Here is a 57,262-nt window from a genome sequence, read left to right as displayed (position 1 = left end):
AGGGCGGTTTCGCGTGCGGACGTCCCGCGCGCATCCCCTTCCAAGGGGGCCTCTCCGGTCAAGGCCACGGCTGCTGGTCCTCCCGCTGGGTTCACGGCCGACTGGGCTCGTCGGCTCACCGAAGGGCGGACCGAGTCGGCGGGTGCAGCACCGGAGGACCGGCCCGGCGGCACGCCAGGACGGTTCGAGGGCTGAGTGCCGACTGCGAATCCCCCGTATCCCCTAACGACGAGGAGGCGGCCGGAACACGGCCCGTCCGAAGACTGGCAAGGAGACCTGCACCACAATTCGCCCCCACCGGGCCATTTCCACCCCGTTCACCCTGACCCGGCCGCCCCTACAACACGGCACGCAAGACACCCTGCGTAGTACCAGCAAGATCCCTCCGTGACGGAACCGTTGCTGTTCCGTCGGTCGTCGCCGATGGCACCGGCATAGTGTGGGGTGCCGTTCGGGGAGGGGCGAGACGGCCCGTCCACCGCGCAAGTTCGGCAGTGCAATGATTTCGAAGCCCAGGGGGATTCTCACCATGCGACCCATACGCCCGCTGTTCGCCGATCGCCGCGCCAGTAGCGTGCGCGGCAGAACGTCCCCCGTGGCGGCGGCCGTTGCGCTCGGCGCGGTGCTCGCCCTCACCGCGACCGCGTGCGGTCCGAGCGAGGACGACGCGAGCGACAAGGCGTCGTCCTCCGCGAGCGCGGGTGACGGCTCGTTCCATATCCCGGACAACATCAAGGAGAAGCTCAAGGAACACGGGATCGACCCGGACAAGTGGAAGAACGGCGAGTGGAAGAACTGGGACCGGGACAAGTGGCTGCGTGAGGCGCGGGACTTCGTCAACCCGATCATCGAGGGCCTGTGGGACTCGGACCGCATGCGTGACGCGGACAAGAACCCCGGTGGCGAGGTGGACGAGAACGACATCTCCGGTGACCAGGGCGTCACGGACCCGACGCCGCGGCCGGTGAAGGCGGTGGCCGCCGCGACGCCGTACCACGACAGTGCGCCGTACGCGGGCAAGTTGTTCTTCGACGGTCCCGAGGGATCGATGGTCTGCTCGGCCACCGTGGTCTCCGACCCCGCCCACCCGGGCAAGTCCGACATGATCTGGACGGCCGGTCACTGCGTGCACGCGGGTGCGAAGGGCGGCTGGTACCGCAACATCGCGTTCGTGCCGTCGTACAACGACGCGGGCAAGTCGGCCGCCGAGTTGCAGGGTGCGCCGAGGAGCGAGGTCGCTCCGTACGGTGTGTGGTGGGGTGACTGGGCGCAGACGTCGGACCAGTGGATCGAGCAGGGCGGGCCGACCGGTGGTGCGGGCGCGCCGTACGACTTCGCCGTCATCCATGTGACGCCGGAGAAGGGCAGTTCGGGCAAGTCGCTGGAGGAGACGGTCGGTGCGTCGCTCCCGGTGAACTTCAACGCTCCTGCGGTGCCGAAGGTCTCCCAGTTGACGGCCAAGGGGTACCCGGCGGCGCCGCCCTACGACGGCCAGCAGTTGTTCCAGTGCGCGGACAGGCCGGGGCGGTTGTCGCTGACCACGGCGAGCCCGACGATGTACCGGATCGGCTGCACGATGACCGGTGGTTCGTCCGGCGGTGGCTGGATCGGCCAGGGTGCCGACGGCAAGCCGGCGCTGGTCTCCAACACCTCGATCGGTCCGGTGACGGCGGGCTGGCTCGCCGGTCCGCGCCTGGGCAAGGAAGCCAGGACGATCTATGACGCCGTGAGCAAGAAGTACGCCGGCCAGTAAGCGGCGGGGGGCGAAGTGGCGGCGGGAGGGCGCGGAAACCTTCACCGCCCCGCCGCCGTTCGTCCTCACATCCCCAGGCATAGTGGAGTGCCGCGCACGCCCAGGCCCTCAGGCCGCCCTGCGGAGCGCTGCACCCAGCCGGACCCTGCGCCCGACAGGACACACCTTGTCCTCCGACGCAGCCCGACTCCAGACCCACCCTGACTCCAGACCCACCCTGGCCTCAGGCTCACCCTGACCTCAGGCCCGCCCTGATTTCAGACCTGCCCTAATCTCAGACCCGCCTTACTTGATCTTGCTTTCTCACGGGGGTACTCGCACCATGCGTTTCACACGACCATCCGTCGCCCGCGGCCACAGCGCCCGCAGCGACCGCAGCGACCGCAGCGACCGCAGCGACCGCAGCCGCAGACGGCGTACCGTCGTCGCCACCACCGCGGTCGCCGCCGCTCTGGCGCTCACCGCCACCGCCTGCAACGACGGTTCGGACGGCAAGGAGGGCGCGGCGCGGACCACGGCCGACGCCTCGGCCCAGAATCCCGGCGGCCCCGGGCTCTCCGCCAACCTCGCCGATCAGCTCAAGAAGCACGGCATCGACCCCGACAAGTGGAAGAACGGGGCCTGGAAGAACTGGGACAAGGACGACTGGCTGCGCGAGGCCGGCGACTTCGTCAACCCGGTCATCGAGGGGCTGTGGAAGCCCGAGCGGATGAAGTCCGCCGATGAGCCGAAGAAGACGATCGCGGCGAAGGACTACGCGAGCGACCAGGGCGTCACCGACCCGGAGCCCGCCCCGGTCCCGGCGCGGGCCGAGAAGACGCCGTACCACGAGAACGCGGCACCGGTCGGCAAGGTCTTCTTCGACGCCCCCGCGGGCCCGATGGTCTGCTCCGGCACCGTCGTGAAGGACCCGCGCCATCCGGGCAGGTCGAACCTCGTGTGGACCGCGGGCCACTGTGTGCACGCGGGTTCGGCGGGCGGCTGGTACCGCAACATCGCGTTCGTGCCCTCGTACAACGACCAGGGCAAGTCGGCGAGCGCCCTGCGCAATGCGACGCAGACGGAGATCGCCCCGTACGGCACCTACTGGGCGGACTGGGCCTCCACCTCCAAGGAGTGGATCGACCAGGGCGCCGAGTCGGGCGGCGCGGGCGCGCCGTACGACTTCGCCGTGCTGCACGTGAAGCCGGAGCGGGGCACGAAGTCGCTGGAGGAGACGGTCGGGAACGCGCTCCCGGTGGACTTCTCCGCGCCGTCGGCCCCGTCGGTGGGTTCGATGGGCGCGTGGGGCTACCCGGCCGCTCCCCCGTTCGACGGCCTGCTGATGAACAAGTGCGTCGACCGGCCCGGGCGGCTCTCGCTCAGCCCCGAGCAGCCGACGATGTACCGGATCGGGTGCACGATGACGGGCGGTTCGTCGGGCGGGGGCTGGTTCCGCGTGCGGGACGGCAAGACCGTCCTGGTGTCGAACACGTCGATCGGCCCGGCAGGCAACACCTGGCTCGCCGGACCGCAGTTGGGCCGCGACGCAGAGCAGGTCTTCGACACGATGAGTGAGCAGCACGGCGGCCAGTGACGCCATGACACCGTGACACCGTGAGGCCGTGACGCCGTGACGCCGTGACGCCGTGACGCCGTAGCGAAGAGCCCCGTCCGGGCGGACCCGGACGGGGCTCTTTCACGAACGACGGGTGGCGGTCAGCGCGTGCCCGCCGCCGTCGGGACGTACGGCGCGAGGTCCGCCGCCAGTTCCTCGTGGACGCGCGCCTTGAGCAGCGTGCCCTCCGGGGTGTGCTCTTCGGAGATCACTTCGCCCTCGGTGTGTGCCCGCGCGACGAGCTTGCCGTGCGTGTACGGCACGAGCGCCTCGATCTCGACCTCGGGCCGCGGCAGCTCGACGTCGATGAGCGCGAGCAGCTCGTCGATCCCCGCGCCCGTACGGGCGGAGACGGCGATCGAGCGCTTCTCCTGGCGCATCAGCCGCTGGAGGACCAGCGGGTCGGCCGCGTCCGCCTTGTTGATCACCACGATCTCGGGGACCTTGGTGGCCCCGACGTCGCGGACGACCTCGCGCACGGAGGCGAGCTGCTCCTCGGGCGCGGGGTGCGAACCGTCGACCACGTGCAGGATCAGGTCGGCGTCGCCGACCTCCTCCATCGTGGAGCGGAACGCCTCGACGAGGTGGTGCGGCAGGTGCCGGACGAAGCCGACGGTGTCGGCCAGCGTGTAGAGCCGGCCGCTCGGGGTCTCGGCCCGGCGGACGGTCGGGTCGAGGGTGGCGAACAGGGCGTTCTCCACCAGGACACCGGCGCCCGTGAGGCGGTTGAGCAGGGACGACTTGCCCGCGTTGGTGTAACCGGCGATGGCGACCGACGGCACCTTGTTGCGACGGCGCTCCTGGCGCTTGATCTCGCGGCCGGTCTTCATCTCCGCGATCTCACGGCGCATCTTCGCCATCTTCTCGCGGATCCGGCGCCGATCCGTCTCGATCTTGGTCTCACCGGGACCGCGCGTGGCCATGCCGCCGCCGGAGCCGGAGGAGCCACCGCCACCCATCTGCCGGGAGAGCGACTGACCCCAGCCGCGCAGGCGCGGCAGCATGTACTGCATCTGCGCCAGCGAGACCTGCGCCTTGCCCTCGCGGGACTTGGCGTGCTGGGCGAAGATGTCGAGGATCAGGGCGGTGCGGTCGACCACCTTGACCTTGACGACGTCCTCCAGGTGGATGAGCTGGCCGGGGCTCAGCTCACCGTCGCACACGACGGTGTCGGCGCCGGTCTCCAGGACGATGTCCCGCAGCTCCTGCGCCTTGCCGGAGCCGATGTACGTGGCGGCGTCGGGCTTGTCGCGGCGCTGGATGACGCCGTCGAGGACCATCGCGCCCGCGGTCTCGGCGAGCGCGGCGAGCTCCGCGAGGGAGTTCTCCGCGTCATGCACCGTGCCGGAGGTCCAGACGCCGACGAGGACCACGCGCTCCAGGCGGAGCTGGCGGTACTCGACCTCGGTGACGTCCTCGAGCTCGGTGGAGAGGCCCGCCACGCGGCGCAGGGCCGCGCGCTCGGTGCGGTCGAACTGCTCACCGTCCCGCTCGGTGTCGATCTCGTGGCTCCAGGCGACGTCCTCTTCCATCAGGGCATCGGCCCGAAGACCTTCGGTGGTGTTCGGCGCAAGGCTCCGCGCGAAGCTCTGCGCGTCCTGGGAAGGGGAAGAAGAGGAGGTCATTGGATCCTTACGTCGCTGAGATGAGTCTTCTGAGGTCGGGTCCCGGATGCCCGGGTGTCCCGGCAGTAGGCACAACGCTCGGCCCGCCCCGGTGATTCCCGACCAGAGAGATGGTCGCACGGGACGGGCCGTCTCGTCACCCGGGTTTTTCCCCGTGGGGGCGGGGCCGAAGCCCCGCCCCGCGGATCATTTCTTCGCCGCCTTGCGCACCGGGTCGGACTTCCAGTCCGGGTGCCCCGGCATCGGCGGTGTCTTCTTCCCGTACAGCCAGCCGTGGAAGAAGCCGGTCAGGTCGCGTCCGGCGACCCGGGAGGCGAGCGTGACGAAGTCGGCCGTGGTGGCGCTCTGGTCCTCGTGGGCGGTCACCCAGGCCCGCTCCAGGCGTTCGAACGCCTCCTTGCCGATCTCCTGGCGCAGCGCGTAGAGGACCAGGGCGCTGCCGTCGTAGACGACGGGGCGGAAGATGCTGATCTTCTCGCCGGGCTTGGGTCCCTTGGGCGCGGCGGGCGGGCCGCCACTGGCGCGCCAGGTGTCGGAGGAGGCGTAGGCGTTGCGCATCCGCTTCTCCAGCGCGTAGTGGAACTTCTCCTCGGTGTGCAGGGCCTCGTACCAGGTGGCGTGGCCCTCGTTGAGCCAGAGGTCGGACCAGGTGCGGGGGCTGACGCTGTCGCCGAACCACTGGTGCGCCAGTTCATGGACCATGATCGACTCGACGTACCACTTCGGGTACTCGGGGCGGATGAAGACGTCGCGCTCGAAGAGGGAGAGGGTCTGCGTCTCGAGTTCGAAGCCGGTGTTGGCCTCGGCGATGAGCAGGCCGTAGTTCTCGAACGGGTAGCGGCCGACCTTGCTCTCCATCCAGGCGATCTGGTCGGGCGTCTTGGCGAGCCAGGGGCGCAGGGCCTTGACGTCCTTGGCGGGTACGACGTCGCGCATCGGCAGGCCGTGCGGGCCCTTGCCGGGCAGGACGGCGGAGCGGCCGATGGAGACCTGGGCGAGTTCGGTGGCCATAGGGTGGTCGGTGCGGTAGACCCAGCTCGTGGCGGATCCGGCCGCCCGGTTCCGCTTTTCGAGGAGGCGGCCGTTGGCGACCGCCGGGAGGTTCTCGGGGGCGGTGACGCGGAAGGTGAAGTACGCCTTGTCGGAGGGGTGGTCGTTGCCGGGGAACACGCGGTGCGCGGCGTCCGCCTGGTTCGCCATGGCGAGCCCGTCCTTGGTGCGGATCCAGCCGACGTCCGTCTTCTTGGCGGGCATGGGGTTGCTGGTGTGGCGGACGGTGATGCGCAGTGGCTGGCCCTGGGCCATTGGCGTGGCGGGCGTGACGATCAGGTCCTCGTCGCTGGTCGTGAAGCGGGCGGGGACCCCGTTGACCGCCACGGAGCGCACCGTGCCGTGGGAGAAGTCGAGGTTGATCCGGTCGAGCGGGGCCGTCGCCCGCGCGTTGATCTTGGTAACGGCGGGGAGCGGCTTGCTGTTGTCGCCGCCGTAGGTGAAGGAGATGTCGTACGACTCGACGTCGTACCCAGGGTTCCCCAGGTGCGGGAAGAGGCGGTCACCGAGACCGAGCGGGGTGGCCGCCTGGGGCGCGGACGCCGCGAGCAGGGCGACGCAGATGCCGGCGGTGACGAGCGCGGCGGTGCGGGGCTTTCGGGAGCTGAGCAGCATGGACTACGGCTATCAGCGCGCGGGCGCGCGCACGGGCGGCACACGCCACTGCCACCCGAACGAGATCCCCGGCGGCGACGGGCGCGGTCAGACGGCCCCCGCCGCCGCGTGCTGGGCGCGCCCCACGTCGTACACCCCCGGCACATTGCGCATCGCGCGCATCAGGCCCGGCAGATGGGCGGCGTCGGGGAGTTGAAGGGTGTACGTGTGCCGGACGCCGCCCTGGGTGGGCGGTTCCACGTTCGCCGAGATGATGGCGACGCCCTCGAGAGCTATGGCTTCGGTGAGGTCGGCGAGGAGGTGTGGGCGGCTGAACGACTCCGCGACGAGCGTGACCCGGTACTCGGCGCTCTCGGCGTCGGCCCAGCGCACGCCGACCTCCGCGCGCCCGGCGTCCTTCATCCGGGTCACGCCGGGACACTCGACGCGGTGCACGGTGACGACGCCGCCGCGCACGGCGAAGGCGGTGATCTCGTCGGGCGGTACGGGCGTGCAGCAGCCGGCGAGGCGGACGGTGGCGCCGGGCTGGTCGACCACCGCGTTGGCCGTGGCGGGGCGCGCCGAGGGGCCGCTGTAGGGGGCGCGCGGCTCCGCCTCGGGGGCGCTCGGGCCCTCGGGGTGCGCGGCCAGCCAGCGCCGGATGGCGATGCGGGCGGCGGGCGTACGGGCGTGGTCGAGCCAGTCGCGGGACGGTTCGGAGGCGGCGGCGCCGTCCGTCCGGGCCATGAGGAGCTGCACGGTGTCGCCGTCGACGAGGACCGTGCCGAGCGCGGCCAGGCGGCCGTTCACCCGGGCGCCGATGCAGGCGTGGGCGTCCTCGCCGTACTGCGCGTAGGCGGCGTCGATGCAGCTCGCGCCCGCGGGCAGGCCGATGGTGCCGCCGTCGGGGCGGAAGACGGTGATCTCGCGGTCCTGGGCGAGGTCCTCGCGCAGGGTCGACCAGAACATGTCGGTGTCGGGCGCCGACCGCTGCCATTCGAGGAGGCGGGAGAGCCAGCCGGGGCGGGTGGGGTCGGAGCGCTCGGCGCCCTCGTCCGCGGGGTCCGCCTGCTCCTCGCCGGACGGCGTGTACGGGTTGCCGAGGGCGACGACGCCCGCCTCCGCCACCTTGTGCATCTGGTGCGTGCGGATGAGGACCTCGGCGACCTCGCCGTCGCCGCGGGCCACGGCGGTGTGCAGCGACTGGTACAGGTTGAACTTGGGGACGGCGATGAAGTCCTTGAACTCCGACACCACCGGGGTGAAGCAGGTGTGCAGTTCACCGAGGACGCCGTAGCAGTCCGCGTCCTCGGCGACGAGGACGAGGAGGCGGCCGAAGTCGGAGCCGCGCAGCTCGCCGCGTTTGCGGCTGACGCGGTGCACGGAGACGAAGTGGCGCGGCCGGATGTGGACTTCGGCGTTCAGCCCCGCCTCGCGCAGCACGCCGCGCACCTCTTCGGCGATCTCGGCGAGGGGGTCGTCCGCGCGTGCCGCGTTCTGCGCCATGAGGGTGCGGGTGTGCGCGTACTCCTCGGGGTGGAGGATCGCGAAGACAAGGTCTTCCAGCTCGGTCTTGAGCGCCTGGACGCCGAGGCGCTCGGCGAGCGGGATGAGGACGTCGCGGGTGACCTTGGCGATCCGTTCCTGCTTCTCCTTGCGCATGACGCCGAGGGTGCGCATGTTGTGCAGGCGGTCGGCGAGCTTGATCGACATGACGCGTACGTCGTTGCCGGTGGCGACGAGCATCTTGCGGAAGGTCTCGGGCTCGGCGGCGGCGCCGTAGTCGACCTTCTCCAGCTTGGTGACGCCGTCGACGAGGTAGGCGACCTCCTCGCCGAACTCCGCGCGCACCTGGTCGAGGGTGACGTCCGTGTCCTCGACGGTGTCGTGCAGCAGGGAGGCGGTCAACGTCGTGTTCTCGGCGCCGAGTTCGGCCAGGATCAGCGTCACCGCGAGCGGGTGCGTGATGTAGGGCTCGCCGCTCTTGCGCATCTGGCCGCGGTGCGAGGACTCGGCCAGGACGTAGGCGCGGTGCAGGGCGTCGAGGTCGGCGTCCGGATAGTGCGCGCGGTGCGCCTCGACGACGTGCCCGATGGCGTCGGGGAGCCGGTCGCGGCCGGTGGAGCCGAGGAGCGCGGCGCGGCCGAGGCGGCGCAGGTCGATCCGGGGGCGGCCACGCCTCTTGTGTGCTCCGGGCGTGATCGCCCCTGGCATGGCGGGGTTGGTCGCCTCCGCACTCATGAGCACCTCCGGCTTTCTCGACCCGGCGGCGGGCTGGCGGGGGCACCCGTCCGGACCGGTGCTTGATGCTACCGAGCCCATCACGTGCCACAGTCCAGCTCTCGCCCAGCGTGAAACGGATCACCCATTCGAGCGACAGTTCACAGGTTTACGGTTTCGCCAGGTTGGTCTGCTTGTTCGGTCGCGGGCGCGGAGAGCGACGCGAACCACTCCGCGTCGAGCACGCCCTCGGCCACGATCTCCGCGGGCCCGGTCATCTCGATCTCGCCGTCGGGCCGCTCGGTGATCGTGAGCCGGCCGCCGGGCAGATCGATCTCGTACGTCACCGGGGCCCCGGTGACGGCGGGGTCGAGGCCGTCTCTTCGGGCCGCGGCGACGGCCACCGCGCAGGCGCCGGTGCCGCAGGAGCGGGTCTCGCCGGAGCCGCGCTCGTGCACGCGCATGGCGACGTGCCGGGGGCCGCGGTCGACGACGAACTCGACGTTGACGCCCTGCGGGTAGGCGCTCGCCGGGGCGAACGGGGGCGCGTCGTACAGCGTGCCCGCGTGGGCCAGGTCCTCGACGAAGGCGACGGCGTGCGGGTTGCCCATGTTCACGTTCGTCGCGGGCCAGGTGCGCTCGCCGACGGAGACGGTGACGTCCCCCGAAGGCAGCTCAGCCTTGCCCATGCCGACCGTGATCAGGCCTTCCTTGTCGATGTGGACGTGCTTGACGCCGCCGCGCGTGGCGACCGCGACATCGCCCTCGCCCACGTGCCCGGCGCGCTGGAGGTAGCGGGCGAAGACCCGCACCCCGTTGCCGCACATCTCGGCGATCGAGCCGTCCCCGTTGCGGTAGTCCATGAACCACTCCGCCTCGGCCGCCATGGCGCGCGCCTCGGGGTGAGCGGCGGAGCGCACGACGTGCAGCACGCCGTCGGCGCCGATGCCGGCGCGGCGGTCGCACAGGGTGGCCACCGCGGCGGCGGACAGCTCGATGCCGTTCTCCGCGTCCGGGATGATCACGAAGTCGTTCTGCGTCCCGTGGCCCTTGAGGAAGGTGGTCATCTCTCGATCGTACGAGATCGGTCCGACAGTCCCGGCGGCGCGGTCAGCGCAGCCGGGCCACGCGCCAGACGGCCAGGACGGCGACCGCCGCGACCACGACGACGTACGCACCGACCACGCGCCAGTCCGGCCATCTGCCCGAGCCGCGGGGCGGGAGACCCGGCAGGGTGTAGCCCACCCGGCGGGCGGCCATCATGCCCCAGCCGGCCGCGCACGAGCTGATCAGCAGGCCCAGCATGGCGACGACCGCGCCGCCGTCCCCGAACTCGAAGAAGAGCGGGAAGGCGAACATCAGTGAGCCGATGGTGGCGAGCATCACGATGGGGGCGAGCTGCCAGATGCGCAGTCTGCGCTGCGGGCGCAGCTCGATCTCGACCTCGGCCGCCTCGTCCTGGGCGGTCAGCTCCTCGGCGGTGGGCCCGTCGGCGATCACGCCGTCCGGGGTCGCCTCTGGACCGTCGGGGCTCAACTGCTCCCCGCCCGGTGCGGTGTCACGAGGGCCGGCCTCCATCGCCACGCGCCCTCCCACTTCGGACTCCACTGGTCGATCGTTGGTCGATGATGGCACGCCCGGGGAGGCCCGGATGACGGCCGGAGCGTCCCGATGCCATCACGTGATCAGGCTGTGACCGCTCGTTCGACCAACGCCAGGGCGGTGCCCGGAAGTTCCCCGCGCCCGGCCTCGCCCCCGTTCAGCCAGTGCACGCGCGGGTCGCGACGGAACCATGAGTCCTGGCGGCGCGCGAAGCGCTTGGTGGCGCGGATGGTCTCTGCGCGCGCCTCGTCCTCGGTGCACTCACCGGCGAGCGCGGCGAGTACCTGCTGGTAGCCGAGGGCGCGTGAGGCGGTGCGTCCTTCGCGCAGACCGCGCTCGGCGAGGGCGCGCACCTCGGCGACGAGTCCGGCCTCCCACATGCGGTCCACGCGCGTGGCGATGCGCGCGTCGAGCTCGGGGCGCGCGACGTCGACGCCGATCTGGACGGTGTCGTAGACCGAGTCGTGTCCGGGCAGGTTGGCGGTGAACGGCTTTCCGGTGATCTCGATGACTTCGAGGGCGCGCACGATGCGCCGTCCGTTGCTCGGCAGGATCGCGGCGCCGGCCTCGGGGTCGGCTGCGGCGAGCCGGGCGTGCAGGGCGCCGGGTCCGCGCAGCGCCAGCTCGTCCTCCAGGCGGGCGCGGATCGCGGGGTCGGTGCCGGGGAACTCCATCTTGTCGACGGCGCCGCGGACGTAGAGTCCGGAGCCGCCGACGAGGATCGGCCAGCGGCCCTCGGCGAGGAGCCGGTCGATCTCGGCGCGGGCGAGCCGCTGGTACTCGGCGACGCTCGCGGCCTCCGTGACCTCCCAGATGTCCAGGAGGTGGTGCGGGACCCCGGCGCGCTCCTCGGGCGTCAGCTTGGCGGTGCCGATGTCCATCCCACGGTAGAGCTGCATGGAGTCGGCGTTGACGACCTCGCCGCCGAGCTCCTCGGCCAGGAAGACGCCGAGATCTGACTTTCCGGCCGCGGTCGGACCGACGACGGCGATGACCCGCGGGGCGGGAGCTGCGCTGTTCACCGCCCCAGTCTCGCAAATCGGGGCCCCGCTTCTCGAACGAGCTACGTGACGCCACGGGTCCGGGGTCGTTGCCTGTTGCGAGGTCCCACCCGCCGGTTTCGAGGACCGGTGACCCGGGCGACGCAATGGGACGCACCGGACTGGGCGGGATTTCGCCCGCACGAGTAACGTATGGAGTTGAAATGGGCGTTTTTTCCATGTTTCGCCGGAAAGCCAAGGACAGTGACGCGGCGCAGGCCGCCGAGGCGCAGACCGCCGCGGTGACCGACGAACCGGAGACGGACGGCGACGGGGACGAGGAGGGCGCGGAGGGCGCCGCGTCCCTGTCCGAGGCCGCCGAGGGCGAGCAGAAGGCCGTGGAGGCCCCGGACGAGGGTGCGGGCGACACGGCCGCGCCGGAGAACGTGGACATCCCGCAGCAGCAGTCCGCGGAGCAGGCCGCCGACAGCGAGGCGGCAGGCGAGAGCGCCCGCAAGTAGCCTCCGCGAGGAAAGGTGCATCCATGAGCTTCCTGAACACCCTGCGAGACAAGCTCGCCCCCGCCAAGGACAAGGTCTCCGCGCTCGCGCAGCAGCACGGGGACAAGATCGACCAGGGCCTGGACAAGGCCGCCAAGGCGGTCGACGACAGGACCAAGGGCAAGTACAGCGACAAGATCCAGCAGGGGACGAGCAAGGCGAAGGACGCTCTGGACCGGCTTTCCGCGCCGGACGGCAAGGACGGCGGCACCCCGCCCTCTCCCCCGACGGCGTCCTGACGCCGCCTCCTTCTGTCACCCGCACGGCGACGGCCGCGAAGCCCCGGGGAGCTTCGCGGCCGTCGCCGTGCGCATTGCGCGTTACGTCCAGGAGGCCACGAAGTAGCCCACGCCGTAGGGCGCGTCCTCGTACAGGAGGCGGCTCGTGCCCTTGTCGTCGTCGTGGGAGGCCGCCCAGGCGGCGGAGAGCATCTGCCAGGGCGCGCGCCCGGAGATCTTCAGCTCGGCGGCGAGACCGGCGTCGAGCCGCGCCAGATAGCCGTCCCGGTCGCAGGTGCGCAGGGCCTCGGCGATCAGGGCGTCCACGCCCTCGGCCCGCTCATCGAGGTAGCCCGGGGCCTTCACCGTGCGGCAGGCGGTGCCGTCGCCCATGACGAGGAAGCCGACGCGCTCCCTGCCGGTGCGGCCCTCTCCGAGCCGCCAGGCGCCGTCCGCGCCGGCGAACGCCGCTTGCCCGGCGGCCACTTCACAGCCACGGACCTCGCCGTCCCACCCCGCGCGCGTGAGGAGCCACGCGCCGACGGAGAGGGAGGGCGGGAGCGCGGCACCGGCGGACGCATCGGGCGCTCCGAGGCTCACGTCGACGTCAACGCCGAAGGGGCGGAAGGAGCCCCGGGCGCCCGGCCGGTGGACGCCGGGGCGCGGCCCCTCGCCGATCACCCACACCAGGTCGGGATCGGCCGCGAGCACGGCGCCGATCGCCTCGTCGCACGCCGCGCGCGCCGCGTCCAACTCGGGGGCGGCGCCCGCAGCGACCTCCGGCACGAGCAAGGGCGGGCAGGGGCACACGGCTGCGGCGACAAGCATGATCAGCAGCTTACTGGCCGGGCGGCCGCGTGCGCCGCGCCCCGCGCTCAGTCGATCGCGCAGCCCCCGGTGACCGCGGGGAGCGGCTCGGGGACGCCGATCTTGGGCAGGCCGAGCAGGACGCCCTGCTTCTTGTCCTGCTGCTCCTTGGTGCGGCGCTCCCAGGCGTCGCCCGCGCGCGTGGGACGCACGTTCAGGACGGGGCCCTCGGCGAGCAGGTGGTGCGGGGCGGCGTAGGTGATCTCCACGGTGACCACGTCACCGGGGCGGACCTCGGCGTCGGGCTTGGTGAAGTGGACCAGGCGGTTGTCGGGGGCACGCCCTGAGAGGCGGTGCGTGGTGCCGTCCTTGCGGCCCTCGCCCTCGGCGACCATCAGCTCCAGGACGCGGCCGACCTGCTTCTTGTTCTCCTCCCAGGAGATCTCCTCCTGGAGGGCGACCAGACGCTCGTAGCGCGACTGCACGACCTCCTTGGGGATCTGCCCCTCCATGGTCGCGGCCGGGGTTCCGGGGCGCTTGGAGTACTGGAAGGTGAAGGCGTTGGCGAAGCGGGCCTCGCGCACGACGTGCATGGTCTGCTCGAAGTCCTCCTCGGTCTCGCCGGGGAAGCCCACGATGATGTCGGTCGAGATCGCCGCGTGCGGCATGGCGGCGCGGACCTTCTCGATGATGCCGAGGAAGCGCTCCTGGCGGTACGAGCGGCGCATCGCCTTCAGGACCGTGTCCGAGCCGGACTGGAGCGGCATGTGGAGCTGCGGCATCACGTTCGGCGTCTCGGCCATGGCGGCGATCACGTCGTCGGTGAAGTCGCGCGGGTGCGGGGAGGTGAAGCGCACGCGCTCCAGGCCCTCGATCGTGCCGCAGGCGCGCAGCAGCTTGCTGAACGCCTCGCGGTCGCCGATGTCGCTGCCGTACGCGTTGACGTTCTGGCCGAGCAGGGTGATCTCGCTGACGCCCTCGGCGACCAGGGCCTCGATCTCGGCGAGGATGTCGCCGGTCCTGCGGTCCTTCTCCTTGCCGCGCAGGGCGGGGACGATGCAGAAGGTGCAGGTGTTGTTGCAGCCGACGGAGATCGACACCCAGGCCGCGTACGCGCTCTCGCGGCGGGTCGGCAGCGTGGAGGGGAACGCCTCCAGGGACTCGGCAATCTCGACCTGCGCCTCCTCCTGGACGCGGGCGCGCTCCAGGAGGACGGGGAGCTTGCCGATGTTGTGCGTGCCGAAGACGACGTCCACCCAGGGCGCCTTCTTCACGATGGTGTCGCGGTCCTTCTGCGCGAGGCAGCCGCCGACCGCGATCTGCATCCCCGGGCGCTGGGTCTTCCTGGGGGCGAGGCGGCCGAGGTTGCCGTAGAGCTTGTTGTCGGCGTTCTCGCGGACCGCGCACGTGTTGAAGACCACCACGTCGGCGTCGCCGTCGGAGCCCTCGGGGGCGCGGACGTAGCCCGCGTCCTCGAGGAGGCCGGACAAGCGCTCGGAGTCGTGGACGTTCATCTGGCACCCGTAGGTGCGTACCTCGTATGTCTTGGGGGCTTCGGTGGGACGGCCGTCCACGGCCGGACGCGGGTCGCTGCTGCTCATGGCAACAAGGGTATGGGGTGCGCGGAGCCGTTCCCGCCCGAGCCCTCGGCCGCCGCCCGCCGGGCCTGGTCAGCCCCGGGCCGACCTGGCAGGATCGCGCCATGCCGCCCTCGCTGACCCGCGTCACGCGCCGCCACGCCCTCCTGGGCGCCGCGGCGGGGATCGTGGTGTCCGCGCTGCTCCTGTGGTGGCTGCTGCCGCTCCGCGAACCGGGGCAGAGCGGACACGTCACCATCAGCACCGGGGCCCGTACCGGCGTCTACGAGCGGTACGGCAACCTGCTCAAGACGGCGCTCCACCGCGACCTGCCCCGGCTGGACGTGAGCCTGACCGGCAGCGAGGGCTCCTGGGACAACGTGGAGCGGGTGGCCACCGGCAAGGCCGACTTCACCATCGCCGCCGCCGACGCGGTCGCCAAGTACCAGTTCGAGGACCGGCCGGGCGCGCTGCGGCTGCGCGGCTGCGCGCGCCTCTACGACGACTACATGCAGCTCGTCGTGGCGCGCTCGTCGCCCGTGAAGCACGTCGCCGACCTGCGCGGGCTGCGGGTCGCCGTGGGCGGGGACCGGTCCGGGGTGCGTTTGATCGCCGACAAGGTGCTGCGGGCGGCGGGGCTGGACATCAACCGGGACATCACCCCCGTCGGCATCGGCATAGACGCCATGCCCAAAGCGCTCAAGTCGGGGCAGATCGATGCGTTCTTCTGGTCCGGCGGCCTGCCCACCAACCACGTCAACGTCCTGTCGCACGAGTTCCCGGTCCGCCTCGTCGAGATGGGCAGCCTCGTCAAGGCGCTGCACAGACAGGGCGAGTCGTCGCGCTACTACCGGGCCGCCGTGATGCCCGCCGACGCCTACCCGGCCGCGCAGCGCGGCGAGGCCGTCACCACGCTGGCCGTCGCGAACCTGCTGGTGACCACCGACCGGACCAGCCCCGAGCTGACGGAGGCGGTGACGCGCACGGTCATCGACAGCCGCGACCACATCGGCACCGAGGTGCACGCGGCGCAGCTCGTCGACCTCAGGACGGCCGTCTACACGGACCCGCTCTCGCTGCACGAGGGCGCGCGCCGCTACTACCGCTCGGTCAAGCCCTGACGCCCAGGCGCCTCAGCGCGGTGGCGCCGTCCGCGGCACCCGCACCGTCACCTTCAGCCCGTGCGGCTCGCGGGGCGCGAACGCGATCGAGCCGCCGCCCGCCGTGAGCAGCGCCCGGGAGATGGACAGGCCGAGCCCGGACCCCTTGACGTTCTGGTGCCGTCCGCTGCGCCAGAACCGGTCGCCGATCCGCGCCAGTTCCTCCTCGCGCAGGCCGGGGCCGCCGTCGGCGACCTCGACGGCGGTCGTCTCGCCGTTCGCCGCGACCGTGACGGTGACCGTCTCGCCCGCGGGTGTGAACTTCAGGGCGTTGTCGACCACCGCGTCCAGGGCACTGGACAGCGCGATCGGGTCGGCCCAGCCGGTCACCGCGGGGCACTCGGCGACCAGGCGCACCCCCTTCTCGTCGGCGGCCGGGCGCCAGGCGTCGACGCGCTCGGCGGCCAGTTCGCCGATGTCGGTCACCCGCAGGTCGGCGGCGGCGTGCTCGGCCAGGGCCAGGTCGAGCAGGTCGTCGAGGACCCGGGCCAGGCGCTTGCCCTCGGCCCGTACGGACGCGATCTCCTCGTTTCCCTCCGGCAGTTCGTAGGACAGGACGTCGATGCGCAGCAGCAGGGCGGCCAGCGGGTTGCGCAGTTGGTGCGAGGCGTCGGCGACGAAGGCGCGCTGCTGTTCGAGCACATCCTCGACGTTGTCCGCCATCTCGTTGAACGAACGGGCCAGGCGGCGGAGTTCCGGCGGGCCGCCGGTCGCCGCGACCCGTGACTTCAGCCGGCCCGTGGCGATGTCATGGGTGGTGGCGTCCAGGATCCGTACGGGGCGCAGGACCCACCCGGTCAGGCGCAGGGCCGCGCCCACCGCGAGGAGCATGGCGGCGAACTCGCCCGCCGCGATGATCAGCCAGCCGCGCAGCGTCGCGGAGCGCATGGCGCCGGTCGGCGAGTCGGTGACCACGACCGCGACCACGTCACCGTCGCGGATGACGGGCGAGGCGACGACGACGCGCCCCCGCTGCCAGGGCCACACCTGCGGCGGGTCGTGGCTGCCGCGCGAGTACAGCGCCTCGTCGAACGCGGCGCGCACCTGGCCCGACCGGGGCACGCGGAAGTCGAGGGGCGCCCGGCCCATCGGCTTGCGGTCGCGGTAGAAGACGCCGGCCCTTATCCCGTAGACGTCGTGGTAGCGGGCTATCTCCTTCTGGAGCGTCTGCCGGCGCTCGTCCGCCCCGAACCCCTCACCCGTCCCGTCCGCCCGGTCCTCGTCGGGGCGGGTGGTGACGAACTGCGCGAGCGAGGCGAAGCGGGCCGTGTCGTCGATGCGGTCGACGACGACCTTCTGCTGCTGCGCGGAGGCCACGCTCACCGCGAGCGGGAAGCCGAGCGCGAGCAGGACGCCCGCCATGAGGACGATGAGCAGCGGAAGCAGACGGGCGCGCACCCGGGAACTCTACGGCTGCCGCTACGCGGCCGGCGCGACGAGCCGGTACCCGACGCCGCGCACGGTCTCGATGAGGGCGGGCATGCGCAGTTTGGAGCGGAGCGAGGCGACATGCACCTCCAGGGTGCGCCCCGTCCCCTCCCAACTCGTGCGCCACACCTCGCTGATGATCTGCTCCCGCCGGAAGACCACGCCCGGCCGCTGCGCGAGCAGGGCGAGCAGGTCGAACTCCTTGCGGGTGAGCTGGACGACCGTCCCCTCCACCGTCACCTGCCGGGTGGGCAGCTCGATGTGGACACCGCCGAGGCGCAGCCCGGTCCCGGCGGCGGGCGCGCTCTCCCCGGCCGCGCTGCGCCGGCTCACCGCGTGGATACGGGCGAGGAGTTCACCGGTGTCGTAGGGCTTCACCACGTAGTCGTCGGCGCCCAGATTGAGCCCGTGGATGCGCGAGCGCACGTCCGCGCGCGCGGTCACCATGATGACGGGGGTGGTGGTGCGCTTGCGGATCTTGCCGCAGACCTCGTAGCCGTCCTGGTCGGGCAGGCCGAGATCGAGCAGGACCACCCCGAAGGCGTCGGGTTCGGGGACGAGGGCCTGCAGCGCCTCCTCGCCGTTGCGGGCGTGGCGGACCGCGAAGCCGTGCCGGGACAGGACGGCGGACAGGGCCGCGGCCACATGGTCGTCGTCCTCGACGAGCAGCAGTTTCATTCCGGCCCCCTCCCGTGCCCCGGTCGCTTCCCGGCCTTCCCGGGTTCACCAGGGCATCCACGCCGATCCACGCGGACGCCGTCAAGGGGTTGCCGGTCCCGGACGGACTCCGTTATCCAGCCGGTACGCGGGCCCGCGTCCCCTTCACCCATAGTGTCCGCTTGCGGCCGGATCGTTATGCTCAATTTCCCCTCAGATGTAATGACGCTGGTCGCATGGCGTTTTACTGTCCTCCCAACCGAGGAGGATGGAGCAAGACCCCGATGACCGAAGTTTCGGTGACCAAGGACGCCACTCCCCCTGCGGGCGACGCGCTGGTCGCGCTGCGCGAAGTGAACAAGCACTTCGGAGCGTTGCACGTGCTCCAGGACATCGACCTGACCGTCGCGCGAGGTGAGGTCGTCGTCGTCATCGGCCCGTCGGGTTCCGGCAAGTCGACGCTGTGCCGCACGATCAACCGCCTGGAGACCGTGGACTCCGGCGCCATCACGATCGACGGCAAGCCGCTGCCCCAGGAGGGCAAGGAACTGGCCAGGCTCCGCGCGGACGTGGGCATGGTGTTCCAGTCCTTCAACCTCTTCGCGCACAAGACGGTGCTCGAGAACGTGACGCTCGGCCAGATCAAGGTCCGCAAGACGGACAAGAAGACGGCCGAGGAGAAGGCCCGGGCCCTTCTGGACCGGGTCGGTGTCGGCGCGCAGGCGGACAAGTACCCCGCGCAGCTCTCCGGCGGTCAGCAGCAGCGCGTCGCCATCGCGCGGGCGCTCGCGATGGACCCGAAGGTGATGCTCTTCGACGAGCCGACCTCGGCGCTCGACCCGGAGATGATCAACGAGGTCCTCGAGGTGATGCAGCAGCTCGCCCGGGACGGCATGACGATGGTGGTGGTCACGCACGAGATGGGCTTCGCCCGCTCGGCCGCCAACCGCGTCGTCTTCATGGCGGACGGCCGGATCGTCGAGGAGTCGGCCCCCGACCAGTTCTTCAGCAACCCGCGCAGCGATCGGGCCAAGGACTTCCTGTCGAAGATCCTGCACCACTAGCTCTCCTGGATCCCTGCCGAATCTGCCGACATTAAGGATGTTCACCATGAAGCTCCGCAAATCCGCCGCGGTGGCGACCTTGGCCGTGCTCGCCCTGACCGCGACCGCCTGTGGCGGCGAGTCCGGCAACGCCGGCGACAAGCCCGCCGGCACCACCGGCGGCAAGAACCAGCCGAAGCTGCCCACCTACCAGGTCGCCTCGGACGTCAAGGTCGACTCGGACGCCCTGAAGAAGGCGCAGAAGGCCGGCAAGATCGTCATCGGCGCCAAGAACGACCAGCCCTACCTCGGCTTCGAGGACACGGACGGCAAGCGGTCCGGCTTCGACATCGAGATCGCCAAGATGGTCGCGGCCGACCTCGGCTTCAAGCCGTCCCAGATCGAGTTCAAGACGGTCGACTCCAACGTCCGCGAGACCACGATCTCCAAGGGCGAGGTCGACCTCTACGTCGGCACGTACACGATCAACGACGAGCGCAAGAAGCAGGTCGGCTTCGCGGGCCCGTACTTCCTGGCCGGCGCGGACCTGCTCGTGCGCAAGGACGAGAAGGGCATCACCGGCCCCGACTCGCTCAAGGGCAAGACGGTCTGCTCCATCAAGGGCTCGACCCCGCTCCAGGAGATCAAGAAGCCCAAGTACGGCGCGAAGACGATCGAGCTGTCCAAGTACTCCGAGTGCGTGCAGCAGCTGCTGAACAACGAGGTCGACGCCGTCACCACCGACGACGCCATCCTCAAGGGCTACGCGGCCCAGCGCCCGGAGAAGCTGAAGGTCGTCGGCAAGCCCTTCACCAAGGAGCCGTACGGCATCGGCATGAACAAGAACGACAAGGCGCTGCGCGACGCCGTCAACAACGCGATCGAGGCGCACGAGAAGAACGGCGACTACAAGAAGGCGTACGACGCGACGCTCGGCCTGTCCGGCTCCTCGTACACCGAGCCGCCGGCGCTGGAGCGCTACTGATCCAGCGGGCCTGAGGGGCCCGTTCCCGCGGCGGGCGCATCCATCGGGTGCGCCCGCGGCGCGGCCCCCTGTCGTCCGCCGCTCCGCCGCGAGCCGCCCCGACGCCCGTTCGCTGTCGCCCGTCCGCCGCCGCCCACGAGGACTTCCCCGTGAACGTATTGCTCGACTATCTCCCGGAGTTCCGCGAGGGGTTCATAGGCACCGTCCTGCTGACCCTGGCCAGCGGACTCCTGGCGATGGTCCTCGGCGTGATCATCGCCGGTTTCCGTGTCTCCCCCGTCCCGCCCCTGCGCCTGTTCGGCACCGCCTGGGTCACGCTCTTCCGCAACACGCCCCTGACGCTGCTCTTCCTGGTCGTCTGGTTCGTCATCCCGGTCATCTTCCTGCCGGGCCTGAACCCGTGGACCAAGGCGCTGCTCGCCCTCGGCTGCTACACCTCGGCGTTCGTCTGCGAAGCCGTCCGCTCCGGCATCAACACGGTGCCGCTCGGCCAGGCCGAGGCCGCGCGCTCGATCGGCATGACCTTCTCGCAGACCCTGCGCATGATCATCCTGCCGCAGGCCACGCGGACCGTCCTGCCGCCGCTCAGCTCGATCTTCATCGCGCTGACCAAGAACTCGGCCATCGCGGGCGCCTTCAGCGTCGCCGAACTCTTCGGCGTACAGAAGCTGTTGAGCGACAAGGGCTACGCGATCGGCTGGATCTTCCTGTGGGTGGCCCTCGGCTACCTGATCATCACCTTCGCCATCAGCGGTCTCTTCCGGCTGCTCGAGCGCCGCATGGGGGTCGCACGATGAGTGGTTCGAGCGTCCTGTACGACGCACCCGGCCCCAAGGCCAGGGTGCGCAACCGGATCTACACGATCATCGGCTCCCTCGCGGTGCTCGGCCTGATCGCGTTCACCCTGTACCGGATGAACGTCACGGGCCAGCTCGAGCCCGAGGTCTGGAACATCTTCAACAACGCGGGTGTCCGCACCAACATCCGCGACGGTGTCATCACCACCCTGAAGGTCTTCGCCGTCGCCGGCGTGCTCTCCCTGGTGCTCGGCCTGCTCCTCGCGGTGGCCCGGCTCTCCGACCACAAGGCGATCAGCTGGTTCGCCACCGGCTTCATCGAGCTGTTCCGCGCGATCCCGCTGCTGATCACCATCTACGCCCTGTGGGTGCTCTTCCTCACCTACAAGGAGAACCTCGGGGTCGTCGGCGACAACTCCGCCTTCTGGGCCCTCGTCATCGGCCTGACCGTCTACAACGGCTGCGTCCAGGCGGAGGTCATCCGGGCGGGCGTCAACGCCGTGCCGCGCGGCCAGGTCGAGGCGGCGTACGCACTGGGTCTGCGCAAGTCCCAGGTGATGACGATGCTGCAGTTGCCGCAGGCCGTCCGCGCGATGCTGCCGACGATGATCAGCCAGCTCGTGGTGACCCTGAAGGACACCTCGCTCGGTTACATCATCACGTACGACGAGCTGCTCTTCGCGGCCCGCACGATGGCCAACAACATCATCGTCAACGGCGAGAACCCGATCACGGCCGTCGTCATCGTCGTCGGCGCGATCTACATCGCCATGTGCCTGGCCCTTTCGGGGCTCGCCACGTGGATCGAGCGGCGGGGGCGGCGCTCCACCAAGAAGGGCGTGGCCGTGGCCCCGGCCGGCGAACCGGTCGTGGAGATGGCCGAGATCGAGCAGGTGCTCGGCAAGGGCGGTGCGGGCGGCACGTGACCGAGGTGACGGTCGTTCATGGACCGTTCCGGTGTCTGGGAGGCAGTGGCATGATCGCCACTGCCTCCGTCACTTGACGCAAGCACCGGCAATGGGTTGCATACGCTCTGTGAACGTGCACCCCGCTCCAACTGCCCCTTCTTGTACGTCCAGTACGCCGCCCGCCCCGCGCGGGACGCTCTCCGGCGGACTTCCCGGGGCGGGAGGGGCCGCGCCGTGGATCCGGTGATCGTCGTCGGCGCGGGCCCCGTCGGGCTCACGCTGTCGCTCGCCCTCGCCCGCCACGGCGTCCCGTCCGTGGTGCTCGACGAGGGCCCCGGCAAGGACGAACCGCGCCCCGCCCGTACGGTCGTGCTCCGCGAGGACACCGCCGCGCTGGCCGGGCGGCTCGCGGGCACGCCGTTCGACAAGGCCGGCTCCCGGTGGACGGGCTGGCGCTCCATGCGCCGCAAGCAGGAGATGCGGACGATCACCTTCGGTGAGGAGCCCGACGAGGCGCCCGGACAGGGGCTCGCGGCCCCGCTCCACATCGCCCAGCACGAACTGACCGGGGCGCTGCGCGCCGCCGTCGCCCGCGAACGGCTCGTCAAGGTCGCCGTCGACAGCCGCCTCGACGCGATCGAGCAGGAGCGCGCCGGAATCACCGCGCACACCCGCGGCCCCAACGGCACATGGTGGCGCGGCAGTTACCTCGTCGGCTGCGACGGACCCCGCTCCACGGTCCGCAAGCTCCTCGACATCCGCTTCCCCGGCCGCACCGCCGTCGAACGGTACGCGGTCGCCGCCCTGCGCACGGAACTTCCATGGCCCGGTGAGGCGTTGCTCCATCGGAGCCCTCCGTGGCGGACCTCGGGTCCGGCGGGCCCGGAGATCGTCGGCCGCCCCCTCGCCGACGGCGTCTGGCGCCTGGACTGGCTGCTGCCGCCCCGCAGCGACCTCGTCACCCCGGACGTCCTCGTGGCGCGCATCCGCGAGACCCTCGCGGGCTGGTGCGGGGGCTCCACCCCGCCCTACGAACTGCTCGACACCGGCGTCCACACCGTCCACCACCGCCTCGCCCGCCGCTGGCGCGTGGGCCGCGCCTTCGTCGCCGGGGATGCCGCGCACCTCCTCGGCGCGCTCGGCACCCAGGGCCTGGACGAGGGGCTGCGCGACGCCGACAACCTCGCCTGGAAACTGGCCCTGACCTGGCACGACGGACCGCACCCCATCTCCCCCGCGCTCCTCGACAGCTACCAGGCCGAGCGCCGCGGCGTCGTCGCAGCCCGGCTGCGCGCCGCCGACCAGGCCCTGCCGATACTCCGCGGCGGCAAGGGCCCCAAGAGCCTGCGCTCCTACGTGCCCGTGGGCGCCCGGGGCCACGACGCCCTGCTCACCGACGGTCACCTGGGCCTCGGCCCCCTCGGCGCGCCCGGCGCGTACACCGACTCGCCGCTCGCCCCACCGGCCTCCGCCTCCCGGACCCCGGTCGGCACGGAGCCCGGCGCGCCGGTCGCCGACGTCCGGGTGACCGCGCCGGACGGCACCTTCGTCCAGCTCCGGGACCGCCTCGGCCTCGGGCACCTGCTCGTCGTCCTCGTCGCCCCCGGCACCGGTGTGTGGGAGCGCAAGCACTGGATGTCGGCGGGCCTCATGCCCCGCCTCTCCGCGGCCATCGCCGCGCTGCCGCACGAGGCGGAGCTGCTTGTCGCGGAGAGCTACCCGGACGCGCCCGCCCACACGGTGCTCCTCGTCCGGCCCGACGGTCATCTCGTCACCGCGCTGTCGGGGGTGCGCCCGGCGGAGCTGTACGAGGCGGCGCAGACCGCGCTCGGGGGGCCGGTGGAGGAGACCGAGGGAGAGCCGGTGGAGACGGGGGCCCGTTCTTCGTAAGTACGGGGTGCACGGCCGGGGCGTTTCTTGAGCGCCCCTGAGACCGTTGTGGCGTCCTTCTTGAGCGGCTCTGCAGCCTTGCTGACGGCTTTCTGGAGCCGCTCCCGACCTCGGTTGACCCGGCCCCGCCACCATGGTGTACTCCGGAGCGTGACGATCGACACCGATGTACGCCTGTGGCGGCGAGTCCATATGGACCTCGTCCGCTACGCGGGCTGCGTGTGTCGCCCGTCCTGCTGATTCGCCGATCACTGCTTCTTTCCGCGTGCCGGTGGCACGCGTCCTTCGCGAACCTCAGGACGGTACTCATGTCGTTTCCCACCACGCCCACGTCTTCTTCCGCGCCTTCGTCGGTGCCTTCCGCGCCTTCGTCGGCGTCTTCCGGCGCCGCGCCCGAAGTGGCCGCGCCCAACCAGGCCGACCTCCTCGCCTTCGTCCGCCGGGTCGCCGCCGACCGCGACCTCATCGCCTCCCTGCCGCTCGACCCGGAGGGCCGTACCTGGGTGCGGCTCGAAGGACCCGGCGGCAGCGAGGCCTGGCTCATCGGCTGGCCGCCCGGCACCGGCACGGGCTGGCACGACCACGCCGAGTCCGTCGGCGCCTTCCTCACCGCGTCGGGCGAGCTGAAGGAGAACTCCCTGGCCGTGCGGCTGCCCGCCGACGGCTGGAAGACCCTGGAGCTCGACGAAGGGTACGACAGGGAACGCCGGCTGACGGCCGGTCAGGGCCGCGCCTTCGGCCGCCACCATGTGCACGAGGTGCTGAACGAGTCCCGCACCGAGCACGCCGTCTCGGTCCACGCCTACTATCCGCCGCTCCCGCAGATCCGCCGCTTCAGCCGCACCGGCCCGGTGCTGCGCCTGGAGTCGGTCGAGCGCCCGCAGGACTGGCAGTGAGCGCGGCGGGCCGGCGCCCGGTCGGCATCGACGACCTCGTCGAACAGGTCCGGTCCCGGCTCGACCGGGTCGAGGCGCGGGACGCCTTCGAGGCGGCCTCCCGCGACGAGGCGCTCCTCGTCGACATCCGGTACGAGGCGCTGCGCCGGCGCGACGGGCTCATCCCCGGCGCGCTGGTCATCGAGCGCAACGAGCTGGAGTGGCGCCTCGACCCGCACGGCAGCCACCGGGCACCCGAGGCCACCGACCACGACCTGCGCGTGATCGTCATCTGCAACGAGGGCTACGCCTCCACCCTCGCGGCCGCCTCCCTCCACCAACTGGGCCTCCACCGGGCAACGGACCTGATCGGCGGCTTCCAGGCGTGGCACACAGCGGGCCTACCAGTTCTGCCACCGGGTGGCTCGGGGTGAGGGGGGCCCAGCACTGTTGAGCGGCCGGGGTCGCAACTGACTGAGGCGGCCGGGTCGCTGCTCAGGCGGCGGCTTGAAGGGGGAGCGCGCTGAAGGGGGCGGCCCGGCTGCGCAGTGCGGGGCGCTGAAGAGTGCTGCGGGCTGATTGGCGCGGCAGGACTGCGGGGCGCCGAGTGGAGCCGCAGGGCTGAAGAGCCCCAGGGGCCGAATGGCGCCGGGCGCTGGGAGATCGGGGGCTGAGTGGCGCGGCGAAGCCGAAGGGTGTGGGGGCGCTGCAGAGCGCCGGGGCCGAGAGGGGCGGCGAAGCTGAAGGGCGCGGGGCGCTGCGGAGCGCCGGGGTCGAGTGGCGCGCGGCGCTGGAGAGTGCGGGGCGCTCAAGGGCCGGGGGCGCTGGGCGCTGGCGCCCCTTAGTCCTCGAAGCCCAGGTCCTCCGTGTTCTCCCCCTCTTCCTCCAGCGCCTGGCGCACCACTCTCAGCGCCATGCCCTCGCCGTACCCCTTGCGGGCCAGCATTCCCGCGAGCCGGCGGAGCCGCTTGTCGCGGTCGAGGCCGCGGGTGGAGCGGAGCTTGCGAGCGACGAGTTCGCGGGCCGTCTCCTCCTCGCGCTCCGCGTCGAGCTGACCGACCGCCTCGTCGATCACCGTGGAGTCCACCCCCTTGGTGCGCAGCTCGCGGGCGAGCGCCCGGCGGGCCAGGCCCCGGCCGTGGTGGCGGGACTCCACCCAGGCGTCCGCGAAGGCGCTGTCGTTGATCAGTCCGACCTCCTCGAACCGGGACAGCACCTCCTGCGCCACCTCGTCCGGGATGTCCCGCTTGCGCAGCGCGTCGGCCAACTGCTTGCGCGTGCGCGGGGTCCCGGTGAGCAGGCGGAGACAGATGTTCCGCGCCCGCTCAGCCGGGTCCCCTGACGGTTCCCCCCGCCCGGCCCTCGACGGGTCGGGAGGGCCGTCGTCCTGTGCGGCGCCGGACGGATCCCCGAACCCGCTCCGCCGCCGGCGTCCGCGGGGCCCGGCCCCGCCGCGCGAACGCCCTCCTCCGCGCGGCGCCCCGTCAACCGCGTCGCCCCCCGTCCCGGCTCCGTACCCGTCCTCGCCGTACGCGGCGTCGCCCCCGCGCCCCCGGTCCTGGGGGACGGCGGGACGGGCGTCGTACTCGGCCCAGTCGGTTCGTCGTGTCACGGACTAGCTCTTGGCCGCCGTGGCCTTGGACTTGGCCGTCTTGGGCGCGGGCACCGACTTGGCGGCGTCCTCGGCCGGGGCGGCGGCCACCGCGTCGGCGGCGGGCTCGGCGGAGGGCTCCTCCGGGCGGACCCCGACGCCCAGCTTCTCCTTGATCTTCTTCTCGATCTCGTTGGCCAGGTCGGGGTTGTCCTTCAGGAAGTTGCGCGCGTTCTCCTTGCCCTGGCCGAGCTGGTCGCCCTCGTACGTGTACCAGGCGCCGGCCTTGCGGACGAAGCCGTGCTCCACGCCCATGTCGATCAGGCCGCCCTCGCGGGAGATGCCCTGCCCGTAGAGGATGTCGAACTCGGCCTGCTTGAAGGGCGGCGCGACCTTGTTCTTGACGACCTTGACGCGGGTGCGGTTGCCGACCGCGTCCGTGCCGTCCTTCAGGGTCTCGATGCGGCGGATGTCCATGCGCACCGAGGCGTAGAACTTCAGCGCCCGGCCACCGGTCGTGGTCTCCGGGGAGCCGAACATCACGCCGATCTTCTCGCGGAGCTGGTTGATGAAGATCGCGGTGGTCTTCGACTGGTTGAGCGCGCTGGTGATCTTGCGCAGGGCCTGACTCATCAGACGGGCCTGCAGACCCACGTGCGAGTCACCCATCTCGCCCTCGATCTCCGCGCGCGGCACGAGCGCGGCGACGGAGTCGATGACGATGAGGTCGAGGGCGCCGGAGCGGACCAGCATGTCGACGATCTCCAGAGCCTGCTCACCGTTGTCCGGCTGGGACAGGATCAGGTTGTCGATGTCGACGCCGAGCTTCTTGGCGTACTCGGGGTCGAGGGCGTGCTCGGCGTCCACGAAGGCCACCGCGCCGCCCGCCCGCTGGGCGTTGGCCACGGCGTGCAGGGTGAGGGTCGTCTTGCCGGAGGACTCCGGGCCGTACACCTCCACCACGCGGCCGCGGGGGATGCCGCCGACGCCGAGCGCGACGTCGAGGGCGGTCGAGCCGGTGGGGATGACCTCGATGGGCTCGTTCGGCCGCTCGCCCATGCGCATCACTGCGCCCTTGCCGAATTGCCGTTCAATCTGTGCGAGCGCGGCGTCGAGCGCCTTCTCGCGGTCGGTTCCTGCCATGGGTTCCACCCGGTTTGCTTGTGTCGATCGCTTCACGTCAAAGACGCTACTGCCTGCCACTGACAATCGGCCTCGACGCCCGTCCGCCTGTGGATAACTCGAGGCACACCCAGCATAAGAATGGATGTTCGATTTTCGTGTCAAGCGCACCACGCGGAGGGCGCGCCGCCCGCCCGGGAGCTGTCTAAGGCTCTTGCCGCTCCTCGGCGTCCGGCTCGTTCGGCCCCCGCAGGGCGCGCCGCGCACGGGCCAGCATCGAGGCCCCGGCGCGCCTGCGGTGCCCCTGCACGCGGGGGTCGTCGGTGACGTCGTACCGCTTCACGTACGCGCCGAGGAACGCCTGCAGCGTCGCGACGGCGGGGATCGCGATGAGCGCGCCCACGGCGCCGAGCAGCGCCGTGCCCGCGATGACGGACCCGAAGGCGACCGCGGGGTGGATGTCGACGGTCTTCGCGGTCAGCTTCGGCTGCAGCATGTAGTTCTCGAACTGCTGGTACACGACGACGAAGATGAAGACCCACAGCGTGTACCAGGGGTTCACGGTGAAGGCGATCAGCATCGGCAGCGCGCCCGCGAGGTAGGTGCCGATGGTCGGGATGAACTGCGAGACGAGTCCGACCCAGACGCCGAGCACCGGCGCGTACGGCACGCCGAGCGCCTGCAGCAGCACGTAGTGGGCGATCCCGGAGATCAGCGCCATGAGGCCGCGCGAGTACAGGTAGCCGCCCGTCTTGTCGACGGCGATCTCCCAGGCGCGCAGCACCTCGGCCTGGCGGGCGGGCGGCAGCACCGAGCACAGGGCGCGCCGCAACCGAGGCCCGTCGGCGGCGAAGTAGAACGAGAACAGGGTGACCGTCAGGAGCTGGAAGAGACCGCCGAGCACCTGCGCGGAGACGTCGAGGACACCGCTCGCGCTGTTCTGGACGTACTTCTGGAGCCAGTCCGAGTGCAGCAGGCTGTCCTGGACCTCGACGCGGTTGAGCTCCGTGTGGAACGTGGAGTTGACCCAGCGGATCACCTGGTCGAGATATTTCGGGAAGTCCTCGAACATGTCGACGATCTGGCCCGCGAGCATCGACCCCATCAGGACGACGAAGCCCGCCCCGGCGACCATCACGGCGAAGAAGACGAGGCCGGTGGCGAGGCCGCGGCGCAGGCCGCGCGCCGACATCCAGCTCACCGCGGGCTCCACGGCGAGCGCCAGGAAGAACGCGATCAGTACGTTGATCAGCAACCCGGTGACCTGGTGGAAGGCCCAGGTGCCGAGCCGGAAGCAGGCGATGAGGGCCAGGGCGAGCACCATGGCGCGGGGCAGCCAGCGCGGCATGCCCGCGCGCGGGAGCGGCGCCGGTCCCGGCGGTTGCTCGGGGGGCGTCGTGCCGGGCGGTGTCGCGTCGGCCGTCAGCGGGAGGGTCTCGTCAGTCGCTGCCACAGGGCCAGTCTCGCCCACCCCGCGGGCGATCGGTGACCGCCCCGGATTTCCGCACCGCGGATCAGCGCTTCTCGGCGGGCACGTCCATCGCCGCGCACACCACGCGCCAGACGTCCTTCGCCTCCCACCCCGCGTCGAGCGCCTCGTGCACGGTGCGCCCGCCGAGCCCCGTCATCACGTGGTCGCGCGCGAAGGTGTCGGCGTACCCGGGTCCGAAGTGATCCGCCATCCGCTGCCAAAAGACCGTCAACCGCATACGTCCAGTATCCCGCTCCTGAGAGTGGGGCCCGGCCGGTGCGGCATTCCGCGGGCACCGCCGCGCCCTACGGTCGACGCATGGCCGAAACCGGAGCTTCCCCACTCCCCTCATCGCCGTCGGCGCCCTCCCCGCTCTCCCGCGCCGCATCGTTCGTCTGGCTGACCGCGCGCGTCCTTGAGCAGCGCCGCTTCGTCTACCACTTCCTGGAGACCACACCTGTCGCGGCGGACGCCGTCGAGACCGCGCTGGCCGCCTACCGCACCGCGGACGACGGCTACGGCCACGCCCTCGAACCGGATCTGCGCGGCCCCGCCGGCCAGCCCCTGCACGCCGGGTACGCGCTGCGCGTCCTGGACGCGATCGGGCGGTGCGCGGGGCAGCGCGCGGAGCGGGTGTGCCGCTTCCTGACCACCGCCTCCACCCCGGAGGGCGCCCTTCCAGCGGTGCTTCCCAGCCAGCGCGGCTGTCCGCACGCCCCGTTCGTGCCGGTCGTGGACGACCCGCCGGGCGAACTGCTCGCCACGGGCCCGGTGGTGGGCCTGCTGCACCGCAACGAGGTGTGGCACGCCTGGCTCTTCCGGGCCACCGAGTTCTGCTGGGCGGCCGTCGACTCCCTGCAGCGGTCGCATCCGTACGAGGTCGAGGCGGCCGTCGCCTTCCTGGACGGGGTGCCGGACCGCTCACGCGCGCGTGCCACGGCCGACCGGCTCGGCCGCCTCGTCCGCGAGCAGCGCCTCGTGGTGCTCGATCCGGGCCGCAAGGACGACCACCCGGTCGCGCCCGGCTACGCGCCGGGTGAGTACCACTTCCCGTACGACTACGCGAAGGCGCCGGAGTCGCTGGCGCGCTCCTGGTTCACCGACGAGGAGATGGCCCGCGCGCTCGACCATCTGGAGAGCGAGCAGCAAGGGGACGGCGGCTGGCCGGTCACCTGGCGTCAGTGGGCGCCCGTCGCCGCCTCGGAGGCGCGCGCCATGGTGACGATCGAGGCGCTGCTCACCCTGCGCGCGTACGGACGCCCCTTGTAGTCACCCCGTGAGTGCGCGCACCCCTGCCGTGACGAGCACGGCGACGGCGACGACCACGAGGAACGGCGCGCGCAGCAGCAGCGCGACGGCCGCCGCGGCCACTCCGGCGGCCTTGGCGTCGAGGATGAGGACGCGTCCGTCCGCGAACGTCTGCTGCGCGGTGAGGGCGGCGAGCAGGGCGACGGGCAGCAAGGCGGCCAGCCGTTTGACGGCGGGCCTCTCCAGGGCGTCCGCGGGTACGAGGAGGCCGATCAGCTTGACGGCGTAGCAGCCCACGGCGGTGACGGCGACGGCGATCCAGATGTTCATCGGTCTCCTCCTTGCGCGGCGTCGCCGGTGGTCCCGCGGCGGCGCCCCTCCACGTACAGCACGAGCGGCGCGGCGAGCGCGGCCACCAGGACGGGCACTCCGGCGGGCAGGACGGGCAGCAGTCCGAGGCCGAGCACGACGGCGATCGCCGCCACGGCGCGCTCCCTGGCGTTCTTCACCATCGGCGCGAGGAGCGCCAGGAAGACGGCGGGGCCGGCCGCGTCGAGCCCCCAGGCGTCGGTGTCGCCGATGGCCTCGGCGCCGAGCGCGCCGAGCAGTGTGGTCAGGTTCCACAGGACGTACAGGGTCAGGCCGGTGACGGTGAAGCCCATGCGGACGCTGCGGCGCGTGGGCTGGGCGAGCGCGACGGCCGTCGTCTCGTCGATGACCCAGTGCGCCGCGAGGGGCCGCACCGCGCGCGGGAGGGCGAGCAACTGGGACAGGCGCAGCCCGTAGAACGTGTTGCGCACGCCGAGGAAGAAGGCGCCCGCGGCGGCGGTGAACGGGTTGCCGCCGCCCGCGAGCGCGCCGACTAGCGCGAACTGCGAGGCCCCGGTGAAGACGAAGAGGCTGAGCGCGCAGGTCTGCAGGACGCTGAGGCCGGCGCCCGCCGAGGTCACGCCGAAGGCGAAGCCGGACAGGCCGACGGCGACGCCGACGCCTAGCGCGTCCCGGACGACGGCCCCGTCGGACTTGGTCGCGGGGGCGGTGTGCCCGGGACGTGTCTCGTCCGGTGGGCGTATGTCTGTGGGTGTTGTCTGTTCTGCCACGCCCCGGACCTTACGAGGGGGACTCGTCAGCGGTCTTGTACGTTCTTGCGCTCGCGCTGGTACGCCCCCGGGGGCACTCCGACGATCCGGGTGAAGTGCCGGTTGAGGTGCGGCTGGTCGGTGAACCCGACGGCCACGGCGGCGTCGGCGGGCGACTCCCCCTTCTCGAGGAGCCGCCGTGCCACGCGCACGCGCGCGTTGGTGAGCCAGGCGTGCGGCGGCATCCCGTAGGCGTCGCGGAAGGCGCGCAGGAGCGCGAAGGGGCTGGTGCCGAGGTCCGCCGCGAGCGCCTCCAGGGACGGCGGGTCGGCGAGGCCCTCTTCGAGGACCTCACGCGCGCGTGCCGCCGCCGTCGCCCCGGCCGAACGGCGCGGCCGGGGCGTGGGCGTCCGGCCGTGGTCCCGTAGCAGCCTGGCGAGCACGATCCGCAGCAGGCTGTCGGCGGCCAGGGCATTGCCCTGCTCGGCGGCCCGGTGCACCTCGCGTATCAGCGCTGCCGCGCGCGGATCGGTGACCATGGTCTCGCCGAAGCTGACGGTCCCGCGCGCCGCCGTCGTCTCCGCCGCGATCTCGGCGACGACCTGTGCCGAGGGGTAGAGCGTGCAGTACGTCCATCCGTCGGGCCCGCCCGCACGCGCCGTGTGCGCGACCTCAGGGTTGATCATGACGACGGTGCCGGGACCGGCGCGCAGCGTCCGGTCGGGCATGCCGACCTCCTCGATCCCGCGGGTCACCGCGCCGAGGACGTACCCGTCGTGGCTGTGGCGCGGGAAGGTGTGCCGGAGGTAGCGGGCCCGCAGCAGGTCGAGCCCCGGCAGCCGCTCGTAGCGCCAGTGCCGTGCCCACTCGCCGTTCCCCGCCATCCCTCCATTCTGCGGCACGTCACCCCGATGAACCAGTCATTTCCGCAGGTCAAGGCAGTTGTCAGTGGTGGGGTGCAGGATGGGGGCATGGTCAGGTCCAGGCAGGGGGCCCGTGATGGCTCCGGCACCACGAGCGCCCTAGACGGGTTCTCCCCCGCGACCCGCGGTTGGTTCACGGGGGCCTTCTCCGCGCCCACGCCCGCCCAGGCCGGGGCGTGGCGGGCGATCGGTGAGGGCTCGGACGTGCTGGTCGTCGCGCCGACCGGCTCGGGCAAGACGCTCGCCGCGTTCCTCGCCGCCCTCGACCAGCTCGCCTCGTCGCCGCCGCCCGCCGACCCGAAGAAGCGCTGCCGCGTTCTGTACGTGTCGCCGATGAAGGCGCTCGCGGTCGACGTCGAGCGCAATCTGCGCAGCCCCCTGACCGGCATCCGCCAGGAGGCGGTGCGCCTCGGCCTGCCCGAGCCCGAGGTGAAGGTCGGCATCCGCTCCGGCGACACCCCGCCCGCGGAGCGCCGCGCCCTCGCCACGCGCCCGCCGGACATCCTGATCACGACGCCGGAGTCGCTGTTCCTCATGCTGACGTCGGCCACGCGGGACGCGCTGACCGGCATCGAGACGGTGATTGTGGACGAGGTGCACGCGGTGGCGGGCACCAAGCGCGGCGCCCATCTGGCGCTTTCCCTGGAGCGCCTGGACGAGCTGCTGCCGCGCCCGGCCCGCCGCATCGGCCTGTCGGCGACGGTCCGCCCGGTCGACGAGGTCGCGCGGTATCTGTCGCCGCAGCGCAAGGTGGAGATCGTCCAGCCGCCGTCCGGCAAGCGGTTCGACCTGTCCGTGGTGGTCCCGGTCGAGGATCTGGGCGAGCTGGGCGGCTCCCCGGTGCCCGACTCCGACCAGGGGGCCGAGCGCCCCTCGATCTGGCCGTCGGTGGAGGAGCGCATCGCGGACCTCATCGAGGCCCACCGCTCCACCATCGTCTTCGCCAACTCGCGGCGCCTCGCGGAGCGCCTGTGCAACAGGCTGAACGAGATCGCCTACGAGCGCGCCACCGGCGAGGCCCTGCCCGAGGACCACTCCCCGGCCGAGCTGATGGGCGGCTCCGGCGCGGCGACGGGCGCCCCGCAGATCCTGGCCCGCGCGCACCACGGCTCGGTCTCCAAGGAGCAGCGCACGCTCGTGGAGGAGGATCTGAAGGCGGGCCGGCTGCCCGCCGTCGTCGCCACGTCCAGCCTGGAGCTGGGCATCGACATGGGCGCCGTCGATCTCGTCATCCAGGTGGAGTCGCCGCCGTCCGTCGCCTCCGGGCTCCAGCGTGTGGGGCGCGCGGGCCACCAGGTGGGCGCGGTGTCGACCGGCGTCGTCTTCCCGAAGTACCGGGGTGACCTCGTGCAGTCGGCGGTCGTGACCGAGCGGATGCGCTCGGGCGCCATCGAGTCGCTGCGTGTCCCGGGCAACCCCCTCGACGTGCTCGCCCAGCAGCTCGTCGCCATGACGGCCATGGACTCCTGGCAGGTCGACGACCTCCTTGCGCTGGTTCGCAGGGCGGCCCCGTTCGCCTCGCTCCCCGAGTCGGCGTTCACCGGCGTCCTCGACATGCTCGCGGGCCGCTACCCGTCCGACGCCTTCGCCGAGCTGCGCCCGCGCGTGGTGTGGGACCGCGTCGCGGGGACGGTCACGGGCCGCCCCGGGGCGCAGCGCCTCGCCGTCACCTCCGGTGGCACGATCCCCGACCGCGGCCTGTTCGGCGTCTTTCTGGCGGGCGCCGACCCGAAGAAGGGCGGCGGACGCGTCGGCGAGCTCGACGAGGAGATGGTCTACGAGTCCCGCGTGGGGGACGTCTTCACGCTGGGCACCAGCTCCTGGCGCATCGAGGACATCACGCGCGACCGCGTCCTCGTCTCCCCCGCGCCCGGCGTCCCCGGTCGCCTCCCGTTCTGGAAGGGCGACCAGCTGGGCCGCCCGCTGGAACTGGGGCGCGCGGTGGGCGCGTTCCTGCGCGAGGTCGGCTCGCAGAAGCCCGAGGACGCGCGCGTGCGCCTCGCCGAGGCGGGCCTGGACACTTGGGCCGCGGAGAACGTGTTGTCGTATTTGGCCGAGCAGCGCGAGGCGTGCGGCCACATCCCGGACGACCGCACGATCGTGGTCGAGCGGTTCCGGGACGAGCTGGGCGACTGGCGCGTCGTCGTGCACTCCCCGTTCGGCGCGCAGGTGCACGCCCCGTGGGCGCTCGCCCTCGGCGCCCGGCTCAGCGAGAAGTACGGCATGGACGCCCAGGTCATGCACGCCGACGACGGCATCGTCCTGCGCCTGCCCGACGCCGACCTGATGGGCCTTGACCTCCTGGACCAGGAGCCCTCCAAGCCGGGCCTGGAGTACGACTCGGACCAGGCGCCCATCGGCGCGGCCGACGTCGCCTTCGACAAGGGGGACGTCGACCAGATCGTCACCGACCAGGTCGGCGGCTCCGCCCTGTTCGCCTCCCGCTTCCGCGAGTGCGCCGCCCGCGCGCTGCTCCTGCCGAAGCGCAACCCGGGCAAGCGCACGCCCCTGTGGCAGCAGCGGCAGCGCGCCTCCCAGCTGCTCCAGGTGGCCAGCGAGTTCGGCTCCTTCCCGATCGTCCTGGAGGCGGTGCGCGAGTGCCTCCAGGACGTCTTCGACGTGCCGGGCCTCGCCGAGCTGATGGGCGACATCGAGTCCCGCAAGGTCCGCCTGGTCGAGGTCACCACCCCCGAGGCCTCGCCGTTCGCCCGCTCGCTCCTGTTCGGCTACGTCGCGCAGTTCCTCTACGAGGGCGACTCCCCGCTCGCCGAGCGCCGCGCGGCCGCGCTCTCCCTGGACTCCCGGCTCCTCGCCGAACTCCTCGGCCAGGCCGAGCTGCGTGAACTGCTCGACGCGGACGTCCTCGCCGAGCTGGAGCAGGAGCTGCAGTGGCGCACCGAGGACCGCCGCGTCAAGGACGTCGAGGGCGTCGCGGACCTGCTGCGCCTCCTGGGCCCGCTGACCGACGCCGAGCTGGCCGAGCGTGGCGCCGAGCCCGGCTGGGCCGAGGAGCTGGCGTCCGCGCGGCGCGCCATCCGGGTCCGGATCGCGGGCACGGAGCACTGGGCGGCGATCGAGGACGCGGGCCGTCTGCGCGACGCGCTCGGCACGGCGCTCCCCGTCGGCGTCCCCGAGGCGTTCACCGAGCCGGTCAAGGATCCGCTCGGCGACCTTCTGGCCCGCTACGCGCGCACGCACGGGCCGTTCACGTCCATGCAGGCGGCGGCCCGGTTCGGCCTGGGCGCGGCGATCACGGAAGGCGCTTTGCAGCGCCTTGCGGCGAACGGCCGGGTGGTGCAGGGCGAGTTCCACCCCGCGGGCATCGGCCAGGAGTGGTGCGATGCCGCGGTCCTGCGCCGCCTGCGCCGCCGCTCCCTCGCCGCGCTGCGGCACGAGCTCGAACCGGTCCCTCCGGCCGCGCTCGCCCAGTTCCTGCCCCAGTGGCAGCACCTGGGCGGTCACGGCCTGCGCGGCATCGACGGTCTGGTCCGCGCGATCGAGCAGCTCCAGGGCGCCTCGGTCCCCGCCTCCGCCCTGGAGAAGCTGGTCCTGCCCTCCCGGGTCTCGGGCTACGCGCCCGCGTTGCTCGACGAGCTCACCGCCTCGGGCGAGGTGCTGTGGGCGGGCGCGGGCTCCCTGCCCGGCAAGGACGGCTGGGTCTCCCTCTACCTCGCCGACAACGCCCCGCTCCTGCTGCCGCCCCCGCACCCGCTGGAGCTGACGCCGCTGCACCAGGCGGTCCTGGACAGCCTGTCCGGCGGCTACGGCCTGTTCTTCCGGCAGATCGCGGACCAGGTCCGCGCCACGACGGACGGCCAGGACGGCGCCCCCCTCACCGCCACCGACCCCCAACTGGCCGATGCGCTCTGGGACCTGGCCTGGTCGGGCCGGCTCACCAACGACACGCTCGCCCCGATGCGTGCCCTCCTCGGCTCGGGCCGCACCGCCGGCTCCACCGCGCACCGCGCGCGGAGATCCGTCCCGCGCGGCCGCTACGGAAGCCTCACGGCCGCCGCCCGGGCCACCTCGCGCACCGGTCCGCCCACCGTCGCCGGACGCTGGTCGCTGCTGCCCGCGCAGGAGCCCGACCCGACCGTGCGCGCCCACGCCCTGGCCCGCACCCTCATGGACCGGCACGGTGTCGTCACGCGCGGCGCCGTCGCCGCCGAGGGCGTGGAGGGCGGCTTCTCCGCGATGTACCGCATCCTGTCCGTCTTCGAGGAGAGCGGCCAGGCCAGGCGCGGCTATGTGGTGGAGGGGCTCGGCGCCGCCCAGTTCGCCATGGACGGCGCGGTGGACCGCCTGCGCGCGGCGGCCAACGCCCAGGAGCGCGGCGCGCCCCCGCCCGACCCCTTCGCCCAGGGCGACGCCCCGGCCGCCAAGGGCACCGCACCGCGCGCCCTGGTCCTGGCTGCCGCCGACCCCGCCAACGCGTACGGCGCGGCCCTCCCCTGGCCCGAGCCGCCCGCGCGCGCGGGCCACAAGCCGGGCCGCAAGGCGGGCTCCCTCGTCGTCCTGGTCGACGGCGAGCTGACCCTCTACATGGAGCGCGGCGGAAAGAGCCTCCTGGCCTGGCACGCCGCCGAGTCCGACACCGCCGCGCCCTCCGCCGCGCAGCTCTCCGACGACCCCCGGCTGCCCGCCGCCGCCCGCTCCCTGGCCGAATCGGCCCGTACGGGCGCCCTCGGCACGATCACCGTCGAGCGCATCAACGGCGAGGCCGCGCTCACGTCCCCGTACGCACCGCTGCTGGAGGGAGCGGGGTTCCACGCGACGCCGAGGGGGTTGCGCCTGCGTGCCTGACGCCTCCCCGGCGGGATCACCCGCACCGTCCTCGTCCGCCGCCGCGCCGGCCCGCGGCCTACCCTGAACCCATGCCCGAAGGAGACACCGTCCTGCAGGCCGCCAAGCGGCTGCACACCGCGCTCGCGGGTCAGGTCCTCATCCGCTCCGACCTCCGGGTCCCGCGGTTCGCCACGGCGGATCTGACCGGGCGCTCGGTGCTTGAGGTCATCTCGCGCGGCAAGCACCTGATGACCCGCATCGAGGGCGGCCTCACCCTGCACTCGCACCTGCGGATGGACGGCGCCTGGAAGATCTACGCCCCGGGCGAGCGCTGGCGCGGCGGCCCCGCCTTCCAGATCCGGGCGATCCTCGCCAACGAGTCGCACGCGGCCGTCGGCTACCGCCTCCCCGTGCTCGAACTGCTGCGCACCAGCGAGGAGGCCAAGGCCGTCGGCCACCTCGGCCCCGACCTGCTCGGCCCGGACTGGGACCCCGACAAGGCGCTCGCCAACCTCCTCCAGGACCCCGCCCGCGCCGTCGGCGAGGCCCTCCTCGACCAGCGCAACCTCGCCGGTGTGGGCAACGTCTTCAAATCGGAGATCTGCTTCCTCCTCGGCATCACCCCCTGGGTCCCCGTGGGTGACCTGCCCCCGGAGACGGCGGAGCAGCTTCCCGTCCTCTCCAAGAAGCTCCTCGAGTTCAACCGGGACCGCCCCAACCGCGTCACCACCGGCCGCGCCCGCCCCGGCGAACGCCTGTACGTCTACGGCCGCGCCTCACGCCCCTGCATGCGCTGCCGCACCGCGATCCGCGTGGCGGAACAGGGCGACGGCTCCCGGGAACGCCCGACCTACTGGTGCCCCACCTGCCAGCCGGGCCCGCACCCGGCCAGGTAATCGCCGCAGAGGAATTGACGACCCGTCAGCTCATGTCTACGGTCCCCTCATGCCCGTAACGGCGTACGACCTCACCGGCCGGACCGCGTTCGTCACCGGCGCGGCGAGCGGCATCGGGCGGGCCTCCGCCGCGCTGCTCGCCGAGGCCGGAGCCACGGTGCACTGCGCGGACCGCGACGGCCAGGGCCTGGACGAGACGGCCGCGCTCATCAAGGAGTGCGGCGGCACGGCGCACACCCACACGCTGGACGTGTCCGACCGCGCCCAGGTCGCCGAGGCCGTCGCGGCGGCGGCCGCCCCGACCGGAACGCTCGACATCCTGGCCGCGATCGCCGGGATCATGCACCACAGCCCCGTCCTGGAGACCCGCGACGAGGACCTCGACCGCGTCCTCGCCGTCAACTTCAAAGGCGTCCTCTACGCGTGCCAGGAGGCGGCCCGCACGATGATCGCGGCCGGCACCCGCGGCTCCCTCATCACGATGGCCTCCGGCGCGATCGACACGGGCGGCCCCGGTCTGCTCTGCTACGGCGCCGCGAAGGCCGCCGTCGTCCAGCTCACCAGGACCCTCGCCACGGAGGTCGGCCCGCACGGGATCCGCGTCAACGCGGTCGCGCCGGGCTGGGTCCGCACCCCGATGACGACCCGCCACGACGAGACGGCCCAGGCCCATACGGAGGCCCTGATGACGCGCCTGGCCCCGCTCGGCCGCGTCGGCACCCCGCAGGACATCGCCCACGCGGTTCTCCACCTCGCCTCGGACGCCTCAGCCTTTACGACGGGCCAGATCCTCCGCCCGAACGGCGGCGTGGCGATGCCCTGGTGACAGACCCACCAACGCCGATCACGATCCAGCGCCGCCACCACTCCCCGCAACGGGCACCCCGCCACAACCCGAAACCCCGCCCGTAGCCCCTCACCCCGCCCCACCTGACCCACGCCGCTCCCCCCACCCCCGTACCCCCGCCCGTACCCCCCGCCCCGCTCGTCTCGCGCGGGCCTGTATCCAGCGCGCTCCCAACCGGCCCTGCGCCCCCGCGACCCCCGACGCGCGGCCCTTCGGCAGGGCGTGCACCGGGAGCAGGCTGAGGCCCCAGCCGCCGAAGGTGACCGCCCCCTCGAACACTCCGGCGTCCGGTGTGAGCGCCAGCCGCAGGACGGCCCACCACCACAGCCCACCGAGCACCAGGCCCGGTATCCACCGCGGCAGCCGCCTCACCACGACCGCTCACCTCCACCCGTCCCCGTCCCCGGTCCTCGCCCGCGCGCGTCCGCCCGCCCCCGGGACGGACGCGCGCCGGTCTCAGCCGCGGTTCTCCGCCTGGAACATCCAGTGATGCTTCTCCAGGTCGGCCGTGATGCCGATGAACATGTCCTGGCTGACCGGGTCGGCCTCGCCCGTCGCCCGGATCCGCTCCCGCATCCGCGTGATCACGGCGCCGAGCGCCTCCACGAGCGTCCCGACGGCGTCCGTGTCCTTCACCCAGCCCTCGGCCACGGTGGCGATCCCGCTGCTCTCCGCGACGGTCCCGGCCCGCCCGTCCGGCGGGACGCCGAGCGTGGAGGCCCGTTCGGCGACCGTGTCGGAGTGCAGGCGCGCGCTGTCCACGACCTCGTCGAGCTGGAGGTGCACGGTACGGAACCGGGGCCCCACCACGTTCCAGTGGATCTGCTTGGCCACGAGCGAGAGGTCGACCAGGTCGACGAGCGCGCCCTGCAGCGCCTCGGCCACGGTCTCCAGGTCGGCATCGGACAGCGGACTCTTCACGGCGTACCTCCGTTACCCCCGCGTCGGCATCACGGTCGTAGGGAAATCACCGTCCACGATGGCACACATGGACCATTCCGGACACACGGGGCGAACAGCGAAAAGCCCCGGCCGGTTTCCCGGCCGGGGCTTTCCCGGTCACCTCACGCTGCGCGAGACGCTACGCCGCTACGACGTCGACCGCCTCCGCAGGCGCCTTGATCGTCACCCGTTCCGGCGGGACGCCGGTGACGGAGACGGAATTGAGCATCGGACGGACCGGTGCGCGCACCGGCTCCGACGGGACCGCTGCTGCCGACTCGGCCAGCTCCGCGAGAGCGAGCTCGTCGCTCACCTCGCGCATCAGCTCGGACATCCGTACGTCAAGCGCGTCGCAGATAGCGGAAAGCAGCTCGGAGGAAGCCTCCTTCTGCCCCCGCTCCACCTCGGAGAGATAGCCGAGCGAGACTCGGGCGGACGAGGAGACTTCGCGCAGAGTACGGCCCTGGCGCTGGCGCTGCCGACGCAGCACGTCACCAAGCAGGCGACGGAGCAGAATCATCGGTGGCTCCCTCCTCGGACCGCGTAGCCGCATCCTTCACGCCCCACCGTACCGCCTCGTGCCGCGGCCGTGCGGGGAGCGATGTCGTGTTCACTCAGGGCTGCAAACATCAAAACCCCCCGTTCTGTTCCGTATCCTGTGCCCGCGCATTCTCAGTAGGTTCGCCGGAATGCCCTCCGACCAGCTCTTCCGTCAACAGGTCGAGCACGCTCCGTACACTCTCCCTACGGATTTCCATGCGTCCGCCGTTCAACCGCAGCTCCACCACTTTGCGGCTACCAGCGAAATTTCTAGTGACCTTCACAGCACCGCGGCCGGGGCCCACGGCAGCCACGTAGACGGTGCCCACGGGCTGTCCGTCCTGCGGCTCGGGCCCGGCGACACCGGTCGTCGCGATGCCCCAGTCCGCGCCGAGCGCCTCGCGCACCCCGGCGGCCATCTGCAGGGCGACGTCCGGGTGGACGGCCCCGTACTCGGCGAGCAGGTGCGTGTCGACGCCGAGCAGCTTGTGCTTCAGCTCCGTCGCGTACGCCGTGATCGAGCCGCGCAGGGCCTTCGACGCCCCGGGCACGGCCACCAGCTCCGCCGCGACGAGGCCACCGGTCAGCGACTCGGCCACGGCGAGGGTCTCCCCCCGCCCGGTCAGCAGCCGCAGCGCCTCGACAGCCTCGTTCATCACTTCTCGGCCGCCTCCGAGGACGCCGACGGGTCGGCGACGACCGACTCCACGGCCGCCTGCTCGACGGCCTCCGGGTCCACGACCGACGACCCCGTGCCCGGGGCCCCTGCGTCCGTCCGGCTCGCCGTCGCCTGCGCGACGGCCGCCTGGGAGACCGCCGCCGCGGCAGCCGCCTCGGCGAGACCGGCCCGCCGCAGCACGATCGCCTGCCGTACGTAGTCGAGCCCGGTCAGCACGGTCAGCGCGACCGCCACCGCCATCACCCAGAACCGGAACGTGGCGAGCGGCCCGGTCAGCGCCAGGACGTACATGCCGACGGCCGTGCCCTGCGCGAGTGTCTTCATCTTGCCGCCGCGGCTGGCCGGGATGACCCCGTAGCGGATCACCAGGAAGCGCAGCAGGGTGATGCCCAGCTCACGCCCGAGGATGACGCCCGTCACCCACCACGGCAGGTCACCGAGCGAGGACAGACAGATGAGCGCCGCCCCCATGATCGCCTTGTCGGCGATGGGGTCGGCGATCTTCCCGAAGTCGGTGACCAGGTTGTACGTACGCGCCAGATGTCCGTCGAAGACATCGGTGATCATGGCGACGGCGAACGCCGCCCATGCCCAGGCCCGCCACGCCGGGTCGTACCCGCCGTCGGCCAGCATGAGCATCACGAACCCCGGCACGAGCAGCAGCCGCACCATGGTCAGGATGTTGGCGATGTTCCACAGGCTGGCCTCGTTGACGGCCGCAGCGCCCAGCTTGCCGCCGGGCGCCGGCGTGCCGGTCCCGCCCCTGGCGGATGCCGGGACTCCGGTCATCTGCCCGCCTCCTCAAGCCGGTCGAACGGCTCCGCGACGAGGTCCACTCCCTCGGTCCCGACCACCTTTGCCTCGACCATACGGCCGACGCTCAGTCCGGCGCCGCCCGTGAGCCGCACCTGTCCGTCGGTCTCGGGCGCCTGGTGCGCGCCGCGGCCCACGATCCCGTCCTCGGGGGCGACGGACTCGACGAGCACCTCCACCGTCTCACCCAGCCGCTCCTCGGCGCGCTGCGACACCAACTGCTCGGCGAGGCGCGACACGCGCGCGAGGCGCTCCGCGACGACGTCCTCGTCGAGCTTGTTCTCGTACGTGGCCGCCTCGGTGCCGTCCTCGTCGGAGTAGCCGAAGACGCCGATGGCGTCCAGACGCGCGCCGTTCAGGAAGCGCTCCAGCTCGGCGAGGTCCGCCTCGGACTCGCCGGGGAAGCCGACGATGAAGTTGGAGCGGACACCGGCCTGCGGCGCCTTGCTCCGAATGGTGTCGAGCAGCTCCAGGAACCGGTCGGTGTCGCCGAAGCGCCGCATCGCGCGCAGCACGGCGGGCGCGGAGTGCTGGAAGGAGAGGTCGAAGTAGGGGACGACCTTGTCGGTGCCGGTCAGGACGTCGATGAGGCCGGGCCGCATCTCGGCGGGCTGCAGGTAGCTGACGCGGACCCGCTCGATGCCGTCCACACCGGCCAGCTCGGGCAGCAGGGACTCGAGGAGGCGGATGTCGCCCAGGTCCTTGCCGTACGAGGTGTTGTTCTCGGAGACCAGCATGACCTCCTTGACGCCCTGCTCGGCGAGCCAGCGCGTCTCGTTCAGCACGTCGCTGGGGCGGCGCGAGATGAAGGAGCCGCGGAAGGAGGGGATGGCGCAGAAGGAGCAGCGCCGGTCGCAGCCGGAGGCCAGCTTCACGGAGGCGACGGGCGCGCCGTCGAGGCGGCGGCGCAGCGGCGCGCGCGGCCCGGACGCGGGCGCGAGCCCCTCGGGCAGGTCCGCGGGCGCGTGGCCGGGCAGCGCGACGCCGGCGCCGGCCTCCTGGCGCTCGGCGGGGCTGATCGGGAGGAGCTTGCGGCGGTCGCGCGGGGCGTGGGCCTCGACACTGCCGCCGGCGAGGATGGTCCGCAGGCGCCCGGAGATGTCCTCGTAGTCGTCGAAGCCGAGCACGCCGTCGGCCTCGGGCAGCGCCTCGGCGAGCTCCTTGCCGTACCGCTCGGCCATGCAGCCGACGGCGACGACGGCCTGGGTCCTGCCGTGGCCCTTGAGATCGTTGGCCTCGAGGAGGGCGTCGACGGAGTCCTTCTTGGCGGCCTCGACGAAGCCACAGGTGTTGACGACGGCGACATCCGCGGACTCGGCGTCCTCGACGAGCTCCCAGCCGTCCGCCTCCAAGCGGCCTGCGAGCTCCTCCGAGTCCACCTCGTTACGGGCGCAGCCAAGGGTGACAAGTGCGACGGTACGGCGTTCGGGCATGGACTCAAGACTACTTCGTTCCACCGACAGCCCTCGCCGGGAGGGTTCCGGGTGGGTTGCGCCAGGGGGGTCCGGGCCGCCTGTCAGCCGACTTCCGGGTCGCCCTTGGTGTAGCTGAGCCGCTCGACCTGACCGGGCTGGAACTCGTCCTCGATCTGCTTGCCGTTCACATAGAGCTGTATGGCGCCGGCGTCGCCCAGGACGAGGTCGATCTTGGTGGTGTCCTGGAACGTCTTGGACTGGCCGCGCTCCAGCACGCCGTCGAACATCTTCCGCCCGTTGTGGTCCTTGGCGAGGATCCAGCTCCGGCCGTCCGCCGCGTTGAGCTTCACCGTGACCTTGTCCTGGGGGGCCGCCGCGATGGCGCTGTCCGAGGGGTCCGGCTTGGTGGCGGGCTTCTTGCTGGGGCTCGGCTTGGTGGCGGGCTTGCTGGTGGCGGGGGTGGCGCCCTCGGCGGCCTGCTGCGTGCCGCCGTCGTCGTCACCGCCGCTGACCACGGTGTAGCCGACGAAGGCGATGACCGCGACGATCGCGGCGACCATGGCGGCGGTCCAGTTGGGCCGGCGCGGCTCGGAGCGGATGCGCTCGGCCTCGAACAGCGGGGTGGCGGGCGTCGGCGCGGCGGGGCCGCCGTGCTCGGCGCCGTACCGCGCGAGCAGCGGTTCGGGATCCAGGCCCACCGCGCGCGCGAGCGTGCGGATGTGCCCGCGCGCGTACACGTCGCCGCCGCAGCGGGAGAAGTCGTCCGCCTCGATGGCGTGCACGATCGGGCCGCGCACCCGGGTCGACTGGCTGACCTCGTCGACGGTGAGGCCCGCGGCGATACGTGCCTGCTGGAGGGCGCGGCCGACCGAGGGTCCGTCGTCCGTGCTCGGGGCGCTGGTCTGCGAAGGACGGTCGTCTTCAGGGGATTTGCCGATGGACACGGGGGCGCCTTTCGAGCGTGTAACCACCTGCTGGAGGTTCAGTCTAGGGGGGGTGCGAAAGGGTGGGGCAACCGGGCGGTCGGACTTTGTACGCCATCAGAATGGCCCGACATCCTGATGGTGGGACAAGTGGGTGCCCCTTCCCTCAACTTGACGTGCTCGATGGGGAAACGGTTGCCCCGGATCCCCGTACGAGTGACATCGAAATCGAAAGATCCTTTACGGCTGCTCCTCGCCGCGGATGACCGCGAGCACTCCGTCCAGTTCGTCCGGTTTCACGAGGACGTCGCGGGCCTTGGAGCCCTCGCTCGGTCCCACGATGTTGCGCGACTCCATGAGGTCCATCAGCCGGCCCGCCTTGGCGAAGCCGACCCTGAGCTTGCGCTGGAGCATGGACGTGGACCCGAACTGGGTGGAGACGACCAGCTCGGCCGCCGCGCACAGCAGCTCCAGGTCGTCGCCGATGTCCTCGTCGATCTCCTTCTTCTGCTTGGTGCCGACGGTGACGTCGTCGCGGAAGACGGGCGCCATCTGGTCCTTGCAGTGCTGGACGACGGCGTGGATCTCGTCCTCGGTGACGAACGCGCCCTGCATGCGGATCGGCTTGTTCGCGCCCATGGGCAGGTACAGGCCGTCGCCCTTGCCGATGAGCTTCTCGGCGCCGGGCTGGTCCAGGATGACGCGGCTGTCGGCGAGCGAGGAGGTGGCGAAGGCCAGGCGCGAGGGCACGTTCGCCTTGATGAGACCCGTGACGACGTCGACCGAGGGACGCTGCGTGGCGAGCACCAGGTGGATGCCGGCCGCGCGCGCGAGCTGCGTGATGCGCACGATGGCGTCCTCGACGTCGCGCGGGGCGACCATCATCAGGTCGGCGAGCTCGTCGACGATCACCAGGAGGTACGGATAGGTCTTCAGCTCCCGCTCGCTGCCCTCGGGCGTCTTGAGCTTGCCGTCTCGGATCGCCTGGTTGAAGTCGTCGATGTGCCGGTAGCCGAAGGCGGCGAGGTCGTCGTAGCGCAGGTCCATCTCGCGCACGACCCACTGGAGCGCCTCGGCGGCCTTCTTGGGGTTGGTGATGATCGGCGTGATGAGGTGCGGGATGCCCTCGTACGCCGTCAGCTCCACGCGCTTGGGGTCGACGAGGACCATCCGCACGTCCTCGGGGGTCGCCCGCATCATGATCGAGGTGATCAGGCAGTTGATGCAGGACGACTTGCCGGAACCCGTGGCACCGGCGACCAGGATGTGCGGCATCTTCGCGAGGTTCGACATGACGTAGCCGCCCTCGACGTCCTTGCCGAGCGCGACCAGCATCGGGTGCTCGTCCTCGGCGGCGTCGGCCAGGCGCAGCACGTCCCCGACGTTGACCATCTCGCGGTCGGTGTTCGGGATCTCGATGCCGACCGCGGACTTGCCGGGGATCGGGCTGATGATCCGCACGTCCGGGGAGGCGACCGCGTACGCGATGTTCTTCGCCAGGGCGGTGATCTTCTCGACCTTCACGGCGGGGCCGAGCTCGACCTCGTAGCGCGTGACCGTCGGCCCGCGCGTGAAGCCCGTGACGGCCGCGTCGACCTTGAACTCGGTGAAGACGGTGGTCAGCGACTCCACCACGGCGTCGTTGGCGGCGCTGCGCGACTTGCCGGGGCCGCCGCGCGTCAGCAGGTCGAGCGAGGGCAGCGCGTACGTGATGTCACCGGCGAGCTGGAGCTGCTCCGCGCGCGCGGGCATCTCCCGTACGTCCTCGGGCGCGGCCTTGGTCAGGTCGGGCACGGCGAGCTTGGAGGGCGTCGGCTCGGGCTCGGCCGGCGCGGACTTCTTGCCGCGCGCCGTCGGGACGGGCGCCGTGCGCTCCGGCGCGGGCGCCTTCCCCGAGCGCTCCCCCGTCTCCTCGCGCTCGGTGCCGACGCCCTGGGTGAGATCGGCGACGAGCGGGGACGGCGGCATCCCGTGCAGCACGGCGCCGTCGAGCGCGGCGGCGGCAGCGGCGGCCACGTCCACGGCGTCCATGGGGCGGTCCATGGAGGGCTGCACGGACGAACGCCGGGGCCTGCGCCGCTTGGCGAGGGCGTCCTCCTCTATGCGGTCGGGGTCGTACGCCCGCGGGGCCGTGGAGCGCCGCCTGGCGGGCCCGGGCGCGGCCTCGCGCCACTCGTCCTCGTACTCCTCGGCGACGAACTCCTCGGCGGCCAGGTCGTCGTGGATGAGCCCGAGGCGTACGCCGAGCAGGCGCAGCCGCTGCGGGATCGCGTTGACCGGCGTCGCGGTGACCACGAGGAGGCCGAAGATGGTGAGCAGGATGAGCATGGGGACCGCGAGCACGTCGGTCATGGTGAAGCTGAGCGGGGTCGCGGCGGCCCAGCCGATGAGGCCGCCCGCGTCCCTTATGGCCTGCATGCCGTCCGCGCGCGCGGGTGAGCCGCAGCCGATGTGGACCTGGCCGAGCACGCCGACGACCAGTGCGGAGAGGCCGATGACGATGCGCCCGTTGGCCTCGGGCTTCTCGGGGTGGCGGATGAGGCGTACGGCGATGACCCCGACCAGTATCGGGACGAGCAGGTCGAGCCGGCCGAACGCGCCGGTCACCAGCATCTCGACGAGGTCGCCGACCGGGCCCTGAAGGTTCGACCACGTGCCGGCCGCGCAGATCAGTCCGATGCCGAGCAGGAGCAGCGCCAGGCCGTCCTTGCGGTGTGCCGGGTCGAGGCCCTTCGCTCCGCGCCCTATGCCGCGGAACATGGCTCCCACGCTGTGCGCGAGACCGAGCCAGAGGGCGCGCACGACGCGGTACAGGCCCCCGGTGGGGCTGGGCGCCGGCCTGGGCGCGGGCTTCTTCGCCACCGCCTTCTTCGCGGGCGCTTTCACGGCCTTCTTGGCGGGGGCCTTTTTCGCAGGGGCCTTCTTCGCCGGAGCCTTGGTGGGCGCTGCCGCCTTCTTCGCGGGCGGCTTCTTGGCTGCGGGACGTGAGGCCATAGGTGTGAGGTTACCGGGGGAGGCGCCCACGTACACGTGTGCCCAGTGCTTCACCCTTTTGTGTCGCGGGGCCGCCGTGGCCGAACTGACGCGCCCTCAAAGCCGGGGCGGGACCTCAGCTCTGGGACGGCAGGGACGGCGCGCCGTTGCCCGCGCCGGGCTCCAGCGCGTCAAGGGCCCTGCGCAGGCCGGTGAGTTTGCGCTCCAGGTGGGCGGCGGTGGCGACGGCCGCCGCGTCCGCCGACTCCTCGTCGAGCTGCTTGGAGAGCGCCTCGGCCTGCTCCTCGACGGCGGCGAGGCGCGCGGACAGCTCGGCGAGCAGCCCCGCGGGCTCCTTGGAGTCACCGACGGCCCGGCCGCCGCCCTCCAACTGCAGGCGGAGCAGCGCGGCCTGCTCACGGAGCTGGCAGTTCTTCATGTACAGCTCGACGAAGACCGAGACCTTGGCGCGCAGCACCCACGGGTCGAACGGCTTGGAGATGTAGTCCACCGCGCCCGCCGCATAGCCGCGGAAGGTGTGGTGCGGGCCGTGGTTGATCGCTGTGAGGAAGATGATCGGGATGTCCCGGGTCCGCTCCCGACGCTTGATGTGCGCCGCGGTTTCGAATCCGTCCATTCCGGGCATTTGAACGTCCAGCAGAATGACCGCGAAATCGTCCGTGAGCAGCGCCTTGAGCGCTTCCTCCCCGGACGATGCCCGCACCAGCGTCTGATCGAGCGCGGAGAGGATGGCCTCCAGCGCCAGCAGATTCTCCGGCCGGTCATCGACCAGGAGGATCTTGGCCTTCTGCACCATGGCCCGCCCTCCTCGCCCCGGCATGGGGCCGCCCCTGTCCGCAGGATTCTGGGAGGCTCCTTCCGCCGCCCCAGGGGACGGCTTCCTGGTGCCGTCCGTCCTTGTGCCGGTCATCGTAGCCGCACCCCGCCTGCCGCCACACCCTGTCACCGAGATGTCACTGTGCACGTAGCAGAAACGCGGTGGGAGACCAGAAGGTTCCCCGGTTACCGCACTTCTACACGGATGTGGCCACACTCAGTCAGCAACGACGCGTGAATGTTCGGTGATCCGGTCACTTGTCGCGCATCCATTGCTCCATCACCGCCAGCAGATGATCGGGATCCACCGGCTTCGTGACGTAGTCGGAAGCGCCGGACTCGATCGCCTTCTCCCGGTCGCCCTTCATCGCCTTCGCGGTGAGCGCGATGATCGGCAACCCGGCGAACTGCGGCATCCTGCGGATCGCCGTCGTCGTCGCGTACCCGTCCATCTCGGGCATCATGATGTCCATCAGGACGACCGTCACGTCGTCGTGCTGCTCCAGGACCTCGATGCCCTCGCGCCCGTTCTCCGCGTACAGGACCGACAGGCCGTGCTGCTCCAGGACGCTGGTGAGCGCGAAGACGTTGCGGATGTCGTCGTCGACGATGAGCACCTTCTCGCCGCCGAAGTGGAACGAGCGCCGCGCCTTGGGCGCCTCCTCCTCGATCTCCTCCCAGTGTTGCTGCGTGGACGCCGTCCGCCCCGAGGGCGCCGGAGGTGCCGAGGGCGCCGGACGCGCCTCGGGCGCGGGTGCGGACCGGCGCCGCCGCCGGAACAGCGCCGCGGCCCCGTTCTGCGTCTCCTGGTACGACTTCACCTCCGCCGGGGTCTCCACCTCGGCGGGCGGCTCCGGCGCGGCGTCCAGGGCCAGCGGCCGGCCCGGTTCGACGGCCGGGGCGAGCTGCGTGTACCCCTGGGGCGGCAGCTCGGCCGGGTGCAGCGGCAGGTACAGCGTGAACGTGGAGCCGCGCCCCGGCTCGCTCGCCGCGTGGATCTCACCGCCGAGCAGCCGGGCGATCTCGCGGCTGATGGAGAGCCCGAGCCCCGTACCGCCGTACTTGCGGCTCGTGGTGCCGTCGGCCTGCTTGAACGCCTCGAAGATCACCCGCATCTTGCTGGCCGCGATGCCGATGCCGGTGTCGGTCACCGAGAAGGCGATCAGGTCGCCGTCGGCCTCCCGCAGCGAGCCCGCCTCGAGGAGCTGTTCCCTGATGGCGTTCGGCACGTCGCCGCCCGCGGGCCGGATGACCAGCTCCACGGCGCCGGAGTCGGTGAACTTCACCGCGTTGGACAGCAGGTTGCGCAACACCTGGAGCAGACGCTGCTCGTCGGTGTGGAGCGTGGTGGGCAGCTCCGGCGACACCCGTACGGAGAAGTCGAGCTGCTTCTCCGCGGTCAGCGGCCGGAAGGTGGCCTCCACGTAGTCGACGAGCTGCACCAGGGCGATCCGCGTCGGCGAGACGTCCATCTTGCCCGCCTCGACCTTCGACAGGTCCAGGATGTCGTTGATCAACTGGAGCAGGTCGGAGCCCGCGCCGTGGATCGTCTCGGCGAACTCGACCTGCTTCGGCGTGAGGTTCGCGTCGGCGTTGTCGGCGAGCAACTTGGCGAGGATGAGCAGGGAGTTGAGCGGCGTGCGCAGCTCGTGCGACATGTTCGCGAGGAACTCGCTCTTGTAGCGCATCGACACCGCGAGCTGCTCGGCGCGCTCCTCCAGGACCTGGCGCGCCTCCTCGATCTCGGTGTTCTTCACCTCGATGTCGCGGTTCTGCTGGGCGAGCAGCTCGGCCTTCTCCTCCAGCTCGGCGTTGGACGCCTGGAGCGCCTTCTGCCGGTTCTCCAACTCGGCGGAACGCTCCCGCAGTTGCTCGGTCAGCTCCTGCGACTGCTTGAGCAGGATCTCCGTCTTGGTGTTGACGGAGATCGTGTTCACGCTCGTCGCGATCATCTCGGCGATCTGCCCGAGGAAGTCCTTCTGGATCTGCGTGAACGGAGTGAAGGACGCCAGCTCGATCACGCCGAGCACCTTGCCCTCGAAGAGCACCGGGATGACGATGACCTGCGCCGGCGGCGCCTCACCCAGCCCCGAGGAGATCTTCAGATAGCCGCTGGGCGCGTTGTCCACGAGGATCGTGCGCCGCTCCTTCGCGGCCGTCCCGATGAGCGTCTCACCGGGCCGGAAGGAGGTCGGCATGGACCCCATGGAGTAGCCGTAGCTGCCGCACATGCGCAGCTCGTACGCGTCGTCGTCGGCGGTCGTCGGGTCCGCGCTGTCGTCCAGGGGCGTCGCCAGGAAGAACGCGCCGTGCTGCGCCGACACCACCGGCGTCAGCTCGCTCATGATCAGCGAGGCCACGTCGTCGAGGTCGCGGCGGCCCTGCATCAGGCCCGAGATGCGCGCCAGGTTGCCCTTCAGCCAGTCCTGCTCCTCGTTGGCGATCGTGGTGTCGCGCAGGTTGGAGATCATCTTGTTGATGTTGTCCTGGAGGACCTGGATCTCGCCCGCCGCGTCGACGTCGATCTTCAGGTTCAGATCGCCGCGGGTCACCGCCGTGGCGACGGCCGCGATCGCGCGCACCTGCCGGGTCAGGTTCCCGGCCATCTCGTTCACGGACTCCGTCAGGTCGCGCCAGGTGCCGTCCACGTCACGCACGCGTGCCTGGCCGCCGAGCTGGCCCTCGGTGCCCACCTCGCGGGCCACGCGCGTGACCTGCTCGGCGAAGGACGAGAGCTGGTCGACCATCGTGTTGATCGTCGTCTTGAGTTCGAGGATCTCGCCGCGCGCGTCGATGTCGATCTTCTTGGTCAGGTCGCCCTTGGCGATGGCGGTCGTGACCATCGCGATGTTGCGGACCTGGCCGGTCAGGTTCGACGCCATGCCGTTCACGGACTCGGTGAGGTCCTTCCACGTACCGGCCACACCGGGTACGCGCGCCTGGCCGCCGAGGATGCCGTCCGTGCCCACCTCGCGGGCCACCTTGGTGACCTGGTCGGCGAACGAGCTCAGCGTCTTGACCATCGTGTTGAACGTGTCGGCGAGCTGCGCGACCTCGCCGCGCGCCTCGATCGTCACCGTACGGGTCAGGTCGCCGTTGGCCACCGCGTTGGCGACCTGGGAGATGTTGCGCACCTGCATGGTCAGGTTGTTGGCCATCAGGTTGACGTTGTCGCTCAGGTCCTTCCAGATGCCGGTGACGCCCGGCACCCGCGCCTGACCGCCGAGCTGCCCCTCCGTGCCCACCTCGCGCGCGACGCGCGTCACCTGCTCCGCGAACGACGAGAGCTGGTCGACCATCGTGTTGACGGTCGTGACGAGCTCCAGGATCTCGCCCTTGGCGTCGACGGTGATCTTCTTGGACAGGTCACCGCGCGCTACAGCCGTAGTGACCTCGGCGATGTTGCGCACCTGGAGCGTCAGGTTGTTCGCCATGCCGTTCACGGACTGCGTCAGGTCCTTCCACGTACCCGACACGCCCTGCACCTCGGCCTGGCCGCCGAGGATGCCGTCCGTACCCACCTCGCGGGCCACCCGCGTCACCTGCTCGGCGAACGCGGAGAGCTGGTCCACCATCGTGTTGAGGGTGTTCTTCAGCTCCAGGATCTCCCCGCGCGCGTCCACGTCGATCTTCTGCGAAAGGTCACCGCGCGCGACCGCCGTGGCGACCTGCGCGATGTTGCGGACCTGCGCGGTGAGGTTGCCCGCCATGCCGTTCACGGAGTCCGTCAGGTCGCGCCACACACCGGCGACGCCCGGGACCTGCGCCTGACCGCCGAGGCGCCCCTCGGTGCCCACCTCGCGCGCGACGCGCGTCACCTGGTCGGCGAAGGCGGAGAGCTGGTCGACCATCGTGTTGATGGTGTTCTTCAGCTCCAGGATCTCCCCGCGCGCGTCCACGTCGATCTTCTGCGAAAGGTCACCCCGCGCTACAGCCGTAGTGACCTGGGCGATCTGCCGCACCTGGGAGGTCAGGTTCCCGGCCATGAAGTTGACGGAGTCGGTGAGCTCCTTCCACGTGCCGCTCACGCCGTCCACGCGGGCCTGACCACCGAGACGGCCCTCCGTGCCCACGTCGCGCGCCATCCGCGTCACCTGGTCGGCGAAGCTGGAGAGCTGGTCCACCATCGTGTTGACGGTGTTCTTCAGCTGGAGCATCTCGCCGGACACGTCCACGGTGACCTTCTGCGACAGGTCGCCGTTGGCCACCGCCGTCGTCACCTGCGCGATGTTGCGCACCTGGCCCGTGAGGTTGCGGAAAGCCGTGTTGACGGAGTCGGTCAGGTCCTTCCACGTGCCGGCCGCGCCGACCACCAGGGCCTGACCGCCCAGCTCGCCCTCGACGCCGATCTCGCGCGCCACGCGCGTGACCTCGGAGCCGAACGCGGAGAGCTGGTCGACCATCGTGTTGACGGTGTTCTTCAGCTCCAGCATCTCGCCGGCGACATCGACGGTGACCTTCTGCGAGAGATCACCGTTGGCCACCGCCGTCGTGACAGTGGCGATGTCACGCACCTGCGTGGTCAGGTTCCGGAAGACCGTGTTGACCGAGTCCGTCAGGTCCTTCCACGTGCCCGCCGCGCCCGGCACATTGGCCTGGCCGCCGAGCTGGCCCTCCGCGCCGACCTCGTTGGCGACGCGCGTCACCTCGTCCGCGAACGTGCGCAGCGTCTCGGTCATCTGGTTGATCGTCTCGGCGAGCTGGGCGACCTCGCCGCGCGCCGACACCGTGACCTTCTGCGACAGGTCGCCGTTGGCCACCGCCGTGGTCACCTGGGCGATCCCGCGCACCTGGGCGGTCAGATTGCCCGCCATGAGGTTCACCGAGTCGGTGAGGTCCTTCCACACACCCGCCACACCGGGCACCTGCGCCTGACCACCCAGCTCGCCCTCGGTACCCACCTCCCGGGCCACCCGCGTGACCTCGGAGGAGAACGACGAGAGCTGGTCCACCATCGTGTTCACGGTGTTCTTCAGCTCGAGCATCTCGCCCGCGACGTGCACCGTGACCTTGCGCGACAGATCACCCTTGGCCACCGCGGTCGTGACGAGAGCAATGTCACGCACCTGCGCGGTGAGCCGGTACGCCATCGTGTTGACCGAATCCGTGAGGTCCTTCCACGAACCGGACATTCCGCGTACGCGCGCCTGTCCCCCGAGCTTGCCCTCGGTACCCACCTCGCTGGCCACGCGCGTGACCTCGTCGGTGAAGGTGGAGAGCTGGTCGACCAGATTGTTGACGGTCCGCCCGACCTTCAGGAACTCACCCCGCAAGGGGTGCCCCGTCCCGTCCGGCACCTGGGAGCGCAGCTCCATGCGCGGCGACAGATCACCCTCGGCGACCGCGGTGAGCACCCGCCCGACCTCGGAGACCGGCCGTACGAGATCGTCGACCAGCGCGTTCGACGCGTTGATCGCGGCGGCCCAGGAACCCTCGCAGGCGCCCGTCTCCAGGCGCTCGGTCAGCTTGCCCTCACGCCCGACCATGCGCCGTACACGGGAGAGCTCCCCGGTCAGATGCAGGTTCCGGTCGGCCACCTCGTTGAAGACGGCCGCGATCTCGGACATCACACCGTCACCGCTGACGGTGAGGCGCTTGCGGAAGTTGCCGTCCCGTATCGCGACGAGCCCTGCCAACAGCCTGTTCAGCGCCGCCGTGTCCACCGTTGTGGTGCCATTGCGCGACTTGTGCTGTTTATTCAGGGACTGTCCGCCTTCCGCGCGCGCTTTCCTGCCCCGCGTCGCTGCGCCAGACTCCACTGTGTCCCTCCCGCAGGGGTCGACCTGAACTGCTCGGGTTGCTCGGGTTCGCTTCTACCGCCGCACCGGATTCCCAATGCGTCCGTAACTGAAGCTTGCCCAGTGTTTCACCATGGCTGAACCAGGCCATAACAGTTCGGCAGCTTCGCACACGCTCCGCACACCCGCCGGAACGGAAAACACTGACGACCGGCATCCGCATGGACGGCGAAGGTAAGTAACCTTGGCAGCGGCTGTCCACCCACCCCGGTCCGCCCGGCCTGGGCGGTGGCGGGAAACGAGCGGGCATCGGAGGGGCGGCCGCGACATGAGTACGGGAGAGCTTGGCCTCGACACTCGTACAGCCAGTACAACGCGTCCAGGGAGTTCTGTGATCACCGCGCGCGCGGCTGCCACCTTCGAACCGGTCGGGCGATCCGTCGCCACGGCCCGCTCCTTCGTGCGCGACACGCTCCAGGGGTGGGGCTACGCCGACATCATCGACGACGCGGTGGTCCTCACTAGCGAACTCGTCACCAACGCCGTCGTCCACGCGGGCACCGCCGCGGAGGTCCTGTGCCTGCGCGCCGAGGACCACATCCGCATCGAGGTCTCCGACCGCTATCCGGAACGGGAGATCCCGCTCCAGTCCTCGGCGATCAACATGGGCAGCCCCGACCGCGAGGGCGGCCGCGGCCTCCAGCTCTGCGCGGCCCTCGCCGGCCGCTGGGGCGTCGACTACTCGGCCACCCACAAGCAGGTCTGGTTCCAGATCGACCTGCCCGAGCGCTCGGTCGGCACCCGCGCCGCGGGCCCGGTCCTCCCGCCCGACCTGCTCCCCCTCGCCGACGAACGCGTCCGCGTCGCCGTCGTGCAGATCGACAGAACCGGCGCGATCACCGCCTGGAACGAGGACGCGGAACATCTCTTCGGCTACGGGGCCGAACAGGTCACCGGCAAGCCCCTCACCGACCTCGCCGCCTGGCCGCACACGCCCGGCACCGGCACCGGCATCGCCGACGCGCTCCAGCTCTCGCGCTGGGAGGGCAGCTACGGCATCCGCGCCGCCAGCGGCCGCGTCACCCCCGTCTACGCCTCCCACCTGCGCGTCCGCGACACCGACGGCGAACCCTCCACGGTCTGCCTCCTCGTGCGCGACCACGAGCGCGCCGTGCTCCAGACCCCGCTGCGCATGCCGTCGTCGGAGAACGGCACCACCTCCGAGAACCAGAGCCCGGACGCCTTCGAGGTCTTCATCGGCTCCCCCGCCCCCGACGACCTCGACGGCCTGCTCCAGCGCACGGTCGAGCGCGCCCGCGACATGCTCGACGCCGACGCCGCCTTCCTCCTCCTCGCCACCGACGACGAGACCGAGCTGGAGGTCCGCGCCTCCACCGGCCTGCCCTCCGCGCGCCAGCGCTTCGCGCGCGTGCCCGTGGAAGTCGGCCCCGGCCGCTACGGCTCCGCAAGGATGCCCGCCGTCCACGAGGACCTCACTCAAGTACCGGGCGCGGTGCCCCTGTTGAGCGGTACGGGCATGCGTTCGGTCGTCACGGTCCCGCTCAAGGTCGAGGGCCGCCTCACCGGCTCCCTCGGCGTCGCCGCCGAAGCCCCGGACCGCTACACCAACGAGGAGGCGCTGCGCCTCCAGTTCGCCGCCGACCGCATCGCCATGGCCGTCGAATCGGCCCGCCTCGGCGAGCTGGAGAAGCTGCGGCGCGGCTCCCTCAGCTTCCTCGTCGAAGCCTCCGACCTCCTCGCCGGCACCCTCGACCGGGACCAGACCCTGGCCCTCATGGCCCAGATGACCGTCCCCACGCTCGCCACCTGGTGCGCCGTCTACATGATCGCCGACCAGGTCTCGGAGCCGTACCTCTCCTACGTCCTGCACGAGGACGAGGACCGCATCGACGGCCTCAAGGCGCTCCTCTCCAAGATCACCCCACCGGACCCGGTACCCACCCCCGGCGCCCGCGTCTGGACGGCCCCCGCCGAAGCCGCCCACCAGGCAGCGCTCCGTACGTCCATGCGCAGCCTGGGCCTCGGCGAACCCGCCAGCGTCACCTCGGGCATCGGCACCACCCTCGCGACGGCCTCCGCGGTCGGCGGCGAGACGGTCGTCCTGCCGCTCGTCGCCCGCAACCGCGTCATCGGCATGCTCACGCTCGGCAAGCCGACGGACGAGCACTTCCGCCAGGAGATCCTGGAACTGGCCGAGGACCTGAGCCGCCGGGCGGCCCTCGCCCTGGACAACGCGCGCCTGTACTCGGAGCGCATGGCCATCAGCCAGTCCCTCCAGCGCAGCCTCCTCCCGCCGGAGCTGCCGCACATCCCGGGCGTCGAGGTCGAGGTCATCTACCGCGCGGCCGGCGAGGGCAACGAGGTGGGCGGTGACTTCTACGACCTCTTCCCCATCCGCGACGGCGCGTACGGCTTCGCCATCGGCGACGTCTGCGGCACGGGCCCGGAGGCCGCGGCCGTCACGGGCCTCGCCCGCCACGCGCTGCGCCTCCTCGCCCGCGAGGGCTTCGGCGGCCCGGCGGTCCTGGAGCGCCTGAACGCGGCGATCCTCGACGAGGGCGCCCGCAGCCGCTTCCTGACGCTCCTCTACGGCGAGTTGTGGCCGCAGGAGGACGGCTCGGCGGTCCTGAAGATGGTCTGCGCCGGACACCCGCAGCCGCTGCGCCTGAGCCAGGACGGCTCGGTCGAACCCTTCGCGGAGCCGCAGCCGCTGCTCGGCGTCATGGACGATCTCGAACTGTACGAGCAGACGATGACGCTCGACCCGGGCGACGTCCTCCTCTGCGTCACGGACGGCATCACGGAGCGCCGCGAGGGCACCCGCATGCTGGGCGACGACGGCCTGGCGGAAGTCCTGTCCGGTTGTACGGGCCTGACGGCCGGTGCGGTCGCGGGGCGCATCATGCGGGCGGTGGAGCGTTTCGCGGCGGACGCGCCCTCGGACGACATGGCGATCCTGACGATGCGGGTTCCCGAGATCCAGCACGACTGACGGAGGGTCCGGCCGCGGCCGCGCGGAAACGAAAAAGGCTCCCGCCCATTGGGCGGGAGCCTTTCTGCTTGAGCCCCCAAGCGGAATCGAACCGCTGACCTTCTCCTTACCATGGAGACGCTCTACCGACTGAGCTATAGGGGCCGGCCGCTTCGCGGTTTCCCGCTCGGCAACGAGATAAAGCATACCTGAAGTTCGGAGGTGCTCGAACCGCCTCCGGACGTCGGCTAAAAAGCCGGTTCGAGGAGCCCACCGAGAGCGTTGCAGGCGGAGACCAGACGGTGGAGTTGCTTACGCGTCATGGCTCCGTCGACCGGCAATGCCAATGTCTCGTCGGCGGCCCGCTCGGTCTCGGGCAACTCCGCATCGCGCCGGAACGCGGGCAGCCGGTGCACCGGAGTCTTCACCGGTACCCGGCATTCAACTCCTTTGCTCCGCAATGTCCGTGCGAAAGCGTCCCGGTCGGGCCGCCCATTGCCGGGCACCCGCACGACGTACTGCTGATAGGTGTGCCCTTCGTGACCGGCGGGCGTCCGCACCCCGTTCAGCTTCCCGTTCAAGTAGGTGGCGTGCGCTCGCCGTTGCGCCAGCTCGTCGTACGGCTTCTCGGACTCACCCTGTTCGAGTACGAGCAACCCGTGCCGGCTGCCGAGGTCGTGGAGCCGCGCGAGGTCGGCCCGGTGTCCGAAGCGATGAACGGCTATGACGGCCGAGGTCCGCGCGGTGACGCGGTCCGCCACGTGCGCGGGGTCGAGACAGTAGGTGTCCGGGTCTATGTCGGCGAAGACGGGGGTCGCTCCGGCCTGTACGACAGCGTCGGCGACCTCGGGGTTCCCGAAGGCCGGCACGATCACTTCGTCACCGGCTCCGACGCCTGCGGCCCGCAGCATTGCAACTGTGCCCATGACAAGGATGGTCCTCGCGGAACGTGAACACGGGGTGACGGGCAACAAAAAAGCCGCTGGCCTCGAGCGAAATGCTCAAGACCAGCGGCTTTTATCAAAAATAGTTCGGCGGCGTCCTACTCTCCCACAGGGTCCCCCCTGCAGTACCATCGGCGCTGTGAGGCTTAGCTTCCGGGTTCGGAATGTAACCGGGCGT

The 57,262-nt window shown here is 71.5% G+C and carries 47 protein-coding genes, 1 tRNA gene and 1 rRNA gene (1 of these 49 cut by a window edge); 18 read left to right on the top strand and 31 right to left on the bottom strand.

Annotation, left to right across the window (positions count from 1 at the left end; genetic code table 11):
• On the bottom strand, window positions 1-44 hold the 5' end (the start) of the coding sequence (locus ABZ877_RS29555) for a diaminobutyrate--2-oxoglutarate transaminase family protein (protein WP_361077187.1). The gene continues 1,516 nt to the left of window position 1, outside the view; the window shows 44 of its 1,560 coding nt (coding positions 1-44); the start codon lies at window positions 42-44; its stop codon lies beyond the left edge, outside the window.
• A 485-nt stretch (window positions 45-529) separates the two neighbouring features.
• On the opposite strand from ABZ877_RS29555, the gene ABZ877_RS29550 reads away from it, so the two are divergent.
• Both ABZ877_RS29550 and ABZ877_RS29545 read left to right on the top strand, forming a co-directional pair.
• Window positions 530-1,753 carry a hypothetical protein gene (locus ABZ877_RS29550; protein WP_361077036.1) on the top strand — a complete coding sequence of 408 codons (1,224 nt, stop codon included), beginning with the start codon at window positions 530-532 and terminating at the stop codon, window positions 1,751-1,753.
• Window positions 1,754-2,075: 322 nt separating this feature from the next.
• Window positions 2,076-3,329: a hypothetical protein gene (locus tag ABZ877_RS29545; RefSeq protein ID WP_361077033.1), complete on the top strand. Its 1,254-nt coding sequence runs from the start codon at window positions 2,076-2,078 to the stop codon at window positions 3,327-3,329.
• A gap of 122 nt (window positions 3,330-3,451) precedes the next feature.
• Here ABZ877_RS29545 and hflX read toward each other — a convergent pair whose 3' ends face one another.
• The 6 genes from hflX to miaA form a co-directional block, all read right to left on the bottom strand.
• Complete coding sequence (hflX, locus tag ABZ877_RS29540; RefSeq protein WP_361077030.1) at window positions 3,452-4,975, bottom strand: GTPase HflX; 1,524 nt, start codon at window positions 4,973-4,975, stop codon at window positions 3,452-3,454.
• Between the two features lie 186 nt (window positions 4,976-5,161).
• Entirely contained in the window at window positions 5,162-6,640 is a 1,479-nt protein-coding gene (locus ABZ877_RS29535) for a M1 family metallopeptidase (protein ID WP_361077027.1), read from the bottom strand.
• Window positions 6,641-6,727: 87 nt separating this feature from the next.
• Window positions 6,728-8,860, bottom strand: a complete 2,133-nt coding sequence (locus ABZ877_RS29530) for an HD domain-containing protein (protein WP_361077024.1) — start codon at window positions 8,858-8,860, stop codon at window positions 6,728-6,730.
• Between the two features lie 140 nt (window positions 8,861-9,000).
• Window positions 9,001-9,906, bottom strand: coding sequence for a diaminopimelate epimerase (dapF, locus tag ABZ877_RS29525; protein ID WP_361077021.1), 906 nt, complete (start codon window positions 9,904-9,906; stop codon window positions 9,001-9,003).
• Between the two features lie 43 nt (window positions 9,907-9,949).
• Window positions 9,950-10,417, bottom strand: coding sequence for a hypothetical protein (locus ABZ877_RS29520; RefSeq protein WP_361077184.1), 468 nt, complete (start codon window positions 10,415-10,417; stop codon window positions 9,950-9,952).
• 107 nt (window positions 10,418-10,524) lie between these two features.
• Window positions 10,525-11,463 (bottom strand): tRNA (adenosine(37)-N6)-dimethylallyltransferase MiaA, encoded by a 939-nt coding sequence (gene miaA, locus ABZ877_RS29515; protein ID WP_361077018.1) that lies wholly within the window; start codon window positions 11,461-11,463, stop codon window positions 10,525-10,527.
• A 197-nt stretch (window positions 11,464-11,660) separates the two neighbouring features.
• Here miaA and ABZ877_RS29510 point away from each other — a divergent pair, with 197 nt between their 5' ends.
• Window positions 11,661-11,942: a hypothetical protein gene (locus tag ABZ877_RS29510; RefSeq protein WP_361077015.1), complete on the top strand. Its 282-nt coding sequence runs from the start codon at window positions 11,661-11,663 to the stop codon at window positions 11,940-11,942.
• A gap of 23 nt (window positions 11,943-11,965) precedes the next feature.
• Window positions 11,966-12,220 (top strand): antitoxin, encoded by a 255-nt coding sequence (locus tag ABZ877_RS29505; RefSeq protein WP_361077012.1) that lies wholly within the window; start codon window positions 11,966-11,968, stop codon window positions 12,218-12,220.
• Window positions 12,221-12,301: 81 nt separating this feature from the next.
• Here the strand turns inward: ABZ877_RS29505 and ABZ877_RS29500 are convergent, their stop codons facing one another.
• Window positions 12,302-13,027 carry a class III extradiol dioxygenase subunit B-like domain-containing protein gene (locus ABZ877_RS29500; protein ID WP_361077009.1) on the bottom strand — a complete coding sequence of 242 codons (726 nt, stop codon included), beginning with the start codon at window positions 13,025-13,027 and terminating at the stop codon, window positions 12,302-12,304.
• Between the two features lie 47 nt (window positions 13,028-13,074).
• Window positions 13,075-14,607 (bottom strand): tRNA (N6-isopentenyl adenosine(37)-C2)-methylthiotransferase MiaB, encoded by a 1,533-nt coding sequence (miaB, locus tag ABZ877_RS29495; protein ID WP_361077007.1) that lies wholly within the window; start codon window positions 14,605-14,607, stop codon window positions 13,075-13,077.
• 101 nt (window positions 14,608-14,708) lie between these two features.
• On the opposite strand from miaB, the gene ABZ877_RS29490 reads away from it, so the two are divergent.
• Window positions 14,709-15,704, top strand: a complete 996-nt coding sequence (locus ABZ877_RS29490; RefSeq protein WP_361077004.1) for a TAXI family TRAP transporter solute-binding subunit — start codon at window positions 14,709-14,711, stop codon at window positions 15,702-15,704.
• A 12-nt stretch (window positions 15,705-15,716) separates the two neighbouring features.
• Here ABZ877_RS29490 and ABZ877_RS29485 read toward each other — a convergent pair whose 3' ends face one another.
• Together ABZ877_RS29485 and ABZ877_RS29480 are read right to left on the bottom strand one after the other, a co-directional pair.
• Entirely contained in the window at window positions 15,717-17,141 is a 1,425-nt protein-coding gene (locus ABZ877_RS29485; RefSeq protein ID WP_361077001.1) for a HAMP domain-containing sensor histidine kinase, read from the bottom strand.
• Window positions 17,142-17,162: 21 nt separating this feature from the next.
• A complete protein-coding gene (locus tag ABZ877_RS29480; RefSeq protein ID WP_361076998.1) occupies window positions 17,163-17,849 on the bottom strand; it encodes a response regulator transcription factor in 687 nt (228 codons plus the stop codon).
• Window positions 17,850-18,112: 263 nt separating this feature from the next.
• On the opposite strand from ABZ877_RS29480, the gene ABZ877_RS29475 reads away from it, so the two are divergent.
• The 8 genes from ABZ877_RS29475 (at window position 18,113) to ABZ877_RS29440 (ending at window position 24,760) form a co-directional block, all read left to right on the top strand.
• Window positions 18,113-18,892: an amino acid ABC transporter ATP-binding protein gene (locus ABZ877_RS29475; RefSeq protein WP_361076995.1), complete on the top strand. Its 780-nt coding sequence runs from the start codon at window positions 18,113-18,115 to the stop codon at window positions 18,890-18,892.
• Between the two features lie 46 nt (window positions 18,893-18,938).
• Window positions 18,939-19,856 (top strand): glutamate ABC transporter substrate-binding protein, encoded by a 918-nt coding sequence (locus ABZ877_RS29470; RefSeq protein WP_361076992.1) that lies wholly within the window; start codon window positions 18,939-18,941, stop codon window positions 19,854-19,856.
• Window positions 19,857-20,005: 149 nt separating this feature from the next.
• Entirely contained in the window at window positions 20,006-20,653 is a 648-nt protein-coding gene (locus tag ABZ877_RS29465) for an amino acid ABC transporter permease (RefSeq protein ID WP_361076989.1), read from the top strand.
• The gene (locus tag ABZ877_RS29460; RefSeq protein WP_361076986.1) at window positions 20,650-21,579 is read left to right on the top strand and encodes an amino acid ABC transporter permease; all 930 of its coding nucleotides are present in this window, start codon (window positions 20,650-20,652) and stop codon (window positions 21,577-21,579) included. Before ABZ877_RS29465 ends, ABZ877_RS29460 begins: the two co-directional genes overlap by 4 nt.
• A gap of 216 nt (window positions 21,580-21,795) precedes the next feature.
• On the top strand, window positions 21,796-23,451 hold the full coding sequence (locus ABZ877_RS29455) for an FAD-dependent monooxygenase (RefSeq protein ID WP_361076983.1): 1,656 nt from the start codon (window positions 21,796-21,798) through the stop codon (window positions 23,449-23,451).
• A 48-nt stretch (window positions 23,452-23,499) separates the two neighbouring features.
• Window positions 23,500-23,691: a putative leader peptide gene (locus tag ABZ877_RS29450; RefSeq protein WP_361077181.1), complete on the top strand. Its 192-nt coding sequence runs from the start codon at window positions 23,500-23,502 to the stop codon at window positions 23,689-23,691.
• Window positions 23,692-23,759: 68 nt separating this feature from the next.
• On the top strand, window positions 23,760-24,347 hold the full coding sequence (locus ABZ877_RS29445) for a cysteine dioxygenase (RefSeq protein WP_361076980.1): 588 nt from the start codon (window positions 23,760-23,762) through the stop codon (window positions 24,345-24,347).
• Window positions 24,344-24,760: a rhodanese-like domain-containing protein gene (locus tag ABZ877_RS29440; RefSeq protein WP_361076977.1), complete on the top strand. Its 417-nt coding sequence runs from the start codon at window positions 24,344-24,346 to the stop codon at window positions 24,758-24,760. The genes ABZ877_RS29445 and ABZ877_RS29440 overlap by 4 nt, the downstream gene beginning before the upstream one ends.
• Before the next feature lie 407 nt (window positions 24,761-25,167).
• Here ABZ877_RS29440 and recX read toward each other — a convergent pair whose 3' ends face one another.
• The 4 genes from recX to ABZ877_RS29420 all read right to left on the bottom strand — a co-directional run bounded on the left by recX (window position 25,168) and on the right by ABZ877_RS29420 (window position 28,748).
• Window positions 25,168-25,938 (bottom strand): recombination regulator RecX, encoded by a 771-nt coding sequence (gene recX, locus ABZ877_RS29435; RefSeq protein WP_361076973.1) that lies wholly within the window; start codon window positions 25,936-25,938, stop codon window positions 25,168-25,170.
• 3 nt (window positions 25,939-25,941) lie between these two features.
• Window positions 25,942-27,060 carry a recombinase RecA gene (gene recA, locus ABZ877_RS29430; protein ID WP_361076970.1) on the bottom strand — a complete coding sequence of 373 codons (1,119 nt, stop codon included), beginning with the start codon at window positions 27,058-27,060 and terminating at the stop codon, window positions 25,942-25,944.
• A gap of 184 nt (window positions 27,061-27,244) precedes the next feature.
• A complete protein-coding gene (locus ABZ877_RS29425) occupies window positions 27,245-28,492 on the bottom strand; it encodes an AI-2E family transporter (protein ID WP_361076967.1) in 1,248 nt (415 codons plus the stop codon).
• A 61-nt stretch (window positions 28,493-28,553) separates the two neighbouring features.
• Window positions 28,554-28,748 carry a DUF3046 domain-containing protein gene (locus tag ABZ877_RS29420; RefSeq protein ID WP_361076964.1) on the bottom strand — a complete coding sequence of 65 codons (195 nt, stop codon included), beginning with the start codon at window positions 28,746-28,748 and terminating at the stop codon, window positions 28,554-28,556.
• An 80-nt stretch (window positions 28,749-28,828) separates the two neighbouring features.
• On the opposite strand from ABZ877_RS29420, the gene ABZ877_RS29415 reads away from it, so the two are divergent.
• Window positions 28,829-29,779 (top strand): hypothetical protein, encoded by a 951-nt coding sequence (locus ABZ877_RS29415; RefSeq protein ID WP_361076961.1) that lies wholly within the window; start codon window positions 28,829-28,831, stop codon window positions 29,777-29,779.
• Here the strand turns inward: ABZ877_RS29415 and ABZ877_RS29410 are convergent, their stop codons facing one another.
• From ABZ877_RS29410 to ABZ877_RS29400, 3 genes are read right to left on the bottom strand one after another with little or no spacing between them, the layout of a single operon-like run.
• Window positions 29,780-30,088: an AzlD domain-containing protein gene (locus ABZ877_RS29410; protein ID WP_361076958.1), complete on the bottom strand. Its 309-nt coding sequence runs from the start codon at window positions 30,086-30,088 to the stop codon at window positions 29,780-29,782.
• Window positions 30,085-30,831 carry an AzlC family ABC transporter permease gene (locus ABZ877_RS29405; RefSeq protein WP_361077178.1) on the bottom strand — a complete coding sequence of 249 codons (747 nt, stop codon included), beginning with the start codon at window positions 30,829-30,831 and terminating at the stop codon, window positions 30,085-30,087. Before ABZ877_RS29405 ends, ABZ877_RS29410 begins: the two co-directional genes overlap by 4 nt.
• A gap of 53 nt (window positions 30,832-30,884) precedes the next feature.
• Window positions 30,885-31,721, bottom strand: coding sequence for an AraC family transcriptional regulator (locus tag ABZ877_RS29400; protein ID WP_361076955.1), 837 nt, complete (start codon window positions 31,719-31,721; stop codon window positions 30,885-30,887).
• A gap of 87 nt (window positions 31,722-31,808) precedes the next feature.
• Between ABZ877_RS29400 and ABZ877_RS29395 the strand changes: the two genes are divergently transcribed.
• From ABZ877_RS29395 to ABZ877_RS29385, 3 genes are all read left to right on the top strand, one after another.
• Complete coding sequence (locus ABZ877_RS29395; RefSeq protein WP_361076952.1) at window positions 31,809-36,563, top strand: ATP-dependent helicase; 4,755 nt, start codon at window positions 31,809-31,811, stop codon at window positions 36,561-36,563.
• Between the two features lie 71 nt (window positions 36,564-36,634).
• Complete coding sequence (locus ABZ877_RS29390) at window positions 36,635-37,441, top strand: DNA-formamidopyrimidine glycosylase family protein (protein WP_361076949.1); 807 nt, start codon at window positions 36,635-36,637, stop codon at window positions 37,439-37,441.
• Window positions 37,442-37,490: 49 nt separating this feature from the next.
• A complete protein-coding gene (locus ABZ877_RS29385; protein ID WP_361076946.1) occupies window positions 37,491-38,267 on the top strand; it encodes an SDR family NAD(P)-dependent oxidoreductase in 777 nt (258 codons plus the stop codon).
• A 90-nt stretch (window positions 38,268-38,357) separates the two neighbouring features.
• Here ABZ877_RS29385 and ABZ877_RS29380 read toward each other — a convergent pair whose 3' ends face one another.
• The 10 genes from ABZ877_RS29380 to ABZ877_RS29335 form a co-directional block, all read right to left on the bottom strand.
• Window positions 38,358-38,663, bottom strand: a complete 306-nt coding sequence (locus ABZ877_RS29380) for a hypothetical protein (protein WP_361076943.1) — start codon at window positions 38,661-38,663, stop codon at window positions 38,358-38,360.
• An 81-nt stretch (window positions 38,664-38,744) separates the two neighbouring features.
• On the bottom strand, window positions 38,745-39,209 hold the full coding sequence (locus tag ABZ877_RS29375; RefSeq protein ID WP_361076940.1) for a DNA starvation/stationary phase protection protein: 465 nt from the start codon (window positions 39,207-39,209) through the stop codon (window positions 38,745-38,747).
• Between the two features lie 160 nt (window positions 39,210-39,369).
• Window positions 39,370-39,750, bottom strand: coding sequence for a helix-turn-helix transcriptional regulator (locus ABZ877_RS29370; protein ID WP_361076938.1), 381 nt, complete (start codon window positions 39,748-39,750; stop codon window positions 39,370-39,372).
• A gap of 109 nt (window positions 39,751-39,859) precedes the next feature.
• On the bottom strand, window positions 39,860-40,426 hold the full coding sequence (locus ABZ877_RS29365) for a CinA family protein (RefSeq protein WP_361076935.1): 567 nt from the start codon (window positions 40,424-40,426) through the stop codon (window positions 39,860-39,862).
• Window positions 40,426-41,238: a CDP-diacylglycerol--glycerol-3-phosphate 3-phosphatidyltransferase gene (gene pgsA / locus ABZ877_RS29360; RefSeq protein WP_361076932.1), complete on the bottom strand. Its 813-nt coding sequence runs from the start codon at window positions 41,236-41,238 to the stop codon at window positions 40,426-40,428. Before pgsA ends, ABZ877_RS29365 begins: the two co-directional genes overlap by 1 nt.
• Complete coding sequence (gene rimO / locus ABZ877_RS29355) at window positions 41,235-42,695, bottom strand: 30S ribosomal protein S12 methylthiotransferase RimO (protein WP_361076929.1); 1,461 nt, start codon at window positions 42,693-42,695, stop codon at window positions 41,235-41,237. The genes pgsA and rimO overlap by 4 nt, the downstream gene beginning before the upstream one ends.
• 83 nt (window positions 42,696-42,778) lie before the next feature.
• A complete protein-coding gene (locus tag ABZ877_RS29350; RefSeq protein ID WP_361076926.1) occupies window positions 42,779-43,621 on the bottom strand; it encodes a helix-turn-helix domain-containing protein in 843 nt (280 codons plus the stop codon).
• 219 nt (window positions 43,622-43,840) lie between these two features.
• On the bottom strand, window positions 43,841-46,594 hold the full coding sequence (locus tag ABZ877_RS29345) for a DNA translocase FtsK (RefSeq protein WP_361076923.1): 2,754 nt from the start codon (window positions 46,592-46,594) through the stop codon (window positions 43,841-43,843).
• A 115-nt stretch (window positions 46,595-46,709) separates the two neighbouring features.
• Complete coding sequence (locus ABZ877_RS29340) at window positions 46,710-47,390, bottom strand: response regulator (protein WP_361076920.1); 681 nt, start codon at window positions 47,388-47,390, stop codon at window positions 46,710-46,712.
• A gap of 274 nt (window positions 47,391-47,664) precedes the next feature.
• Window positions 47,665-53,169, bottom strand: a complete 5,505-nt coding sequence (locus tag ABZ877_RS29335) for a HAMP domain-containing protein (RefSeq protein ID WP_361076917.1) — start codon at window positions 53,167-53,169, stop codon at window positions 47,665-47,667.
• A gap of 370 nt (window positions 53,170-53,539) precedes the next feature.
• Here ABZ877_RS29335 and ABZ877_RS29330 point away from each other — a divergent pair, with 370 nt between their 5' ends.
• Window positions 53,540-56,161 (top strand): SpoIIE family protein phosphatase, encoded by a 2,622-nt coding sequence (locus tag ABZ877_RS29330; RefSeq protein ID WP_361076914.1) that lies wholly within the window; start codon window positions 53,540-53,542, stop codon window positions 56,159-56,161.
• Between the two features lie 71 nt (window positions 56,162-56,232).
• On the opposite strand, the gene ABZ877_RS29325 is transcribed toward ABZ877_RS29330, so the two are convergent.
• The 3 genes from ABZ877_RS29325 to rrf all read right to left on the bottom strand — a co-directional run.
• Window positions 56,233-56,305, bottom strand: a tRNA-Thr gene (locus ABZ877_RS29325).
• Between the two features lie 83 nt (window positions 56,306-56,388).
• A complete protein-coding gene (locus tag ABZ877_RS29320) occupies window positions 56,389-57,051 on the bottom strand; it encodes a DegT/DnrJ/EryC1/StrS family aminotransferase (RefSeq protein ID WP_361077175.1) in 663 nt (220 codons plus the stop codon).
• A 118-nt stretch (window positions 57,052-57,169) separates the two neighbouring features.
• Window positions 57,170-57,262: ribosomal RNA gene (rrf, locus tag ABZ877_RS29315) — 5S ribosomal RNA — on the bottom strand; the annotation flags it as partial.

The sequence above is a fragment of the Streptomyces sp. NPDC046939 genome (assembly GCF_040644575.1).
Lineage (GTDB): Bacteria > Actinomycetota > Actinomycetes > Streptomycetales > Streptomycetaceae > Streptomyces.
Note: the sequence above shows the minus strand (reverse complement) of the source record. Positions and strands in the feature narration are given on the sequence as shown.

What these genes read in the sequence shown, in the direction of transcription:
- ABZ877_RS29365 (WP_361076935.1), bottom strand. Translation starts at nt 40,426, where the DNA reads ATGAACGAGGCTGTCGAGGCGCTGCGGCTGCTGACCGGGCGGGGGGAG.
- dapF (WP_361077021.1), bottom strand. Translation starts at nt 9,906, where the DNA reads ATGACCACCTTCCTCAAGGGCCACGGGACGCAGAACGACTTCGTGATC.
- miaB (WP_361077007.1), bottom strand. Translation starts at nt 14,607, where the DNA reads ATGAGCAGCAGCGACCCGCGTCCGGCCGTGGACGGCCGTCCCACCGAA.
- ABZ877_RS29320 (WP_361077175.1), bottom strand. Translation starts at nt 57,051, where the DNA reads ATGCTGCGGGCCGCAGGCGTCGGAGCCGGTGACGAAGTGATCGTGCCG.
- hflX (WP_361077030.1), bottom strand. Translation starts at nt 4,975, where the DNA reads ATGACCTCCTCTTCTTCCCCTTCCCAGGACGCGCAGAGCTTCGCGCGG.
- ABZ877_RS29480 (WP_361076998.1), bottom strand. Translation starts at nt 17,849, where the DNA reads ATGAAACTGCTGCTCGTCGAGGACGACGACCATGTGGCCGCGGCCCTG.
- rimO (WP_361076929.1), bottom strand. Translation starts at nt 42,695, where the DNA reads ATGCCCGAACGCCGTACCGTCGCACTTGTCACCCTTGGCTGCGCCCGT.
- ABZ877_RS29535 (WP_361077027.1), bottom strand. Translation starts at nt 6,640, where the DNA reads ATGCTGCTCAGCTCCCGAAAGCCCCGCACCGCCGCGCTCGTCACCGCC.
- ABZ877_RS29500 (WP_361077009.1), bottom strand. Translation starts at nt 13,027, where the DNA reads ATGCTTGTCGCCGCAGCCGTGTGCCCCTGCCCGCCCTTGCTCGTGCCG.
- ABZ877_RS29415 (WP_361076961.1), top strand. Translation starts at nt 28,829, where the DNA reads ATGGCCGAAACCGGAGCTTCCCCACTCCCCTCATCGCCGTCGGCGCCC.
- ABZ877_RS29475 (WP_361076995.1), top strand. Translation starts at nt 18,113, where the DNA reads ATGACCGAAGTTTCGGTGACCAAGGACGCCACTCCCCCTGCGGGCGAC.
- ABZ877_RS29520 (WP_361077184.1), bottom strand. Translation starts at nt 10,417, where the DNA reads ATGGAGGCCGGCCCTCGTGACACCGCACCGGGCGGGGAGCAGTTGAGC.
- ABZ877_RS29505 (WP_361077012.1), top strand. Translation starts at nt 11,966, where the DNA reads ATGAGCTTCCTGAACACCCTGCGAGACAAGCTCGCCCCCGCCAAGGAC.
- recA (WP_361076970.1), bottom strand. Translation starts at nt 27,060, where the DNA reads ATGGCAGGAACCGACCGCGAGAAGGCGCTCGACGCCGCGCTCGCACAG.
- ABZ877_RS29395 (WP_361076952.1), top strand. Translation starts at nt 31,809, where the DNA reads ATGGTCAGGTCCAGGCAGGGGGCCCGTGATGGCTCCGGCACCACGAGC.
- ABZ877_RS29345 (WP_361076923.1), bottom strand. Translation starts at nt 46,594, where the DNA reads ATGGCCTCACGTCCCGCAGCCAAGAAGCCGCCCGCGAAGAAGGCGGCA.
- ABZ877_RS29385 (WP_361076946.1), top strand. Translation starts at nt 37,491, where the DNA reads ATGCCCGTAACGGCGTACGACCTCACCGGCCGGACCGCGTTCGTCACC.
- ABZ877_RS29510 (WP_361077015.1), top strand. Translation starts at nt 11,661, where the DNA reads ATGTTTCGCCGGAAAGCCAAGGACAGTGACGCGGCGCAGGCCGCCGAG.
- ABZ877_RS29400 (WP_361076955.1), bottom strand. Translation starts at nt 31,721, where the DNA reads ATGGCGGGGAACGGCGAGTGGGCACGGCACTGGCGCTACGAGCGGCTG.
- ABZ877_RS29470 (WP_361076992.1), top strand. Translation starts at nt 18,939, where the DNA reads ATGAAGCTCCGCAAATCCGCCGCGGTGGCGACCTTGGCCGTGCTCGCC.
- pgsA (WP_361076932.1), bottom strand. Translation starts at nt 41,238, where the DNA reads ATGACCGGAGTCCCGGCATCCGCCAGGGGCGGGACCGGCACGCCGGCG.
- ABZ877_RS29340 (WP_361076920.1), bottom strand. Translation starts at nt 47,390, where the DNA reads ATGGTGCAGAAGGCCAAGATCCTCCTGGTCGATGACCGGCCGGAGAAT.
- ABZ877_RS29420 (WP_361076964.1), bottom strand. Translation starts at nt 28,748, where the DNA reads ATGCGGTTGACGGTCTTTTGGCAGCGGATGGCGGATCACTTCGGACCC.
- ABZ877_RS29370 (WP_361076938.1), bottom strand. Translation starts at nt 39,750, where the DNA reads ATGATTCTGCTCCGTCGCCTGCTTGGTGACGTGCTGCGTCGGCAGCGC.
- ABZ877_RS29410 (WP_361076958.1), bottom strand. Translation starts at nt 30,088, where the DNA reads ATGAACATCTGGATCGCCGTCGCCGTCACCGCCGTGGGCTGCTACGCC.
- ABZ877_RS29545 (WP_361077033.1), top strand. Translation starts at nt 2,076, where the DNA reads ATGCGTTTCACACGACCATCCGTCGCCCGCGGCCACAGCGCCCGCAGC.
- ABZ877_RS29460 (WP_361076986.1), top strand. Translation starts at nt 20,650, where the DNA reads ATGAGTGGTTCGAGCGTCCTGTACGACGCACCCGGCCCCAAGGCCAGG.
- ABZ877_RS29550 (WP_361077036.1), top strand. Translation starts at nt 530, where the DNA reads ATGCGACCCATACGCCCGCTGTTCGCCGATCGCCGCGCCAGTAGCGTG.
- ABZ877_RS29530 (WP_361077024.1), bottom strand. Translation starts at nt 8,860, where the DNA reads ATGAGTGCGGAGGCGACCAACCCCGCCATGCCAGGGGCGATCACGCCC.
- ABZ877_RS29490 (WP_361077004.1), top strand. Translation starts at nt 14,709, where the DNA reads ATGCCGCCCTCGCTGACCCGCGTCACGCGCCGCCACGCCCTCCTGGGC.
- ABZ877_RS29445 (WP_361076980.1), top strand. Translation starts at nt 23,760, where the DNA reads ATGTCGTTTCCCACCACGCCCACGTCTTCTTCCGCGCCTTCGTCGGTG.
- ABZ877_RS29390 (WP_361076949.1), top strand. Translation starts at nt 36,635, where the DNA reads ATGCCCGAAGGAGACACCGTCCTGCAGGCCGCCAAGCGGCTGCACACC.